Genomic DNA, 57671 nt, shown 5'->3' with positions numbered 1-57671 from the left:
ATTTGGGCCAATCTAGGTGCTCCGAATAATCGACTAGGTGGTGGCGGCGTGGTGCGGGCTGGTTGTGGTGAGTGTTCGGGCAGATCATCAGTACCCCTTGCGTCATGGTCTCTTGCCATCAACGCTATGGGCTGCGGGAAGCGAATTACATGGGTGTAATTAGCTATGTGGATATGTGTTCGAGCTGCCGACGGAGCACTAGTACTTATATTCGACTGGTACGACGAAAAGCAGGACCGGCCGCGCGGCCGATCCTGCTCGACGTCCACGGAGACCTTCTGGTTCTCCTCGAAGGAGCGGTAGCCCGGGGACTGGGGACCTGGGGCTCGAACAAGGGGTCCACCACACGCCTGTCTGAACCCTCATCCAGCGGTTGCTCCGGCACCTAAATCTAAAGATCGGGAGTAGGTGGTGAATATGCCTTGCACAGATGCTTTCGGGGTTAACTAGGTGGCGATTTCGGTAAAAATAGGTGCTGGCCAGCATCGTCTAGGTACTGCTGGCATTCGGAGATCGGTTAATAAGCGTTTCTGGTTTCACATTTCGGCTAAGCGAGCTGCCTTCCACACCTCAACTTGCCAAGTAGACTGATTTGACAAAAACAGTTATGGGGTTGAGAGTGTTCCTCAATCACGGAATCTGTGAACGGAAGATAATCCAGGCACAGTGAATGCGATCTATAGCGAGCAGCTAGTAGGTGCTATTCACCTTCAACCTGACGCCCTCTCGGACGTTGGGTATAAACCGGCCAAGAAGCCCGAGTGCTTCCTGCGATCATTTCCATTGGGGGAAAACGATCATGAAATATCGCTCCAGCATTGCAGTCGCTTTTCTTTCCGCGATCCTCGCCACAACGGCGATTCCCGCTCATGCCGCCGATGCGCCTGACAGTACACAGACTCTCAAGGACATCACCACACCGAAAACTGCATCGAGCACAGGTGCCCCGATGCAGTTGAGCCTGAAAAAAGGTGAGCCAACGTACTCAACTACGGCCGTCGGCTCTCGCCGCGCCAGCTTGTATTCCGGGAACTGGATGCTTTTCACGGAAGAAAACGTTGATTTCTACTACGACTGGAGGCAGGTAACGAGTAGCTACGGCTATCAACGCGTTGGTGCTTTCGGGTTCAACACAGTGCAGGCACTAGGAATCAATCGAAGTTACGCCAGCACCTGGCAGCACTCCTATCGGGCATTGACTGACGCAGGAGTAGGTACTCCAACCCCTTGGGGCAATGTCAATATCTACCACTCAACGGTGATCCAAAGTGCGAACGTTTACGGCGATGGTGCCTGGTACGCGTGGCAGGGCAGCCGCACATCCCTAAACCCTTAGGGGGCCAGTTGTCCGCAGCTGGCCCCTCATTGAAGAGGACTCATGCTACGCATCATCAATCTTTCCAAACGGTATGGGCGAAAGAAGATATTTTCCGACGCATCCTTGAGCATCCCTTCCACGGGCGTACACATAATGCGCGGAGAAAATGGATACGGTAAGACCACACTCTTCAAGTGCCTTGCCGGATTAGAGCAATATCAAGGAAGTATCCTTTGGCATAATGAATCGCTAAAGAATAATGTAACCGCCGTCTTTGATGATTCAACACTGCACGGTAGGCTCACAGGCTTTCAGAATCTGCGTGCCTTACTGGATGCCCCATCAAGTGTGGTTGAGGATGCTCCCGCGGTCAAGGAATTTCTAAACCGCGATCTGCTTGAGAAGCGTTCGGCAGGCTACTCTCTCGGCCAACGGAAGAAGATCAAGTTAGCAGCTGCTTTTGCATCCGGGAAACCTTGCATACTGCTGGATGAACCAGTATCCGGCCTGGATGTAGCCGGCCAAGACGGACTTCTGCGCCTGCTGGACCGCACCTCGAATAAAGCATGCATCCTCATTTCTGCCCACGAAACCTCTTTCTACCGGGAAGTGACCTCGTCTGAGTTCACAATTCGGCACGGGAAGATCCGAATGGAACCAGACGAACCGCTTATCCAGGCGGATGATTTTGATGAATAGCCTGCTGCGTTCAATACGAACCGAACTGAGGTACCAGCACTGGGGCAGACTGATTTTGCTTCCCATCGGCGGTCTCGCGTTGTCTCTCGTGTTTGCCTTCATTGGGAGCGTCAGCAATGTGGATGCGAGCATGGTTCGCCTTCAGACAACGGAGGCGCAAGCATCAGCCAATGGAGTGTCACTGACCCAGGCCCTGGCGCAGCCCATCAACCAGTCTCTCCTGGATGGTCAGACGCTGGTGGACAATCCACTTCGATATGACTACGAAAGGGCGTACTTCGCATTTCAAGCTTTCGAAGGAGCGAACGCAGTCGGTACCGGACTGGAGATGATCACCTTCTTAGTCATTCCGCTGCTCTTCTTCATATACGGGTGCGGAGTGGCGACCGACGACACTCGCCGTCGGATTCTGAAGGACCGGGTGGTGATGCAGGGCCCCAGGTCTTATGTTGCGGCAAAAGTCGTTACCGTCGTAGCTGTTTCCTTGGCTGCAACCCTTATCGCTGCGACATTGAGCCTAACCGTGGCACCCATCCTTCGAGCTGCCTTCCTGGACTCAGTCCATCGCAACTTCCCCTACTCTGTAGCCGGCGCGGCCACTGGAAGCCCCGCGGCTCAAATCGCCTTCAGCACATCAGTTGCAATCCTGTTCGGGCTGCTTGGCCTGTTTGTCGGATTGGTGGTTAGAAGCATGCTGATACCGAGCTTGTCCGCCGGCGCACTTCTTATGGTGGCACCCTTCGCAGGGCCCTACGATCCGAGGAATGTACTTACTTCTGCCGGAGAGGGCATCTTCAACTACTGGGGTGGTTTCAGTCCCCGCCCGCCATATCCTGTCCACGTTGAGCTCGGTTTGGCCTTTATGGGTGGGGGCTTGGTCTTCGTTGCCCTGGTCTCCGTGCTCATCTGGTCACGAATGACAAAGTTTGTCTAATCGGGGTTGAGGTAGACAAAAGAAGGGCCGGTCAGCTCAGCTGATCGGCCCTGCTCTTGCGTCTATCCGAAGACTAGATAGCCTGGATGTTCACTGCCTGGGGACCCTTGGGGCCCTGCTCGACGTCGAAGGAAACCTTCTGGTTCTCTTCGAGGGAGCGGTAGCCCGAGGAGTTGATTGCAGAGTAGTGAGCGAAAACGTCCTGGCTGCCATCTTCCGGGGAGATGAAGCCGAAGCCCTTTTCAGCGTTAAACCACTTGACGGTACCTGTAGCCATAATTTCAGTCCTTACTGAAGGTGGAGATTGTTCCCGACTTTCGGGTCTCCGGTGTGGGGTGTTCTCCACCGTTACTTCAGAAGGTCGCGATCCGAAGTGGACCGCGGGGACTGCCTGAACTACCAAATGCCAAACACAACAACACCGTCAAGTCTACAGACATCTGCGGGGATAGCTAGTGCCGGGGCGGATTTAATCCAGCGGATGTGGCAAAAACTGTCGGGCCTCTGGCATAGCCTGTGAATCAGGCAACCACTTCCAAGCCGGTTGCAGCCCAGACGTCGAGGAACCCATGGACTACTACGCAATTGCTTCTCTGCGTGAGAACCACCCCGGGTGGTCGCTCCTCCGTGCTACGAACGCCCCGCTTGCCCTGCACTTTTTCATGACGGCGTTTACCGATGGCAACCAGCGCAATCTTCGAAGGCAGCAGCTTATCGATGCCCTGGATGACGTTCTCTTCGGGGTCCGGGACACCTACGGCGAGGACAAATTTCCGCGCAACGCGTCGGAGTACTTGGACGAGTGGGCTGACCCGGAGCGCGCCTGGCTCCGGAAGTACTACGTTCAGGGGGAAGACGAACCCCATTATGATCTGATGCCCGCCACGGAAGACGTCATCCGGTGGGTTGAGGCCCTCAAAGGCCGCGACTTTGTGGCCACTCAGTCCCGGCTCACCAGCATCTTTGCCGTCCTCAAGGCCCTGGTCCAGCAGTCCGAAACGGATCCAGAGGTTCGTTTGGTCGAATTGCAGAGGCAGAGAGACCTGATTGACCGCGAGATGCAGCAAATCCGCGACGGCAACGTCAAAGTCATGAGCGGGCCGGAAGCCCTGGACCATTTCCAGCAGCTGACGTCCCTGGCCAGGGATCTCCTGTCCGATTTTCGCGAGGTAGAGCAGAACTTCCGTAAGCTGGACCGCCAGGTCCGCGAGCAGATCGCCACCTGGGACGGTAGCCAGGGCGAGCTCCTGGATTCCATCTTCGCCAACCAGCAGGACATCGGGAGTTCTTTACAGGGCCGGACGTTCCAAGGCTTCTGGGACTACCTCATGTCCCCCCACATGCGGAACGAGCTGGACGACCTTCTGCAGCGGGCCACCCGGATTGAGGCCCTCGCGCAGATGGACAACCTTCAGGCCATCACAAACCTCCATCAGGACTGGTTGCCCGCCGTTGAGCAAACGCAGAGCACAGTAAGGCAGCTGTCCCAGCAGATGCGCCGGCTCTTGGACGACAAGGTCTTCCTGGAAAACAAGCGCATCATGCAACTGCTCCGAAGCATCGAGGCGAGCGCCCTCGACTCCCGCGAGCAGCCGCCGTCGAACATTTTTATGGAGATTGACGCACCCACCGTGGCGGTGGCCCTGCCGTTCGAGCGGCCACTGTACGCGCCCGGCAGCCGGATTAGGGTGTTGGATGAGGTAACAGTGGCCGATGACGCAGCCGTGGATGCGAGCGCGCTGTTCAATCAGTTCCATGTTGACAAGGAACGGCTCAAAGCCAATGTCGAGGACGTTTTGGAGAGGACCGGCCAGGCAACGCTGGCTGACATCGCCGACTCCTACCCGCTGACCCACGGACTTGCGGAGGTGGTGGCGTATTACCAGCTGGCCAGCGAGTCCGAATGGGCAACTATCAACCCTGATGTGACACAACGCCTGCAGTGGCAGACGGCAGACGGCGTCACTCGGGAAGCTACCGTAGACCAGCTCATTTTTGTGAGGCCAGCATGAACTTTGAGGCACCATCCACCCCCGAAGAACTGCCGTCGGTGGTCACCAAGCTGTTCAAAGGGGTGGTGTACGCGGAGTCGGACGAAAAGACGTGGCAGTCGCTTCTGGCGCTGACCTCGCACGTACGCGAGTACGTCGCAGTGCTCGGCCTGGACCTGATACTGGACGAGTCTGAGGGCTACGCGTTCCTGAGGTCACGGGAGGACCCTGAGAGCTCACTCCCCCGGCTCATTCAGCGGCGACAACTCACGTTCGACGTCAGTCTGCTCCTTGCGCTCTTCAGGAAGCGCCTCCTCGAATTCGATACGAACAGCAGCGAACTGCGCCTCATCATGACCGAGGAGGAGATTGCAGACATGGTTCTGTTGTTCCTGCCGGACTCCAGCAATGAGGTCCGGATCAAGGACCGGTTGGCTGCCAACATCAAGAAAGTGGTGGAGCTCGGTTTCCTCCGAAAGCTCAAGGGCGAAAGTACGGCGTACGAGGTCATGCGGATCCTGAAGGCCTATGTCGATGCGCAGTGGCTCGAAGAATTCGACGCTCGGCTCGCAGACTATCGTGACGAACTAACTGGAAGTAAATAGCCATGGACACAGAAGTTCAGGACAGTCTCTTCACGCTGGGGGAACCTCCCGTAGAAGCGAACGACGGCGGCCTGCCGCCCGGTTTTCGACTGCAGCGTTTGGAACTGCTCAACTGGGGCACCTTCCACGGCGGTGTACGGACCTTCCATCTGGAAGGCGCCAACAGCTTGCTCACGGGCGATATCGGTTCCGGGAAGTCCACAGTGGTGGACGCCATCACCACGTTGCTCCTCCCAGCCAACCGGATTGAGTACAACAAGGCAGCAGGCGCACAGAAGCGTGAGCGGAGCCTGATGTCCTACGTTCGGGGATACCACAAGAGCACCCGGAGCACCGGCGGTGAATACTCCAAGCCCGTGGCATTGCGGGATCCAGGAACCCTCACCGTGGTGCTGGGCGTCTTCCACAACGCTGTGATGGGGAAGACAGTCACTCTGGGCATCACTCTGTGGACCACACAGGAAGCCGGTCAGCCCACGCGGTTCTATTCCCTGGCGGAGCGGGAGCAAACCATCACCGAGGACTTTTCAAACTTCGGGCAAGAACCCGCCAAGTTGAAGAAGCGCCTCAAGGACGCCGGCGTTACAGTTCATGACTCTTTCGATCCCTACGCCGGAGCCTTCAAGCGCCACTTCGGAATCACCGGCAACCAAGCCATGGAGCTCTTTCACCGAACGGTCTCCATGAAACAGGTGGAGAACATGACGCACTTTGTCCGCACCAACATGTTGGAGGACGACGATGTGAACTCGCGGATCGCCAAGCTGATCAGCCACTTCGATGACCTCAAGAAGGCGCACGAAGCAGTGGTGAGGGCCAAGGACCAGATCGAATTGTTGAAGCCGATCCGTGCAGGTGCGGCCACCCACCGCAAGCTCAGCTCCGAGGAAGAGAGCGCCCGCGCCCAACGCGATCAGCTGCACGCCTGGTTCACCAGCCAGCAGCTCACCCTGAGCCTGGCCCACCAAGAAGAGCTGGAGCGGGCCGGCCAAAAACTCAGGGAAGACAGCACCCAGTTGGCTTCTGAGCTCACCCGGCTCCGTCACGAGCTGTCCGTTATCCAGGAAGACATCCGCACCAGTGGCGGAGGCAGGCTTGCTGCCATCGACGCCGAAGCGTCCCAGCTCGAAGAAGCAGCCCAGCTGCAACGCAAGCGCTTCGAGCAATACTCAGCTGCCGCCGTCGAACTTCGACTGAACGTTCCCGAGGACAGGGTGCTGTTCGACGCGAACCGGGGTCGACTCGCCGAGATCGAAGAGAGCCTGGTGGCGCAGGCATCGGAGCTGCAGGATCGACGCACGGCTTTCCATTCAGAGCTCAACGAGTTGGGCGTTCGGCGGGACTACTTGGACACCGAACTGAAAAGCCTCGGCTCCCGCACCACGTTGCTCGAAACGCCCCAGATAGACATGCGGCGTTCCATTTGTGCGGGTACAGGCATCGCCGAGTCCGCACTTCCCTACGCCGCAGAGTTGCTGCGGGTCCGCGAAGGCGAGTCCGTTTGGGAAGGCGCGGCCGAGCGCACACTGCGGGGCTTCGCATTGTCCCTCCTGGTGTCAGCAGAGCATTATGCCGCGGTGAGTTCGTGGGTGGACGCCAACGACCTCAAGGGCAAGCTGGTGTACCGGAAGGTGGGTGACTCGTACTCATCCCGCCCGGCCTCGCCAGGGACGCTGGCCGCCAAAATTGCCATCAAACAGGGCACACCCTTCCGCGATTTCCTGCTGGATGAGCTCAGCACGCGTTTCGATTACACGTGCTGCGACACCATGGACGACTTCCGCAGGTACCCCAAAGCTGTCACCGTCAACGGGCAGTTGAAGGGACCGCGGGGGCGGCATGAAAAGGACGACCGCAAAGGCCTCATGGACAGGCGCAACTTTGTGTTGGGTTGGGACAATCACGAGAAGATCGGTCGTATCCGGACAGAGCGTGATGACGTGGATGGCAAACACCGGAGCGTCCTGGCGGAGTTGACCAAGGTGGACGCTGCCCTTGGATCTGCCCAGCGGCGGGGACAGCATCTGAACACCATCGGGTTCTTTACCGAGTTCCAGGAGATTAACTGGCAACTGTCTACGCGCAAGATCCAGGAACTGAAAGGCAGAGAAGCTTGAGCTGCAAACCGCCAGCAGCGTGTTGCAACAACTGACAGCCAAAGAGTCGGAAGTCGAGGGGCGCATCGGCAAACTGCAGGACCGGTCCGATAAGGTCCGCGAACGGATCGGCGCGAATGGCAACGCGGCCCGGGACATCGCAGAGGCCATCGAGGCCTGCCGCCTCACCCTTCGTGAGCACCCGTTGACGTACGACGGCGACGTACTGGCTGCCGTCGCGAAGCTCACCGCCGAGGCTCTGGGCGAGCAAGCGTTGACGTACAAGAACACCGCGACGGCCGAGAGCAAGGTCCGATCTGGGCTGACCGCCACCATTGATGCCCTGACAAAGAGCATCGCGAGGGCCGAGACATCTACGGTCCGCCTCATGGCCGATTTCAGGCACGACTACCCGAACGAAACCACAGACATCGACGCCACGTTGGATGCCGCTGACGAGTTCAACAGGCTCCTTGAACAACTGGAACGCGATGACCTTCCGCGGTTTGAGGCGCGGTTCAAGGAGTCCTTGACGCAGAACACCATCCACGAGGTTGTGGCGTTCAACGCCTTCCTGGATGCGCGGCGGCAGAGCATCATAGGCAGGATCAGCGAGATCAATCGGTCTCTGGCGGAGATTGAGTACAACGCGGGCCGGCACATCCAGTTGGAGCACCAGAACTCCTCGGATCTGGACGTACGGCAGTTCGGCGTCGATCTGCGCGCCTGCTCCGAAGGAACCATCGGTGACGATGAGCAGTACTCCGAGCAAAAGTACCTGCAGGTGGAAAGGCTCATCGAACGATTCCGCGGCCGCGAAGGGTTCACGGCTTTGGATGAACGATGGACTGCCAAGGTCACCGATGTGCGGAATTGGTTCACGTTCTCAGCGTCTGAGCGATGGACGGAAACCAGCGAGGAGTTCGAGCATTTCACTGATTCCGGAGGAAAGTCAGGCGGACAAAAGGAGAAGCTCGCCTACACGATCTTGGCCGCGGCGCTGGCATTCCAGTTCGGTTTAGCCGGCGTCAAGAGTACGCCGCGGGGCGTCGCGAAGGACCGGAGCTTCCGATTCGTGGTGATCGACGAGGCCTTCGGACGCGGGTCCGACGAGTCAGCCCGGTACGGCATGGAGCTGTTCCAACGCATGAAACTCCAACTTCTCATCGTGACACCCTTGCAGAAGATCAACGTCATCGAACCGTTTGTGGCACATGTGGGCTTCGTAGCCAATATCAACGGCAACGATTCGCAGCTCAGGAACATGACCATCACCGAGTACCGCGAGGAACGGGAACGGTATGCCGGCTAAGTCATCAGGTTGGACATCTCTTAGCGCCCTGCGGGCTTTGTCCGTTACTGCCTGGGACAGGGGCCAGCTGCTGCGGGAAACCCTTGAACCGTCTGGTGTCTACCCGCGGCGCCGGGTGTTGAAGCGACCTTCGGCTGCGGAGTTGCGGGACAACTACGCTGCTGCCAGGGATTGGGCGGCAGCATTGTTCTCCGCTGCAGGACCGTTCAGTTTGGAGACTGTAGACATCGGCCGCGCCACTATCGGTTCAAATCAGGTTCCCGCTGCAGCTGTGTTTGCTTCGGTTGAGGACGAGGTTGCTTTCGTAGGGAAGTCACGGGAGCTTCAGCGGTTCCTGTCCCTGGCCGATTCGTTGGCGGGATTGGATTCGTTGCTGCTTTCCTGGGCCGCGAAGCGACCAAAGCAGCTGCTGGATCTCGGTGACTCCGCGCTGGTTGCCGCCGGGGTGGCGCTGTGGCTCCAGAGCAATCCTTCGCCAGGGGTCTACGTCCGGCAGCTCAGCTTGCCGGGTGTGCACACCAAGTTCATCGAGGCGCACCGCAGGACCATCGACGAGATGTTGGAGACGCTGGTGGGTTCGCAGGCGTCTGCTGAGGATCTGTCCCAACAGCCTTCCGACCTTGAGGTTTTGTTGGACGCGCGCCCGGCCCGAACCTCTGGCGCCCGTTTCGCTGAAAGGCATGGTTTCCTCCATCCGCCTGAGCAGGTTCGCTTCCGGGTTCTGGACCCATCGTTGGAAGTCCTGGGTGGCGCGCGGGACATCACGGTTACCGCTGAGGCGTTCGAGTCTCTCCGACTCCCAGTGACCAGGGTGATCATCACCGAGAACCTCGTCAACTTCCTTTCCCTCCCGGAACAGCCTGGAACATTGGCGATCTTTGGCAAGGGGTACGGCTTCTCTTCATTGCGCGACGCCTCATGGCTTCGGGACTGCGAAGTCCATTACTGGGGCGATCTTGATACGCACGGGTTCCGCATCCTCGACCAGCTCCGTTCAGTCCATCCCCACGTGGTGAGTGTGCTGATGGACGAAGAGACGCTGTTGGAACATCGCGAGTCCTGGAGCGAGGAGCCGGCACCATCGCGCGCCCTGCTAGGGCGCCTCACGCCTGACGAAGCACGAGTGTACGAGACCCTGCAATCGGACTCGTACGGCAACCGCGTGCGGCTGGAACAGGAGCTGATTGGATGGGAGTGGGTGCAGGCTCGGATGGGGAACGCAACCGTTCTACCGACGGCGAGTGATGGAATGTATCAACTGTCCGTCAACTCCCCTGCGCGGTCCAGTTTGAAGTCGAAGATGCCTCCAGACGAGTGGCGCTAACGGCGGCGACATGACGGACCGGCGTATCGGCCCCCACGCCGCATGGCCCCTATCTGACGTGCCACGCCCCGCCGTATGCTGCACACACAGCCCTACTACCGGAGGAACATCCCATGGAAATGCCCAAGCCGTCAGAAGCCGACAAAGAGCGTTTCCGTTCCGTGGTTCCCGATCATCCTGACGTGGTGGTCAAGCCGATGTTCGGCAACCTTGGCGCGTTCGTGAACGGCAACATGTTCGCGGGGTTGTTTGGACCTACCATCGGCGTGAAGCTCTCCGAAAGCGACAAAGCCGAACTCGAAGCCAACCATCAGACGCAGCCCTTCGGCCCGGAAGAGCGTCCCATGGGCGGATACGTGGGCCTCCCGGAATCCTGGAACGACGATCCCGCCCAAGCGGAGCCTTGGGTGGCGAAAGCCTTTGCGTACGTTGCAACACTGCCGCCGAAGGCTGCCAAAGCTCCGAAATCCGCCAAGAAGCCGTAGCCTGTGGCAGTGTGTAGAGCGCTTTGGGGAGGTGCAGCGTCATTGCTCGGATGGGTCCTGCTGGGACACTTTGTCCAGGCTGACGTAGCGATCCGCACTACGGTCAGCGCCGGGGCTCCTCCGCTGACCGCCTTCGCTCTTCTCGCTCTCGTCCTGGCCGTGACGGTCCACATGACCCATACGTTCCGAGCATTGCTTTGCGCCGTCGTCGCTCTAGTGGTCCGCACCAACGCGCCGTCAGTGCGTGACGAGCCCCAACCGGGCTCACCGTCATTGATCAGGTCCATCCCCAAGGGCGGGACGGGACCACGCTCTCCTGGCTGGCTTCGCTGCCGCCCCAGGAGCCTCCGCGCAGCCCGCTGAAATCCATCGCATAACAGCTGGAACACACCAACACGCTGCCTGCGCTGCTCCTCTTTGGGCGTTCTCGTGACAGTTCTTTCAACGCCGCCACAGGGAGCTCCCCGCATGTCTCTCAATACTCTCTTGTCTTTGTTTCGCCCCAAACCCGGCCGATTCCGTTCGTGGCCGCTTCGTTTCCCGGTCCTGCACTGGAGACTCAACCGCCGTTTCATTCTCCGAATTGCTACCCGAGCCGCACTGTTCGGCGGCTGGATCTGGTGTGCGGCCGCCTCCCTCGTTGGTTTGGAAACATTCGAGATCATCGTCGGCACGTTCGCCCTGGCCCCTGAGTTGCTCCCCCTTGTGATCCTGGGCCTCGCACTGGCGTGGTACTTCCGTGAACGAGTCAGGCGAGCTTCTAGGCGGGCCCGCGCACTTTGGCGCCTCAGGCGAATGAAGCAGGGTGCCAAGTCCACCGATTGAGCGACGCGAACGACGGCGGCACGGCAGCTTTGTCCGTCACGAACCTTGGGTGCGGCTCACGTAACTAGTCGGAGTACACGCAACGGGTTTGATGGGGGCGAAGACAAATGGCTGGTGGGAAGTGCCTGAGGAGCATCTGGGAGCCGGATATCCTCCGCGACTTCGAGCTCCGTGTGATCCTGCAGATGTCTGGCTGTGAGGATGTCACCACGCGGCTTCTTGCCGGTGAACGCATGTCCATGGCTGACAGGTCTCCCCTGGACCTGGCCAATTACATTGCCAGGCAGAAGGGGTTTATGCCGCTCTTCGTCCTGTCGGGTTCCGAGGTAGGCATCGCTGATGGTGGCGAGGAAGTGCTTCGCAGGTTCTTCAGATCCGAGGTGTGGGCGGGGCGGAATCCGAAGCAGACGCGACGAGCATGAGTATGCCGGTGGATGCTGCGCCTATGCCTCGTCCTGCATCCGCTCTGCGCCCAACCGTCTCTCCAACACCACCCATGCAACCGTGGCCGGGACCCCGACGAGCACCATAATCGATAGGCTCCAGAACCCATTGATCACGTGCGTGAGTTGAAGGACCAGAACCGTCAGCAAAACCACTTTGGCGGCTATGTTCAGAGCACGGAGCTTTGTCTTTGTAGTCATTTTCAAGATCGTCCCCCACGATATTTTCCAAGAGTCCTAGCGTCTCCCCTCAGTGTGGCGCACCCTAAGGGAAACCACAGAGCGCAGCAGCCGCAGATTTCCAGCAAAGATTTCGGCCTGAACCGGACAGGACGAATGCGTCATGCGAGGATAGATCCACTGACAATTGGGGGTGTCCAGTGACTGATTCACATAAATTCGCATGCACGGCGGTCGGGCTCGCAGTAGTCGGCATGTTGTCCAGCTGCGCGTCTGAGCGCGCGACCGAGCCCGACGTCGGTCTTCCCTCCGTTCCAGGCCCGGCATTCGCGACACTGGCCGAAGCCCGCGAGGCAGTTGCTGCCGTCGTCGGATGTGAGAGCGAACCAACCGCGCGACCGATCGTGAACCCGGACTTTGCCGGCTTCACAGCCGAATACGCGGTCTGCGGAAACAGGGTCCAGGTCGAGTGGTTCAAGAGCCCGGAGGCGCGGATCGACGCCGCGAGTGTGTACATGGACGCCTCACAACCACTGGCAATTCTCGAAGGTGAAAATTGGATCGTCGCAGACTTGTCCCTGGCATTGGACGAGGACTGGAGCGGTAAGAACCTGAACACGTTGGCCCAACAACTGGGCGGCACATACACGGAGGTCAACGGTTTCGACCCGTCGTAGGTATCCAGAGAAGTCGTGCCTCCCGGGATCAAGAAGTAGCCCGCGCTCTCGCCAAACCTGCCGGGAAGTGCTGTGATCAAGCTATGCCCTCCATGGTTGGACGAACAGCGCTGGTGACCGGTGCCGCCGGCGGCCTCGGCAAGGCCATTGCCACGGCATTGTCGCGAGAAGGAGCAACAGTAGTGGTGGTTGCCCGGTCCGAGGCCCGGGCCGCAGAGGTCGTACGGGACATTCGGGCTGTTGTCCCCCAAGCGTCGCTTGAGCCGCTCCCCTGCGATGTCTCGATCCAGGCCTCCGTTCGGGCCGCCGTCGAGATGTTCGAGTCGCGGCACCAGCAGCTCAACCTGTTGGTCAACGCGGCCGGCGTCTTCCGCAAGGAACGTACGGTGACCCCGGACGGGCTTGAGCTCACTTTCGCCACTAACGTGATGAGCTACTTCCTGCTCACCCACTTGCTAGAGGACGCGCTCAAACGCGGCAGCACCCAGGAGACCTCCAGGGTAGTGAACATCGCGTCCAAGTACTCAGGCGGTCCATCGGTCACCGCTATCGACTTCGACGACCTGCAGACTGCCAACGGCAAGTACAGCTACATCCGTGCCACCCCGCCCACCATGCTCGCCCGGGTTCTCTTGACGCAGGAGTTCGCCGAGCGCCTCCGCGGGTCCAACGTGGTGGTGAACGCCGCCCACCCCGGCCTGGTGAAGAACACGGGGCTGCTGCGGGACGTTGGCGGTCCCTTCCGCTTGCTGACGAACGCCCTGGGTAAGCCCGCCGAGGAAGCCGCCGACACTCCCCTGTGGCTGGCCGCCGCCCCCGAGACGGCAGGCGTCACCGGCAAACTGTGGGCCAAGCGCGAGCAGCTGCCCACTCCGGGCATGGGCTCAGATCCTGCCGCCCGGAAGCGGCTGTGGGAGGAATGTAGCCGGCTGGCAGCGCTCACTGCGGGCTGATTCTCGGCAACCTCAGAACCCATCCCCAAGTGAGGCCCCCGAGCGTACAATCCACGCCATGGGATCCGCCCCAGATACCGTGATCATCGGCGCCGGCCAAGCCGGTCTCGCCACGAGCTACTGGCTGACGCGGGCCGGCGTCGAACATCAACTCCTGGAACGGCGCGACTCCCTCGGCGGCGCCTATCATGACCGGTGGGACGGGTTCTACATGAACACGCCCAACTTCACGCTCGACCTCCCCGGCATGCCCTACACCGGCGACGACCCCGACGCCTTCCTCCCCCGCAACGCCATCGTGAACCTGCTCAGGCGCTACGCCGAGGTCATCGACGCACCTGTACACACCGGCGTCGACGTCACCCGACTTTCCACCACAAAGGACGGCACATTCAACCTGGAAACCTCCCTCGGCAGCTTGCAGGCCAGGAGGGTCGTGCTCGCCACCGGCGCCTACCAGGTCCCCAAGCTCCCCGCCCTGGCCGCCAAGCTGCCCAAGGAAATCACTCAGCTCCACACGCACGACTACCGCAACACCCAGCAACTCCCCGAAGGGGCCGTACTCATCGTTGGCACAGGCCAGTCCGGCGGACAGATCGCCGAGGAACTGCACGACGCCGGCCGCCAAGTCCACCTCGCCGTCTCCACCTGCCCCGAAGCACCCCGCCGCTACCGCGGCCACGACATCCTCTACTGGCTCCTCGAAACCGGCAAACACGGCCCCGACTTCGGCATCAAAGCCCTCACCCGTGAGGCGCTCCCGTCCCCTGCCGCGCGTTTCGCCTGCAACCCGCTGCTCTCCGGCACCGCCGGCGGCCACGACATCCACCTCCGCGAACTCGGCCGTCGAGGCATGCACCTGCACGGCCGCTTGGAATCAATCGACGACGGCGCCATCACCTTCAGCGACGACCTCCCCGAACGCCTCACAGCAGTCGAGCAAGGCTTTAACAACCGCATGCGGAAGGCGATCGACGGGTACATCACGGCGGCTGGGTTGGATGCTCCCGAGCAGGAAGCCACTCCCGAAGACGACTGGCTGCCATCGGAACCCGCCCGACTGAACTTTGCCAACGCTGGAATCACCTCAGTGTTGTGGGCGACCGGGTACGGGCTGGACCTGTCGTTCCTCGACATACCTGTGCTTGATGAGTGGGAGTACCCGAAACACACTGCCGGCGTGACGGAGCAAGCCGGCCTGTATGCCGTCGGGCTTCCCTGGCTGACGCGCCACTACTCATCCATCCTGGGCGGGGTGGGCTTGGATGCCGAGAATGTAGCCGCCAAGATTGCTCCCCCGTAAGCGATGGCACACCGAGGACAAACGCCTGAGACTCCTGGTCCGGAGTCGTCATGTTCCTGCCCCTGGGTGTCCCAATCGACCAGAACCTAGCGCTGCATCACTGAACAGTTCGTGGGAATACCACCAGCTCGACGAGCCGGTGGAATCCGGATAATCTCCAACCTCCCAATCTCATGTACGAGGCGTCCATTCGGAACATTTCGCCTTCACGGGACAACTCACGCATACTGAGGCATTGTTTACCCCTGGAGGCAGGAATTCAGTTTCATCAGGCAGTAAAACGTCTGGCGGCGGGACTTCCCTACCAGTGGCAGCCTGATAGGCGAGGTCAAGTGGTCCTGCCCCATTTTTGCCACCAGCAAGCGTCAGAATCCACAGTTCGTGAGTCCCCCCTCCCCGATGACTGACCACACCTTTCGCAGCACTGCTAGCACGCTGCCCCGGAGTTAGGTGCCTCCAATAGTCATTGGCTACGCGCACGGCATCAGCCAACTGCATTCCGTTTAACTTCACCAGCGCGCCGACAATGTTTCCGAAAAGCATCGCTTGCTGGCTTTCTGACTGAAATGCAGGTGACACTCCAAGGACCCACTGAAGCGCCAGGCGTCGGGCGCACGCATGCGAGGATGCAACGACCCGCGTGCCAATTCTTGCTGCCGCTTCAGAGATACGCTCGCGGTCCGGAACCATGGGCAGGGGGTCAGGCCTGACCGTCTGTGGCCCAAGATCACCACCGTTCAAGGTGTGCCCAACGTCAAAGCCCCCCGCTCGCTGCTTGATTAACTCGGAGTTAACCCTAGGTCTCGCCAGCATGGACAGAAGAGGAGAAGGGCTCCGTTGCACACCTTCCAGTTCGGAGATCCAACTCAGTGTGACGTTGTTTCCGGGTGCCACTCCATCCAGAGCGAGCCACAAGAGATACAGATCGCTCAAGCCCGCATACTCAGCTCGGGCTACCAGAATTTCATGAGTCGCTGACGGACTTTCATTTAGCTTTCCCAGCAAGTCATTCAGCTCAAAGGGCCATCCTACGACTTGAGGTCTGGCCGGGAAACTCACCGCAGACAAGTTCGTTACATGCAAGTTTCGATTTTCCCTATTTAAACCAAGTGCATCAAGACCGCGGAGTTCGCTAATGTCCCGCTCGTTGCTTATGCTTTCCAGATCGTCATCAAACTCCACTGTTCGGCCAAGCAACATAGTGACGACATCTACCAGCCCATCTACATCAATCTCATCATCAAGCCCAACAGCGAAACCTTCCACCTTTGCCGTGACCGCAAGCCGCTCACTTTCACTAAGATTCTCCATACCCTTTTGGAGTTTTGTGCGGAGGAATCGCATATGGTCGCTGAGGACAATTCGCTCCCGAGCAGCAAGTGCCTCCACGAGCTCAAGAGCTGACTCTATTATGGCCACAACTCCAGCCGCCTGCTCCTGGTTCAAGTCTCCCCAAGGAATCAGTCTTATGGGGTTGGCAGCGGCAACTTGCATGCGTTCAATGTCTGTTGATTCACTTGAGTACTCACCCAAAGGCGTCGACTCCGCGATCGTGAGTCTAAGCAGGTTTGTGGCCCGGGCCCGCCAGGACTCGGGCGTATCGCAACCCCTGAAAAAGGGGATCGATCGACTGAGGGGCCCCACATATACGGTGGCAGGTTGCTTTGAATTTCTTATATCCAAATAGCCGCTAGCGGCCATGTCGATAAGCGCCTCGGGGCTCATGTGAATACGCGCGGAGCCAGTTCCACGAGGCAATATGCAGTCGTGCACTGCTAGAAGAAAATTGCCGACAGGCAACTGCGCCAGATCTGTTGCAGCGCCACCCGTGTCCGAACCAAGCCTACGTATAAACCTACCGACGGTTTTCGAATCGGCACTAAACCACCGAGGGAGTTCTCCATCTCCCTCTACTCCCGTCGAATCGAGAACCCATTGACGAACAAGCTCGGGGGGTCCACGGAAATCCAGTAGCCGCACTTCATCCGCTTGCTGACTGACGGAAACAGTCTCGCCCCTGAGCGCCCTGCTCAAAGCCGCTGCTCCTACTCCCGGTTGTCGAGATCCAATCGGCAGCGCCTCGGAGCCCCCGCTAGATATGGGAACCGGCATGTCCCACTTTTCTACAAAGAACCTTCTCCAAGACTCGAAAACCGGATTCGAACCGTCATCGTGGACAATGAATATTTGATCTAGCCTAGGAACATCACGAAGCAGTTGGAACAGGGCCCACTGGGGTGGCGTATAAAAGTAGAACCCATGATGGACCAGCGTCCGCCTGCCCCGCGAGGCTCCGAAAGCCGCTTCGAGCGCTAGTTCGATGCGGTCCCTCAAATTTCGTGCAGCCCCCGTCGACTGCGAGCGGAAAGTATCTGGATCCATCCACAAGTCGTTGCGTGGCCCCGAGATCCACGGAAGTTCTGCTTCAAGCCAGGCCCACGCCTCAGCTGCTGTCTTACCGAGAAGGTCCGGTGTGCTCAGGTCTTCGGGGCGAAGGCCTGAGGCGACAAAGCTCTGGACGGTGCGAGCGAATTCGCGACGAGATCGCACAAGCAACCGGCCCATGTCCTTATTGGCGCAATCGGTTCTGACGAACTTTCTGAGTGCATCGTCGAAGCTGATTGCTTGGCGGAACCGACGCCCCGCTGCCTGTCCCTGCCACCTAGACAGCATGTCCTCGTAGCCATTTCTACCGCTCATTTCAAGCAGGCTCGGGGCGGGAAATTCATCCACTGTTAGGGGCGACTCAATTATGCCGGGAAGGATTATCAAATCCAAGACTGTTGCGATGGGAAGTCCAACTGTTTTTGTTTTACGAATACCTCGGGCAAGTGATCCAGTAGCGGCAATATGAGCGGCAGCCTCCCAAGTCACGCCGTGCGCCTTCAACTCGTCGCGCAGGTAAGCCTCTTCGACAGTGGCCATGGCGACGGCCTTCCACAGTCCCACGCCTAAACTCCTTCAATTAGCAAGTCGGCCCACATCCGCGCCCGAGGACCTTGCGTACGATGATTCCGAGGAATGAAAACTTGCAAGTATTCCCTTGCCCGAGTAGAAGCGACGTAGAGAAGGCGTGCTTCCTCCCTGACGGTTTCAAATTGATCCTCATCCCATAAGTACTCTTCGTCAGCGGGAACATTGGAGAATATCGGAGACTTCGGCGTTATTTGCCAACGCCAGACCAACCTAGGAAGTTCGTTTTGGCTCCGCAATATACTAACTCTTGTTGACCTTGAATTCGGATCATCGAATGTGCTCCAGGTATGCGGTACCAATACGCGATCAAACTCAAGTCCTTTCGCTTTGTGGACAGTGAGTGCCGTTATTCTACCCTCACGATCGACCGAATCTGGACTCGGCTCATCCACAGTCCGATTTGTTGCTATCTGCAACTGCAACCATTCAACAACTCTAATCAAAGTTTGCGATCGCTCCATAAATTCTGCATCAAGAAGCGTCACAAGATGGTCAAGGCATCGTCCGTACCTCCGGCGTTCGGATTCATCGTCGTTTCGGGGTAACGACGAGGTCGCTGGTGAGAAAGTACGAACACACTCTGTGAGCCACGACAAAAAAGGCATTCTTGACAGCAGTCCACCCAGTGAAGCTACTCTGCCCCGAAGCTGCTTGAGATCGTCTCTACTGTATTTATCAGACGCCGCCAATGACCCGAACCGTTGGGCCCACGCCATAGTTGGAGCGCAGTCTTCCATCCAGAACTTAGCATCCGCTCCACTCGGCGGCCTCCCCAGAACTATGCCCGCAGCCCATCGAGTCTCGCACAGCTGTAACAGAGCGGCGTCATCATTTGGATCACATACGGCTTGGAGGAAAACACAAAGCTCCCGGACGGCAGGTGACGTATAAAAACTTCCACCAACCAGTAGTTCACACGGAACACCCATCTCCTGCAGCCGGCCACGCACTTTTATAGCTTGTGAATTCTGCCTACAAAGGATTGCGATAGACGAAGCCGGGGACTCCCGGTTCCAGCTTTCGACAATCCGAGCTGCATCTTGATCGTAGGTGGTCTTAGACACCATACTGACAACAGCTCGTGCGCTTACGTCGTGTGGCAGTTGTCGTGGGAGCAGACGGTCAGCGCATTTGTACTCGAAAAGGCCGGAAGCATCCCAGCGCGTGAAGTATGAATGCAATGAATCAAGTAATTTAGCTCCAGAACGAAAATTTCGCGTTAGAAGAAATTCGGAAGGCATAGGTAAGTTTTCCTCTTCCATGCGAATCCGCAACTTATCAAAGGCATTGCCCTGTGCCCCGCGAAACCTGTAAATGCCTTGCTTCGAGTCTCCGACAATAAAGAGCGAGACACCCAGGCTTCGACGAATCTCCACCATCATCTCCATCTGCGTAGCATCGGTATCCTGAAATTCATCAACGAAGACAAATTTCGGACAATCAATGCTAGCTTGTTGTCCTAATTTCAGAATGGAAACCGCTAAAGGTACAAGTTGTGCTGTTCGAATCGACTGGTTTTCTAGATTAAATTTCCCGAACCTGACCGCAGCCTCTGTGATTGCGTGCTTCACCGCTTCAACTACAGCGATGTCAAGCTCCGTCGGATTGGGCGAACCCCAGTTCACAGGCTCGTTAAGGCCCTGTTTTGCTGAGTTGGGGTCCACTGCCACCCCGTTACCCTCCAAAGCGTTCCAAATTGCTTCCAGATGGTCTTCCCATTTGTGGGAGGCCGGGACGTCCACTGGGTGCCTAACGATCAACTCTCGTATACGTTCCGACAGCCCTTCATGAAACAGGCGTCGCAATGCCAGCGTTTGCCGACTTACTGAAAAATCAGGTGCTATCCCCAGCAACCCACCACCCATCTGAACGACGTGCTTGGCGTACGCATGAATCGTGTCGATCCTGGCAGAGCCGAGCTGCATCAGCCAGGCCAATGTCGGAAGCACGCAAAGGTGACAAAGCCGCTGCCTAAGCATGAGTGTTGTTGAAATCCGATCGCGCATCTGGCGTGCGGCTTCGCGCGTGAACGTCATCAACACGAAGTCGTCTACTCTGAGGTCATAAGGTCGCCCTTGCCACTCATTGTCGAGTTTCCCGCCATGGGTAGCGAGCAGAAACACCATGCGTTCCATCATGGTCTCCGTCTTACCCGTTCCTGCGCCCGCAGTCACGAGAACATCACTTCTGGCATCCGCATGGACAATGTCAAACTGCCGCAAGTTGATGTCGCCGGTTTGATCAGCGGCATCAAGGACACCTTGTAAATATGTCCTTTCTTCAGCAGGTAATGCACCGTCAACGACCCATTGTCGCTTAGGCCAGTCCGCACGTTGCCCGATCGCGGCCCACTCTAGCAATCTCGAATCTCGAAAGACATCAAATTCCCCTCGTAGATCCAGAGGCATGGTTTCGGAGGAGATGACGAATACTCGGATGCCGTAATGAAGCAGTCCAAGCAAGTCCTCTAAATCGATCCCGTTCGTATCTATTCTCAAAACTGAATAGCGAGGGACGGACGGTATGCCCAAGCGCCGGCTCAAAACGTCCAGTCCTACAATAGGATCAGCTTGCAGGATGTGTAGGAGATCACCATCCGCTTCCTCGGAATTTGGGGCTTCCGAACAGAAGCCGGGCACCCTCCTTCGAAGGTTGCGCTCCAAAGGTTCGAGCGCTTGGGCGGACACCCGATGCTGGCCCCCGTCCTCAGGGAGAAGGCCTAACCGGCCTGAATCAAGCTGCACCGTCGGACCATTATGTAGAGTCATGTCGGTCACTGGCCAAACCCAAGCGTCTACTTCTTGGCCGCCTGCCCCGACGCGCATTTCACGTCGGCCCCGTGGTAGGAGTTCATGCACCTCGGCTCGAAGCCATCTAGCAGAAGACCTGGAATTCGCAGCTTCGTAGACTACCAACCAAACTCTACAGCGCGTTTGATCAGCCACTGCCAGATAGTCACGAAAGGAGTCATACGAGATCCAGTGACTTCTAGTCCCCGTTAGAACGTCAACTTCGGCGCGGCCACGAAACTTGACCTCCCAGTACTCAGTAGTGCCAGCCTTTACAGTCTGGAAGTCCGGGGCACGCATAGCGACACCGTTATGACTGATAAGCGGCGCGCGAGTTTTATTACTGTTTCCCCGCGCCTCGCCGAGATACGTGACTGTGTAGCGCTCTGCCTGGAGCCAATGAAACCATGCCAATTCACATTGACGCCATGCTGCGTTGGGATCGTTGAGCTGTGTCGTCATGGTGAGTCTCCAGAGTAGGCCGATGCGTTTTTAGTTCGACCGGCCCATCGCGAGCTTGATAGGCCGGGAGTAAGTGTTGCAGATAGTCTTTCGGTCTCGGCGGCTAGTTCATCTGCCATGAGTTCCTCGAGAGTTCGGTCTCCTTCGTAGGACTCAGAAGACATCAGTTCTCGCCACCCAGCAAGCACCAACTGTTGTAGGTGTGACGGCAAACTAGGCGTTATCCCCCAGCGAGCGAGTATTTCCCCTTCGGCGGTGAAGGTTTCTCGGAGGGCCTCGTATTTCAAGCGCAGGAGACGATGCTCATTTTCAGCACAAGTCAAATCAGAGCCGTCGCCTAGTTCCGGCGAGAACTGCGACTTATTCCCCGGCACACCGATACCCTCGTCGAGCCCAGCAACGTCTCCGTACTCACCGATGGTATCTAGGCTCAATCTAGATGCCAGCCGCCTCGCACGTGAACCTTTCCGATAGCGGAGCTCGTCGATAAGAGCCCCAAGAACTGCGGGATCATCAACGGTTTGCCCGGCGAGCCCTTCGAGGTCAGCGATCCTCAAGCCGATATAGGGCCTATCAGCCATGTTCTGAACCCAGATCTACTTCAACACGTCGTAACCAAAGGTGGTTGAGATCGCTGCATGGACTTGGATCGACATTTTCAGGCCTAGCCTCCAACCAAATAGTGTATAACGCCAACTTCAAAAAGTGCTCATTTGCGTCCTGGCAAGCAATGGCCGGGGAGAATGGAACTATCCAATTGCGAGTCCACCCTTGACAAGAGACCACGTTTTCTGAACATCCAGACTAGTTGACTGAATTGCATGAAATGACGGTAGCACTGCTTCCCTTCGACCTATAGACGTTAGACTCATCGTACGGCGTCACCGACGTTGACTAGCAATTATTGCGCCATAGCCTACCAAAAAAGGCTATCGGTTTCAGGAATAACTTTCTGTCGTTGAGGTCGAAGACCTTCGGTCTACTGGCATGTTTATCTAGAACTATTCATACGGACAGAACAACCGCCACGATCGAGCCCAAAAGTGGCAGCCACCCGCGGCTACAAACCTCTTGAGTCTGCCCGGCTGCCGCGTCATCTCTAGAGACATCGCGGCTCTAAACCATCATCGAAGCGGGCCTTCCGCCGGAGTTCATGAATTGCGGCGTCACCGTAGACGCCGCTGGCGACTCAGTTCGTGATGGCGTATTCAGATCTACTCCAAACAGGTCAGGATGCCCCCGGCGCTGGTTCGTGGAATCTTTAGATTTTGCCCGGACGGCAGGCTGCGGTTTCCGGCCTTGTTTCGCCATGGTCAGGGTCATGAGGAGGGAACGGCCTGACGGGCGATGAGCCAGTTCTTCGGTTCGACATGCGCACCGTCGTTCTTGTTCCCGGATCGGGATCTGATGAACGTCACGTTCCGCTGTTCAGAACAAGTCAGTAAATCCCAGTTTGTGAACCCGTGCCGCTATCGGAATCGATGCCCAGCATCGGAAACAGGAACGCCGCGGTCGCGCACTTGATGGCGGCGAACACCAATTTCTGGGCCTAGTTCCTGACCGAGCGCGTTTCGATCCAGCCTGTGGCGATGTCAGTGATGTCCAAGTCAAAAACATAACTCACCCTGCTGTTGCCACCCTTGTGGCTGACAAGATCCATCTCCACACCCCCACCGCATCATCCGAATGGGCCCGGGTCCTCAGCGGAGTCCTTCAGCAGTGTGCCCGGCTCAGCGCGCGACCGGCCCCGGGGCGCTGAGTTTCGCCCGTTCCGCTTTGAACCTGCGGTCAATCGTCACCGGTTAGCTGCGCCGCAACTGTGCAGGCGTGGGACCAGATCCGGCAAGGCTGCCGCTAACAGCCGACCGCACGGTGTCCCTGCACTTCCCAGCAGAACCGCAGCGCCTCGATGACCGGGCTTTCCCCGTGGAGCAGAGGCCGCCGGGGTCGGGCCTGACGGGTCTGAGCGCCCGTGCTGAACGCAACGCCCTCCGAGCGTAGTCCCAGTGCCAGCCCGTCGTCACGCACAACTCGTCCAGCATCGCTTGTTTGCTACCCGGTCCGATCGGGCATAACGGGTGGCAATCGCCTTGTTGGCAGCCCAACGTTCACTCATCAAAGGCGCCGTGGTTAACACTGCCGAAGCCGAGGCCACGCCCCTGACGGACACGCCGCTACTCGGGCATTCTCAAATGATTCCTCAAATGCCCAACACACAGTCGGCTTTCGACAAGTCAACGGCGAAGCTGTTCAAGGTACCCTCACGGCCTCATACTGGCGAACTCCGCCACCCCTTCCCCGTACCTGGCCTTACACGCTCCCTCGACAGCCCAACCACCTAGGACCGAGTCGGGTGGCCCCTTTCCCGATCTAACAAGCTTTGTCGAATGGCCGGCCCAAACATGTCGCGGGTGAACATGCTGACGACATGAGGGCATCGCCCGCGCTGAGTCAGCCGTCTGCGCTGGTTGGTGATCCATGACCGAAACAGTCTCCTTCCCGACGAGATGAATGCTCCGACAGGTGCCGCACCTCGGCTTGCACAGGACCACCTGGACTTTTTTGCGTAGCCATGCGTCAGAATAGATGGGTGATGAAATATGTAGACTTGTTTGCCGGATGTGGCGGCCTCTCCCTTGGTATCGAGCGCGCAGGAGGGGAGCTGGTCGTTGCTGTGGAGAAATCTGACATGGCAGCGAGAACTTTCTTCCATAACCTGGTGGACGACGCAACTGACCTCCCGTCATGGAACCGATACGTAGCCTCAGCGGTGGCGGACCAGGTCAAGCAGCGCGTTTTGGTTCGCGAGCTAAATGTGCTGCTGAACGAAGACGCAATCATGGAAGAGCTGGGGGCATCGGGCATCGACCTCGTCGTCGGAGGCCCACCTTGCCAAGGATTCTCTCTGGCAGGACGTCGCAACCCTGAAGATGTTCGCAACAAGCTCCCTTGGGAGTATCTGGAATTTGTGGCGCGCACCACGCCGAAGGCTGTCGTCATCGAGAACGTTGTGGGCATGAATCAGAAGTTCAGCTCTCAAGCCGAATCTTCATTCGTTCAGCTACAAACCGCCTTGGCCGAAACGGACCCCGGCTACGTCGTACAGGGTGTTCAAGTCAACGCCATGCATTACGGCGCTCCCCAGCACAGACCGCGCTTGATGATTATCGCAGTACGTTCAGACATTGCCGAACGGCACGGGATCACATCCACTGGAAGCCTCTGGAAGTCGGACTTCACTGACAATCTGGTCTACCCTCTTCCGGATCTAGCCCCAGTACCGACGGCGGCGCGAAGTGACGTCAGAACCGTGGCAGAGGCTATCGCGGACCTCTCGCCGCATGCGCCAAAGGGCAAGAAAGGCGTCTCCTCGAGGAGCTATCAGCTAGAGATGCGAAGCCCAGCCTGGAAACTACGACCAAAGAAGAAAGCTAGGGAAACCAATCACGCCCCACGAAACCACGCTCCACGCACGATCCAACGCTTTAGGTTGTACCAGTACTTGGCGAACAGTAGTTTAGATCAACGGCTTATCAGCCGAGCGGCAGCAATGCCGGCATCCGATGCCGAGCTTTACGTAAAGAAGCAGCTCGTGGACGCACCCATACCTGCAGTAGCCCCCGATGGCACCTATCTTGCAGCAAGCCTCGAGGAATTGTGTCGTCTAGTTTTGGACCTTGGCACGAAAAAGCATTCCCAGAAGGTGCTCCATTGGCATCAACCGGCTAGAACCGTTGTGACGCTTCCAGATGACTACGTCCATCCGGTAGAACCTCGGATTTTCACCGTTCGGGAGCTTGCACGTTTTCAGGGTTTCCCGGAGGCCTTCGAGTTCCTTGGGAAGGAGACAACCGGCGCTCACAGGCGCCGCGTGGAGGTACCTCAATACTCCCAGGTAGGAAATGCCGTATCTCCGTGGCTATCCTTAGCTGTAGGAAATCGCATAGCAACTATTCTGGGGGAATCAGAGAATGAGAGAGCTGACCCAGCTTGAACTGGATAATCTAGGCTTCCTAACCCGATTTGGGATCCAATTTGGCTTACTCGAGCCGACCACCACTGGGCTGGGCAAGAGCATCATGGACGCTACGGCAGAATACAGGAAATTTCTCCTTAATGTCGGAATCCACGATTACGCGGTTCAGGCTCAGGGACCGGCGGAGAAAAGGACAATCCCCGCACGCATCGTTACGCAAACCGGAGAAATCATAGACGCCCCCTGCACCGTGTATCGTCCTCGCACTAAGAGCGGTGACCCCCGAGTATGGTTCTCACGGCTGAAGCAGCATTGTTCTCCTGGAGATATTTTGGTCAGTCTCTGGAATCGAGACCACATTTGGGTCCTCAACGCCACTAAGGTGAACTTTGACGATGCGGTACGACGCCTTCGGGGCTACCGCGAGCTACTTAGTCCAATGATAAGTAGCCGCGAAAGCGTTTTTGAAGAACTTCTGGACATGCTCAGAAATATTTCCGCTCAGGGGTATATCACATCGATGCGTCCCGGTGATACCGGTGTTGGTCACCTACTTGAAACGCTGCTAGGAATTAAGGCAAATTCAAGTAAAGCCCCGGACTATAAGGGCGTGGAGATTAAATCCACGCGTGCCGCTTCAACAACCCGCAGTCAAACCTTGTTTGCAAAAGTTCCAAATTGGGAAATCAGCCAGATGAAGAGCTCGCGAGAGATGCTAGAGAAATTTGGCTACCAACGCGGAGAGGACTTCAAATTATATTGCACCGTGAGTTCTAAAGTTGTGAACTCTCAGGGGCTCAGTCTTATGGTTGATGAGAAGGAAGGTTTGCTACACGAAATATCAGCAAATCGAGATTTTCCTCGTCCCGTCAGTTGGAGTCTTGAAGATCTAAAACAATCTTTGGCGGAAAAGCACGCGGATACGTTCTGGGTGAAGGCTACGTCCCGGAGGGAAGGTGACCTAGAATCCATACACTTCCACTCCGTAACACAGACGACCAAGCCCATTCTCCAACAGCTTGGCCCCATGCTGTCGGCGGGAAATATCACCGTTGACCACTTGATCTTCAGAAAGGGGAACAAAGTCAGCGAGCGGGGGCCTCTGTTCAAAATAAATAGAAAGCACTTTTCTGACCTATTCCCGCAACCATTGTTCCATGATCTCAGGAAACCTGCAGGACCGGCGCTCATCAACACCTCAAGAATGCCGATCTTGGATGTCCAAGAACCCTTTGACTTTGTCGACTAGGTTCGGATCTACTTTGATTTCACATTCCCACACAATCAAAACCTGCCAACCTAACTCGATTAGTGATTCGACTTGAACCTGATCGCGCAATTGATTCTTCACACGTTTTTCTGCCCAAAATTCAGTGTTTGATTTCGGCAATCTAGAGCCAACTGGGCAACTGTGCCCATGCCAAAAACAACCATGCACAAAGACAACCTTTCGCCGGCCGGGGAAAACTAGGTCCGGTTGCCCAGGGAGGCCCTTAGTGTGCAGTCGATATCGGTATCCTTGAGCATGAAGAGCCTTGCGAAGCAGTAGCTCAGGTTTGGTGTCCTTCGAGTGGATTTTAGACATGTGACGGCTACGCTGCTCCTTGTTCATGAAATCCGCCAAGTTCTAGCCTCTTTTCTTTTGGTCCTGGACGGCGGCCGTGAACGCCGCTGACCTCGGGCAAGAAGTCCCATCCCGTCACAAAGCTACTCCCTGTCCGCAAACCCCGTGGGGCGACATCGCCGCCCTGTCTACAGTCGGTGCGCAGGTTCCGCAATCGGAATGGGCACAGTCCCGGAAAGCCTGGCAGACACACGAGTGGACACCCGGCCGAGGTTGGCGTGCGCCTGCACGCAGCGGATTCCCACCACTTGCTCCGCTCGTTTCAGGCGTTCGAGGGCTGCCCGGACATTTCCCAATTTATAGGGCATCCATGGTGGGATTCCCGAAGAAATCCGGGCCGCCGTCGCCCGCTACAATGGCGCCGGCCTCCAGCAGAGGCGAGCCGGACAACAACCGATACCCGGGCACCGAAAGCGAGACTGCCCAGATCCCCCAGCCACCAACCGAGGATCATCAAACACCGACCCCGGCTCCCCCGCAGGCGGCACGATCCCGCCAAAGTACGCATTGTTCGCATACACAGCCGACGCCGTCTTCAAGCACGACCCGGCGCAACGAAGAGGTTGTTCCGTGTTGTTGTAGATCTAGTGCTTGCCGGCTCCGCTGCTGCCGCCGCCCATGCGGGAGTCTTGCTGGGCGATGTTGTAGCGGAGGATCGCGTTGGCCGAGGTCGCGCCGTCCGCGCAGCTGGAGATGCAGCTGAGGTAGAAGCCGCCCGAGTTAGTCACTAGAGGTACCTTTGCAAAACTCGGGCGAATACGTCGCCGGTCCGTACCAGCCACTCGACCAGATCCTCAGATTGGTCCTCATCCAAGAAATTTCCAGGGCGGCTGATACCGAGCTTTGAAGCTTTCCTGTCAGGCCTGTCATCCCATTCGAGCGGGAACCCCAGGTCCCTTTCGATGGCTTCGCGCTTGGATAGCAGGTCTGCATACAGATTCTTATCGTGGTTGATCCAGAAGAGAACAGTGGCGATCTTCTTTTGTGATTGGACCTGGAGCGACAGATTTCCGCGCGAGTCTCCGACGCTAACGTCATACCAATAGTTAGGAGCAGGCTTTCGCCACGTCGCAATGTGTTGCGCGTGTGCGAGGCCGTGAGCTCTCACTCGTTCAAAGAATGCAAGCTGCGCATCCCTCAGAGTGCCCTTACTGCCGACGGTCCCCTGCCCCTTTGTCCTTGCACGACGAGCGGCAAGGACTTCCTCGTCCACTTCGAGACCTGCAGCCTCCGCGAGCTCCTCCGCACTCATGAACTGCTCGGAACTTGCATGTCCTTCGGCATCAAAGCGAACACCCTCTTGCTCTAGTACGAGGCGCGGATCATCGAAGCGATCGGTTTCACTCCATCGAAACCCTGGCGAAATTTTTCCTCCGCTCTGAAGGACACGCCATGCGTTTGCGGTGGGGAAGTTGGCAAGCACAGCCGCAACTGGCTGAGCCCAAGTACCGGCCACGATCGCAACGTCGCCGTACGAAGTCCAGCGACCTGCCGGAATGGCAGCGACGATAGCCGCGATTTGGCTACGGAACACTGATGGCTCGTCACCAGTAGTCACGTTCTCGTCGGGGCCCGGCCACAGCTCGATAATCTTCTCGGCCAGCTCGGCGCTTCTGACACTGATCTCGTCGACACCCCAAGTGCTATTGGCGGCAATTTTCTGGTTCATGAAGACTCCACTGTCTGCCAGCATCAGACGCTTCTCATGGAATGGCTTATTGCTGAGCTCGCTGTTGTACCCGCTCAGGGTGAGGTTGCCAATCGTGTGCACCACTCGTTCGTGCTCGTAGTCAATGTCTACGCCTGGACCAAACCCGCCCCCGAAAGTCTCACGAACCGCGTCTGACATCGTCTGGGGCAGGACATGCTCAATGGTCAAGTGTTTAGGATCAAGTGCCAGAACTTCCTTTGGCCGGTAGGCCTCCTCAAGCCACTGGAGGATGAGCTTCTTCTGCGCTCCTCGTCCCTGCCAGTAGAAGGCGACGGTCTGCGCCGCTTCGCGAACTTGGTCGTCCGTAGCGAAGTATTTCCGACCACGGGAGAGAAAATCTCGAAGCGATACATCAATAGGCCCCGAAGCGCTTATGGAACCAACAGCCTGCAGGAGGGTGCGGTTCAAGCTTGCTGTTGCACGTCCTACAATGATCCGCCGCACGAAGTATGACTCCAAAACCGTCAACGCCCTCACAGCTTCGTCGTCGCTGCATTCTCCGGTGGCCCGCTTCGCAAGGATGCTCATAACCACGGGGTATGCAGTTGTCGAACCCCATGCCCGAATCCTCGTGAGTCTGCGTCGGATCTCCACATGCTTCTCGCCGGTAGGGTTGAGTATCGTCGCCAAAAGTTCGCCAAGCTGAGCAATACGACCCACCTCGGTCTCAATCTCATCGACATTCTGCAGATTCTCAAAGCGTTGCTGCTGTCCGAGGTAGGTCTCCGATTGCTTTACGCGTTCATCCCTCTGAGCCAAGTCCAGCCAGAACAACAGCTCCAAGTTCTCCGCATCCAGATTCCGTTCCAATGGGAGCCAAACATTGGCGTAGACTGACTCGGCACGTTCGCCGAGCCGCATGAACAGGTAGTTTTTCAAAAGATCACTTTGCGTCAGACGTAAGCCCGTATTGTTGAGGGATTCGAAGATACGGTGGGCGTTGTCGGTTGGTTCCGCGGTGACAACGACAAGCGCAAGCTTGCCCACAACCGCGGCCTCCAGCAGCTCCAAATCGTTGGGGTCATCAGGATCATCGGCGGCAGCGATTTTCGAACGGAAGAATCGATAGGCTTCACCGATTGCGTCCTCTCCGCCAGCCTGAGGTGCCCGGTTCATCACCGCCGTATAAGCAGCCCGATCGGCCTGTGTAGGCAACACCTTGAGAGGTTTGCCTTTGTCAAAGACATTGATCAAATACTGGGCATCAATGCCATGTGCCCGTTCGTCGTCCCCGTTCTCACGTATGTGATCTCTGAGGGCGGCAAGCAAGAGAGTGAGCGTGGTTAGCCGCTGCTGACCGTCAACAACCAGGAACTTATTCACACCAATCGCGCCGAAGTCCGGACTGCTGGCTAACACCAGAGATCCGATGAAATGCGACGACTTTGGATCCGAAGCAACTGAACGCTCCAAGTCGACGATATCCGACCACAACTGCTCCAGCTGCTTCTTACCCCAAGAGTAGACACGTTGATATAGAGGGACCTGATACTGCTTCTTACCTTCGAGAACGCCGGCTAGTGTTCCATTATCAGCGTGAACCATCTGTGCCCCCTTGGAGTGTCGGTCGGATCGTGAGGACGTGACCGCCGAATATCATAAAGACTTCCGACAGAGGGCGCACGCTCTCATGCATTGGACAACACTTATCACGAACCTCCGTGCATGCTCGTAAGACGCACATCCAAGCAGGTTGATTTGTTTTTACGCCTTCAAGTTACAGGCTTCCTACCATCACCAATATCGTTCCTCCAGCACTCTTCTTTGCACGCGCCGTTCTTTGTCTGTGATATTCATAATCCCATGACCCTAAACAGTGCTGCCTCGGAAGGTGCCAAGCTTGCTACAGCAGTCCTGAGCTCACTGGGACCGCAAAGCACGTGGATTGCATGGCCGGGAGGTTACCCAGGGCGACCGGACCTCGCTCTGGTCGACGCCGTTATGTCCATCCGCGCTCGCTATGGGAAAACACACTCCAACGGGAGGTCAACCGGCGTGGTGGGCGCAGTGGCGAGGTACAAGGCAATAGCCGAGGGCGCAGGTCCCGACTGGATAGGACACCTATCCAGCTACGAACCCGAGGCACTGGCTGGCGTCGTGGGAAACGCCGTGTCAGGCGGAAGACTGAAAGCCGCAGCTATCGTAGATGCCGCAAGAGCCTTTCACGAAGCTGAAGTCTTTGGCGCGGTGGCGTTCAACCCAGACGATCAAGTTCAGCGACAGCTTTACACCGGCATCCGAGGCTTGGGGCCAGTGACCTGGGATTACTTTTGCATGCTGCTCGGATTTCCAGGAGTTAAGGCCGACACGTGGATTGGCAGATTCGTTACAGACGTTCTTGGCCGGGAATTGGATGCGGCAGCTGCTGGCCTCGCCCTGCGGTCAGCAGCGGAGCAACTACGCGCGAATCCTTCGCAATTGGACCATGCAATTTGGGACCACATGCGACGACGACGGACCGACCGCACGACTGCCCAAACGTTTCAAGCGCGCGACTAACTTATCGGAGCGATGACCGAAAGGCCTTCGGGCGAAGGAGCGAGTTCAAGAACCGTCTGATCAGAATCCGTCAAAAGAGGCAGGCTGTCCGGGGTTGCATGCAATGCTTTGACAAGGCGTGCAAAGCTGGCTCGTGCCTCGATAACCTTCTTACCCGCAATCGCAACGGGTACTTTGCTGGAATCGATCGGCAAGACGCTTAGGTCTTCAACGAGACCAACAAGCTGCGACTGTCTGTCCGCGATTGCCGAAAGCTCACTGCGGACGACTTTTTCGACGTGGGGGAGCGAGCGGTCGCCGTTTGAGAATTCGGCGGCGATTTTCTCCAGCACCGCAACTCGTCCTCGGAGCGCAAGGGCGTGATAAGTCTGGGTAATCATCTGCTCGAATTCCCGCACTTCACTTTCTCTGTTGTCCGCAAGCTCCTTCATAAGCGTTGGGCCGTGAACTCGGTCCGATTTGCCGTATTTTCCTGCGATGCCGAGCCACCGGTCAAGACGATTTATGTATGTGTTTGTCAGTGTGTCTAGGTCACCAAAAGCGTGCGCAGCGGAGGAGATAGACGGAATCTGCGCTTGATCCAAGAGATACCCGGCTACCTTCCGAGCCTGTTGGTCAGCTGTTACTAGGATGGACCGTTCATTTTCGTCCAACCTGACCTGCACCCCAGACACAGCGTCGTTTATCCTGTCCAGCTTCTTGTTCATCTGATGTTGCGCCAACATCTCGCCAGCAACGGCGAGTCCTACCGTGACAATCAGCGGTCCAGCCGCAACAGCGGCACCGGTGCCAGCAGCTGCTGGAACAAGACGGACGTGTCCGGCGATCTTTGACGACCCGGCTGCGCGGGCTAGCCCGCGAAAACCACCGCCTACAGCTGGAACGAGGTCCCTCGCAACCGACCCTGTCGGCAGGATCACCCGATACAGTCCGTCGTTTGAAGCGGCTCGACCAGCCTGCCCGACTGCTTGCCCAATTGCCTTAGCAAATGCCCCGGAAGATTGCGCGACAAGTCCCGACGGACTGGCTTTCGCATCGCGGGGAATAGAGCTGATGATAATGGCTTCCCTGTTCATCAGCATTCGTAGCATTGTCTCGGTATTTAGCTCCTCGCGCGAGGGGACTAGCGGAACAACGACAGCGTTTTCTTCGGACTCCACAGAAACTCCCGGTAACGAATATGAGCGGTTTGCCAGCCAGGGACGCTGGCGCAGGCAGTCTCCACCCTACCGATAAAAGTGCTGATCAATTGGAACTAGTCGACGAGGCCTCTTGACGTCGAAGCCCCACTCCAGTGTCCGATTCACCTAGAATGCGACTAGGCCTCCATAGCCACGAGATTTCGCCCACCACGTTGATGTCGCAGTCCCAGGACGCGAGTTGCACGGCCACATCGCGGCGAAGTTGCCCGCGATGAACGGGCATTTACCCATGCCCCAGGCCCAACACTCACCACCTAGGGCCCCGGATCGCACCACCTATTTTTGGGGAAGTACGACTCACCGCGCATGTGAAAACCGCGGAATTCCGCCGATTGCCACCACCTAGGGTTCCTACTCTGCGGCTAAGCGTTGCCTCCTACGAAGAGAATGGGCTCAGCGAATTGCACTTCCCCATCAACTGAAACGGGACAACGTGGAAGCTTTTCAATGGGCTTGGGCTGGCTTGGGAGCATTGGCTGCTCTCTTTGTCGCGGGCTCCATCATCTGGGCCGTCTTCGATGTCCTTCGACAGACCGCCCTGAACCAGACAACCAAGGCGGTGTGGCTAATCATGCTCTTCACAGTTCCGCTCCTCGGCGTCTTCGCTTGGCTGTACTGGAGACCGAAGATCACGAGCAGCAATCCTCGAATCCAAAACACCCTAAAGCTCTGACCACATGTCACGTCGGAAATTTCCGACATATCATCATCAAGTGCTTCCCGACGTCTTCGGCGCCCTTGCGAACCCCTCGCGACGCATCATCCTCGACAGCCTCCTCGCCGGTCCCCTGACCGCCGGGGAACTAACGGGACGCCTGGCACTCAGCCGTTCATCGGCGTCGGAACATCTGACAGTCCTGAAGGAGGCCGGGCTCATCCGAGAGGAACGGCAAGGCCGCCACAGGATCTACCACCTTCAAGCCGAGGGACTGCAGGAGGTCGGCGGCTGGCTGAAGCACTACGAGCAATATTGGAACCGGCGACTCGACGCGCTGGGCGAACTACTGGATAAGGAAAACCCATGACCGAGAACGCCATCCGCTTGGAGCGCACCTTCGCCCACTCCCCCGAGGCCGTCTGGGCAGCGCTTACGACGCCGGCACTCCTCGCCAAGTGGTGGGCGCCGGGCGACATCGCTCCCATGGTCGGCCACCGCTTCACCATGGACATGGGTGGCTGGGGTCAGCAGCCGTGCGAGGTCACCGCCGTCGAACCCGGCAAGTCGATCACGTTCGTCTTCGCAGAAGGCACCCTGGACACGACCATCACCTGGGCACTGGAGGCCACCGAGGGCGGCACGATCCTTCACTTCGAACACGCCGGCTTCAACCTGGCCACCCCGATGGGTCGCCAGGCCCTCGAAGGCATGGGCAACGGCTGGCCCGGTTTGGTCGCGCGTATCGATCAGGTGCTGGTCAGCGCCAGCTGAACACAGCGGGGCAATTGGGGGACATATGGAAGACGTTGAATCGCTGCTCAAGGGCCCACGCTGGCGCCGTCTGTGCCTGGAGCTCGCCATGGAAGCTGACCAAGAAATCCGCCTGGCCGTCTTCTATCTTGGCTACGACCTCGACCCAGGTAGGGGTACGTCACGGGTGATGTTGTCCATGGCGTCCTCCCGTGAAGTGCCTCTCCCGCCGCCCACTCCGACGGTGGCTGACCTGGCGAGGATGCTCAGCGAGCTGGACGTCAAGGACAAAATCCAAAGGCTCACCGACACCGCTTTGATACGTGCCATCGACGCGGCTCGATACTGGCAGCCGCCCGACGGAGAAGACGTACTTGCCGCCAACCCTGTCATCACCAGAGCGCTCGGCCACCTCGCCACAACCATCCTGGAAGAGCCCACTACAGATTGGTGGTCGAACAGGTTCCAAGCAAAGCAATGGACCATCGATTGGCGTTCCCCCAACGACCCCGCGCCGTTGTCCACGAATCCCAGCGAAGTTCTCGTTGAATGGTCGCGCCACGAACGGACCATGGAACACCGGGCAGCAAGGGAACGACCGGCCGACATCAACGCCAATTACGGCGGAGAGTGGTGGTCCATCCCCTACCGCCTGACGCAAAGCATGAGCCGAGTACCTGCAGGCCTGGACCTCGTCGAAGATTCCTTGGGCTGGGAAGAGGCCACCGTCATCCCCGTCTCAGGAACCGGCCGCATCCTCGAATTAGAAACAGCAGAGGACTGGACCGGACTTTGCCGGGACTTTCCGTTTGAAGTGACTGCCTCGCGCCGCCACGACTGGTACCGCACCACAGGACGCGACGGCCGCTGGGTCCTCCCGGATTGGGAACGCGTTGCCGGTCAATGGGACGCCGTACATCTCAGTGTGAACGCTTACCTTCGCCTGGCCGGCCGTGCCCTGGACGTAGACACAGCAGAGGGAACGGCCAGCGTCATCGCGGGCTGGAATCCGGACACTACGCTGTGGCTCACGGATGTCCTCCGCGAAACAGGAGAACCCCGCCAGCACTGGAACCGGGAGCACAACCAGGATCGTTGGGAACAACAGAGGACCCACTGACGTACCGGAGGCACCCAACCCAGCCACCCGCCGTCGTACGTTTCACGAACCGCAAGAAACGGTGCCAGGTGACGTGACCCGGTAAGTTGGTGGAAAGAGTTTTGACCCTCGGTGAGTAACACGCCCCGGCCTCACGAAAGCAGGATCACATGACCGTTTCCCCCCTTATTTGGGGTATCACCATCGTCGTTATTCTTGGGCTGCTGGCCTTCGACTACTTCTTCCACATCCGCAAGGCCCACGTCCCGTCGCTGAAGGAAGCCGCCATTTGGTCCTCCATCTACGTGGGGTTGGCCGTTGTGTTCGGCATCCTGGTGCTGGTGTTCGGCGGGGCCCAGATGGGCTCGGAGTACTTCGCCGGCTACATCACGGAGAAGGCCCTGTCCGTGGACAACCTCTTCGTGTTCCTGATCATCATGGCGAGCTTCCGGGTGCCGCGTGAAGACCAGCAGAAGGTGCTGCTGTTCGGCATCGTGTTCTCGCTGATTGCCCGTACCGGGTTCATCTTCCTGGGCGCTGCGTTGATCAACTCGTTCGCGTGGGTGTTCTACATCTTCGGCCTGATCCTGCTGCTCACGGCAGGCAACCTGCTCAAGCCCGACGGCCATGGTGACGATCAAGCGAACAACTTCATGATCCGGCTCGCCAAAAGGCTCTTCCACACTACGGATAAGTACGACGGCGACAAGCTCTTCACCGTGGTCAACGGCAAGCGTGCCCTGACTCCCATGCTCCTGGTGATGGTGGCTATCGGTGGAACGGACATCCTGTTCGCGCTCGACTCCATCCCGGCGATCTTCGGCCTCACGCAGAACGTGTTCATCGTGTTCACGGCAACGGCGTTCTCGCTCATGGGCCTGCGCCAGCTGTACTTCCTGATCGACGGCCTGCTGGACCGCCTGATCTACCTCTCCTACGGCCTGGCCGCGATCCTGGCGTTCATCGGCGTCAAGCTCATCCTCCACGCCCTGCACGAGAACAACCTGCCGTTCGTCAACGGCGGCGAGCACGTCAACGTCATCGAGATCTCCACCGGACTCTCACTCAGCGTGATCTGTGGAACCCTGATCATCACCGTGGTGCTGTCCCTGCTCAGCCCCGCCGGCAAGGCCCAGACCGCCATCAACAACGCCCGCCGGCACGCGGTCAACTACCTCGACCTGGACTACACGGCCGATGCCGCAGAACGCGAGCGCATCTACCGCGCACTGACGGCCGAAGAAGCACAGATTGTCCAGATGCCTCTGAAGTACCGGAACAAGGCTAAGGACGTGGACCTGATCCGCGAACAGGTGGCCGAGGCCCACCGCCAGCACGAGGAGTTCCTGCGGCGGTAGTCACCTCCCCAGAAAAGGCGGGCGGCGCCCTGTTCCCAGCGGACAGGACGCCGCCCTTCTTTCTGAAAGTTCTCCATGGGCATGATGCCGGGCTAGGCTGACGATCGTGACTGCTGATGTGGGGGCTCAAATCAATCACCGTCGCGGCCGCTTCTGGCTGCCGCACCTCATAGCGCTCGTGATTTTGGCGCTCTGCTTTGTCTTTGGAGCCCTGACCTTTGAGTCGCTGCCCGATACTGTCGCCACCCATTGGGGACCAAGCGGACGCCCCGATGCCTGGGCCCCGAAATCCTTCGAGGCTGTGTTCTCTCCGTTGATGATGGGCGCGGGTCTTTGCGTCCTCCTGTCTCTAGTCACGGCCTTGGTCCCAAAGATGGTGCAGGTGGACGACGACGCCAGCCTGTGGGAGCGGTATCGCCGAGAAGGAACGATCCGCGGCACTGTGGCGGTTCTGGGCGGCACCTCCGTTCTGATCGCCGCCATCATCGGATTTCTTTCCGTTGCCGGGTGGACGACTCCGGACCATGTTCCCTGGTGGCCGGCGGCTGTAGTCACCGCGCTGTTCCTTGTGGTGATTCCGGTTTCCTATGCGGCGGCTGCCCGTTGGGCACGGCGGACGGCCTCGGCTCAGGGAATTCATCCCACAGCGGCAGAGGAGCAGGAAGAAAAGCTGTGGATCGCGGGCGTCCTTTACAACGATCCAAACGACCCACATCTACTGGTCGCCAAACGCGCCGGAACCGGAGTTGGCTTGACGGTGAACGTGGGCAACACCAGAGGACGCGTCGCTGTCGCCGTTTTCCTGGGCCTTTTTGTGGTGCTTCCAGTCATTCTCGGCGTCGTCGCCGCGCTTTAGGGCCAGACCCAAAACCCCGCGTCACGATCCCCATCCTCACCCCACTCATCTGACAAGACCCAGGCAGATAGAGGGATGACTCATGACCGGAACACAAGAAACCGCGGACCCATCGGTGGGGTGGGTGCTGGCCAGTGACTGGACTCGGCTCAAAGGCAGGAACGTAGAGGTTTACGATCACGGCGAGCTGATTGACCAAGGAACCGTGGAAAGCGTCGCCCCGGACGGGAACCTGCTGTGGCTCGGGTTCCACGGGAATACGCCGCGGCGGATCGTGGAGCGGCTCCGGGAGACGTGTGTGCGGATCCTGCCGGACTAGTACGTCCGCGCCCGGGAGCTATCCCAGCAGGCTTCCGTGGTGCCCTGGCAACGCGGCCACGCTCATCACGGTCTTCCCGCGGCCCTTTCCCCGGATAGCATCCACGCGCCGGACACAGCGTTCCACGGCGGCACGGCCTGCCGCGCTCCCGTCCAGGAGAATGTAGATCCGCGACTCGTGGAGGGTTGCTTTCCCCCGCACGGGTGTCAGCTCCGATTTCAGGATCTGGCCAATGTCGGCGAGCACGTCCCAGCCGAGAGGGTACGAGTCCCACTCCAGGGCAAGCGTCGCCAACTCCGCGCCGCCCTGCTGGGTCAGCCCATACAGGGACAGGTCCAAGAGCAACTGTTCAAAGTGCGCCAGCGTGGGCAGACCGGTCCTGGGGTCCACGCAGGCAATCGGCTGGATGCGTTCGCTTTCGAAGGTCCACCCTTCCACGAGGTCGCGCATGGTTTCTTCACAGACGGGCAGCTCGGCAGCGCTGAAGAAGGCGCTCATGTCCACCATGGTTTCCTTGACGCCAACGCCATGGTACGCCCGGGCCGCACCCAAAAGGCGTGCGGCTTCGGGGAGCGCGCGTGCCGCCTGACAGGCCCGGATCACGCCGTCCACTTCGGGGACAAGCCAGTCGCCGGGGTACCGCCAACCAGCTTGCTTGCTGTGTTCCTGCCACCGGTCGCGCAAGAGCACGGGATTACCGCTGCCGCCGCCGGAGATGTGAAGAGGGTTACTCATACCGATACAGTGCCTGACCTCAGGAATCGTGACGCGTTTTTCGAGGAAACTCCCAGCGAGGTTTCTACGCCTCCGCAGGCTTGCGCCAGAGAACGGACAAGACAATCACCAACGCACTCAAACCCAGCATAACCAGCACCATGAGACCCCAGTTGGCCTGGTTCACCCCGGGCCCATAGAACACCCCGATCAGCACGGTGGCCGTGATGGCTCCCAGGTACCGGCAGGTCTGGAAAATGCCGGCGGCCACACCCCGTTCCTCAGGACGGGCCGATACATACAAGCCCTGGTTCGACGCGGTGCTCACCGCCCCGTACGGAACACCCATCACAGCGGTGAGCACCAGCACCAGCGGGGGCCACAGCGAGAGTGTCAGCAACCCCAGCGCCGCCGAAGCACCAGCCAGCACCACCACCCCGGTGATGAGCACGGTCCGCACGCCGAACCGCTCAATCAGCCGAACCGTCAGCGGCGTCACCAAAACCGACATGGACGCAAGGGGCAGCATGAGCAGGCCTACCAGACCGGCGTCGTAATTCCCTGCTTCCTGGAGCAACTGCGGAAGGCCGAAGAACGCAAAATAGTAGACACCGCTGAACACCACAAACACCAGGTACACCAGCAGCAGCGGCCGGTTGCGGCCCAGCAGGCGGAGGTCCAGGAACGGCGGCTTGAAGCGAAGCTCCCGCCACGCGAAAAGCGCACCAACCACCAAGGCGCCGCCCAACAGGTACCAGCGATACCCCGGCAGCACGTTGAGCAGCGCCATCATGGCGAGCATCAGGGACACCACAAAGGCGAGGATGCCGGGGATGTCCGAATCGCGGATGAGGGTGCCCAGTGAGCCGGTTTCCCGTCCGACGTCGGCGGGTGCGGTCCGCTGCACGATCAACAGGGCGAGCAGCGCCAACGGCACGTTGATGACAAACAGCGCCTGCCAGTCGAACAAGCTCACCAGCAACCCGCCCACCACAGGGCCGACAGCGGCCGCAGATGTGTTGGCCATCTGGATCCGGCCCAGCGGCCGCGTGGACGGAACCTTGGCCAGCCGGCTCAGTTCGGTAACCATGACGACGGCGGACGGGTACGCCGTGGCGGTTCCCACCGCCATGAGGGCCCGGGCCACGCAGACCAGCGCAAAGTTGTCCAGGAATGGCGCGACCGCACATGTCACCGCCACGAGCGCCATGCCGAAAGTGAACAACCGGCGCGGACCGAAGCGGTCGGCGAGCCTGCCCATCAACGGCTGCCCGGCGGCGGACGCAAGGTAGAAGGCCGTGATGACCCACGTAACCGTGGCGACGTCGAGCGAGAAGTCCTCCCGCAGCACCACCAAAGCCACGGCAATCATGGACGAATTCAGTGGATTCAGCGCGGTGCCGATGCTGAGCGCAGCGATGGCCAGGCCGGGACGGGATGTGTTGCTCACCCACCCAAGTCTGCTCCATGGTTGCCTCGGGTCACGAACGCGAGCCGGTGGGTGGACACACCCAGTTACCCGGCAGAAGCACGCCTACTCCTCGAAGTGGGTGGTCACTTTCCCGGAGGACACAGCCGCAATGATCGACTGGGCCAGGTGGCGCAGCTTGATGTTGCGGTTGCTGGAGGCGGTCCGGAGGATGGTGAACGCTTCCTCCTGGCTGCAATGGTTCTGCGCCATGATGGCACCCACCGCCAGGTCAATGACCGTGCGGGACTGCATGGCAGCTGTGAGGTCGTTTTTGGCGTCGCTGAGCTGGGCGATCTTGAGGGCGAGGCGCAGGGACTTGGAAGCGTGCGAGGCAAAGACCTCTGCACGTTCCACGTCCGTGGGGCTGAACGCATTGGGCCGCTCTGAGTAGAGGTTCAGCGAGGCACGGGTGTCGCCCTCCACCATCAGGGGGACCGTGAGGACCGACCGCAGCCCCTGGTCGGCGGCTGCCTCCACGTACTCAGGCCAGCGGTCTTCGCGGAGGAGGTCCGGCACCATCATGGACGAGAGCTCGTCCATGGCGGTGAGGCACGGGCCATCGAGGGTGTTCTGGAGTTCATCCAGCACCCGGGCCCGGTCGTCACTGCTGGCTGCCGTGGCCGACTTCTTCCGGCGCTGAACGGTGATGCCACAGTAGACGGGAGACTTGGGGTTGGAGAGGCTCTCTGCGGAGAACTGGGCGAGGTCGCTGAGAAAGGCCTCGACATCTTCGCTGCCCAGGACGAGATCCAGAAAATATCCGTTCTGGAGAGCTTCCTGCTCAGGGCGGGGGTTGACCATGTGTGACGTTCCTACTGACTGAAAAGCGTCCCCAGCAGACAGCAAAGGAGCGAATTTGCCGCCCTCTGCAAAACGGTCTGAAAACACCTTATCGCCCAACGTTCACCGGTACAAAGTGCGGCACGACCTGCGGTTTCATGAACCTCACACGCTGCGATCTGTCAACTCACCGAGGGTGTCACTCCGGACAGAAAGTAAGTAGGCTTACTTTAGTAGGCGGGTCCGACACGCGGACCGGTTCTCGGAAAGGAGACATCTGATGGGCGTAGGAGACAGCATCCGCAATGCAGCCGAAAACGCAATGGAAGATCTGGCAGGAACCTCCGACCCGGTGAACAAGGGACGGGTGCCGGAACCCAACGAGAAAGAGGACGATATCCACGTCCATTCCTCCCTCAGCGAAGGGTCCAACGCCAACGACTCCGACACCCCGGAGGAACAGGCCCGGCGGACATCCGGCCACGCCGCATCGGCAAGACCTTCCACCGGCGGCACGGATACCGGAGACACCTTCGCGGGCCGCGGCGGCGTGGACACCGACAGCGACGTGAACCAGGACCGTGAAGGGGATGCGAACATGCCGGCAGCTTCCGGTGACGTCCCCGGCCCGGCAGGCCTTCCCGACGGTGACCCGGACGCCTTGCGCGCGGACCCCTCAGAGGGCGGCGAAGACCCCTCCACCAGCATGGGCCGCGGGTAGCACTCCCGGGCGCTGCTGGATATCGGCTGAGCGGGGGCCGCGACGGACCCTAAGCGCAACGGACCTTAAGAAGGCACCGCCGCCGTGGACCCCCGCTCCACCAATTCCGTGCCAAGTTCGATCCGCTTCGGTAGCTCTTCATCCCCCTCCAAGTGCCGGAGCAGCGCACGCATGGCCGTCTCAGCCATCTGGACCACGGGCTGGCGGATGGTGGTCAGCCCGGGCTCGATCCACTCGGCGGCGGGGATATCGTCGAAACCGATGATGGACAGGTCCTCCGGGATCCGCAGGCCGGCCGAGCGCGCGGCCCGATAGGCACCCAGGGCCTGGGCGTCGTTGCCGGTGAAGATCGCGGTGGGCCTCTTCTTCAGCGCCAGGAGGGAGCGGGTCCCCTTCTCCCCCGACTCGATGGAGAAGTCACCGGGCACCATCAGGCTCGAATCCACATCCACCCGGGCCCGGCGCAGCGCAGCCAAATACCCGTCCTCGCGGGCACCACTGCACTGCAGGTCCTCACGTCCGCCGATCATGCCGATGCGCGTGTGTCCCAGCTTCAGCAAATGCTCCGTGGCTGAAAACGCTCCATCCCAGTTGGCCGCCCCCACGGTCATCAACTCCGGACCGGGCTGGCCCACGGGATCGATCAGGATGACGGGGATGCCCAGCGACTTGATGCGCTGGATCTGCTTGGGGTCCAGTTCATAAACCGCCAGCAGCACGCCGTCGGACTTCCGCTCTGCAAGGTTCGCCAACCAGGGCCGGATGCGCGAGCCATCCAGGGACAGGCTGCTCACCACGGTGCCGTAGCCGGCTTCCTGGGCAACGCGCTCCACGCCCTCGATGATCTCGCAGGCCCACTCGGACCCCATGCCCGGGAAGACCAGGTCGATCAGCCCGGCCCGCTTCCTGCGCTTGGCCGGCCGCCGGGCGTAGTCGCGCTTGGCAATAATGTCTTCCACTTTGGCACGCGTTGCTGCCGCTACATGGGCATGGCCGTTGAGGACCTTGGACACCGTGGGCACGGACACCCCGGCCTCGCGCGCAATCTCGCCGATGGTTGCCCGCCCCGCGTCCTGCTTGGTTGCCATGAAGCCCCTTTCAGCCGGGGAGTCACCTCCCGGCAACAACAGTTTCGGAAAGTTCCCATGCCTGGATCCGACCGCACATGCCGTAAATTCTGCGGGTTTTCCGTTCGCCCATCGTAGTCCTCGCCTCCTGCATGTAGAAAGTTTCCGCTGCGTCCAGGGCTGCCAACTGCTCAGCAGTGGTGCCCGCCTGCCTCGACGCACCGTCAGCCAGGTATCCACGCCAAGCGTCCGTTCGCCCACGCACCAGCCGCGCGGCAGCGGCATGGAAGTCGGCGAGCGCCGCGACTCCGGCCTCCAGCACGGCGGCTTTGAGGTCCAAATACCCTTCCAACGCCAGATCACGACGACGACGCGCGGCCGCTTCAGCGGTGACGTCACCGCCGTCGGCGTTCTGTGACGAAAGCTGCGCCGCGCGGGCGTAAGCGTCAGAGTCCACGAGGTACCCAGGCGGAAACGTCATGACAGCGTCGCCGTTTTCGGGCAGGCCGGCGTTCTGCATGACCACCAGGACGCGCAGGTCACCGGAGTCGTTGATGGCGCGGTGAACCGTTCCGGGCGTAAACCACACCACTGTTCCGGGTTCCAACGGCGTGGTGGTGAACCCCCGTGAGTCCAGCGTCTCCAGGCGGCCGGTCCCCTGCTGCACCACGTAAGCCTCCGTTGATGCGGTGTGGAGGTGCGGCGATCCTCCCGCGGCTCCGTCAGCTCCCGGCCAGTCATAGATGCTCACCTCGGAAACTGCGGTGGCGCCCGGAAAGGTACTGCACATCAGGACCACGCCTCCAAAGCAACCCGTCCGGCTTCGGCGAGTGCCGCAGCCGAGTCGGCGTCCACGCTGCCGTCCGCAATCACGACGGCGTACCTGTACCTGAGCGGCTCGCCCACCTTGAGCGGGACTTCTTCGCTGAAGAACGGCGCCGAGCCGAGGCAGGCGAACATGGACGAGCGTGCGAACCATTGGTTGGAGGCGCCGGGGTTGGCTTGGTCCTCGACGAAGAGGATGGAGGACTTCCGGCAGGTGTCGTCGTGCTGGCCTGTGAAAGCGATCCACGGTGACCGGGTACCCATGAATTCGTCCGCTCCGGAGCGTGTCTCCGAGCGGAATTCGCCGCCCGTGAAGGAACGGGGACCGCGCCAGAACAGCCCGCCGTAACCTGCGTTGTCGCGGCCTTCCGTGGTGGGGCTGCCGATGGTGATTTCAGTACCGGAAACATTCTCCATGGTGGTGTCGAAGAGCAGCACCCATTCCTCGCCTGAGGGCAGGAGCTGGATGGCGAAGCTCCGTTGTTCTGAAATGAGGGGCTTTCCGGGCGGAGCGGGTTCAAAGGATGTGCCGGGTTCCGCAGGCTGTGCCGTCCACACCAGGGATTCAGTGGCGGTGATCCCTTGCGGCGTTTCCTGGATGCGGGCGAACGCTTCGTGGTTCATGGCACCGTTGTTGTCCAGGTTCGCATACCCGGTGCTGCGGGTGTAGGTGGCGCCGCCCCAGAAGTTGTGCTCGCCCACGTTGGGAAGTGCCCACGACAAGCCTTTGTGCCAAACGTGGTCCCACGGTCGGTAAATGGTGACTTCGTCTCCCCCCAGGGTGGTGAGCGGATGGAAGAAGGGCCGGGGGCTTTCGTACTGGTCGTCCGCGGGCCGGTAGACATAGGTGGCGAGATGCCGTCCGTCGACACCGAAGGTCAACGAGCGTCCGTCATCGAAGTAGCCGATGGTAGTTGTCGGGTCGGTCTGGGCTGCAGTTGTCATGGGAAGGTTCTCCTGATGATGGATTAGGCGCGTGCTGTGGCGGCGAGGACGCTGGTGCCGAGTCCCTCGCCGTCCATGCCGCCATAGAAGGGATGTCCGGGAACGATGTCGCCGCGCTTGACGGGCTGGCCGGTGAAGGCTGAAGCGTAAATGGCGGCAGCGAACTCCAGTGTTTGCCGCGCTGAGGCTGCTCCGGCCGGGAGCGGCAATCCGGCGTCGAGCGCGTCATACATGGCCAGGAACTGGGCGGAGTGGCCGCTGCCCCGGTCGAGCGGTTGGGCGTTCCATGCCGTGGAGACGGGTTCCTCGTGGCCGGGCGCGGCGGTAATGGTCCAGTTGTCGGGGCTGTAGCCGTAGAGGTGGCTGAGTTCAACGGTGGCAAATTCGCAGTCAATGCGGATATCGGACGTCTCCCGCGGGGACAGCAGTGAGTTGATCACGGTGGCCACTGCTCCGTTCCCAAAGCGGACCAGGGCTGCCGAGACGTCTTCGGTGGATGTTGCCCGTGCCTGCCGGGAAGCGAGGGCTGTCACCTCTTCCCATGGGCCCAGGAGATGCAGCAGGAGGTCGAACTGGTGGATGCCGTGGCCCATGGTGGGTCCGCCTCCTTCGGCTTTCCACGTTCCGCGCCAGGGAAGATCGAAGTACTCGTCCGGCCTGTACCAGAGCGTGTCGCAGCGGGCCACCAAGGGACGCCCGAAGTCAGCTCCGCCGATCAGCGTGCGGGCCGCAGCAGAAGCGTCGCCAAAGCGGTGCTGGAACACACAGGAGAACTGGGCGCCACCGCGCGCCTGTGCCGTGGTCAGGCGGTCGAAGTCGGCCAGGCTGAGGGCCGGTGGCTTTTCCGACAGGACGTGGGCTCCGGCTTCGAGGCACTCGATGGCCTGGTCGATGTGCAGCATCGGCGGGGTGCAGAGGTGGACGATGTCAGGCTTGGCCTCAGCGAGCAGCTCGCCCAATTGTGTGTAGCGACCGGGGATACCGTGCTCGTCGGCAAAGGACTGGAGCCGGTGGTCGTCCACGTCGCATGCTGCAACCACGTGGGCGCGCCCTTCGGCGCGGGCCAGGTTGGCGGCATGGACGGCAGCGATACCGCCCGTTCCGACGATGGCAACTCTGTAGGTGTTCATGGGAATCTTTCTGCTGAGAGGTCGGAAAGTTTCTGGTTTGGGGACGCGCCCGGAAAGCTCACGCACACAACAGCGGTGTCCCCAGGGGCGCGGAGGATCGCTGGCATGTCGGTTGATGCGTCAGTAGCCAGTCAACACTTTTGGCTCTGGAAAGTAAACACAACTTTCTGATAGTTTCTAAAAACTTCCTCCCAACCCAAGGAGCACCCAGTGACCAGCGGCGCCGCCGAAAAGCAAGCACTTGCCCGCATGCCCGCCCAGGACGTGGTGGAACATCTCATCCGTGAAATGACGCTCGAAGAAAAGCTCGCCCAATTGGTCGGCGTCTGGGTCAATGCTTCAACGGACGGTGATTCTGTGGCCCCGCTGCAGAACCACATGGCCGGTGACTCAAGAACGTGGGACGAGGTGATCGCCCAGGGCCTGGGCCAGATCACCCGGATGTACGGCACTGTTCCTCTGGAACCCTCCGAGGGCGCGCGACGACTTGCCGCCGCCCAGGAGCAGATCGTTGCTGCGTCCCGATTCGGCATTCCGGCACAGGTCCACGAGGAATGCCTTGCCGGCCTGGCGGCGTGGAAGGCGACAGCGTTCCCGGTGCCCCTTGCCTGGGGTGCCTCATTCAACCCCGAACTGGTGCGTCTTATGGCGTCCCGGATTGGACGGTCCATGCGCTCCCTCGGTGTCCACCAGGGCCTGGCTCCCGTGCTGGATGTGGTCCGTGACCTCCGGTGGGGCCGCGTGGAGGAGACCATCGGCGAGGACCCCTACCTGGTAGGCACCGTGGCCACTGCCTACGTTCAGGGCCTTGAGTCCACGGGCATCGTGGCGACACTCAAGCACTTTGTCGGCTACTCCGCTTCCCGGGCAGGCCGGAACCACGCGCCGGTCTCCATGGGACCGCGCGAGCTCGCCGACGTGATGCTCCCGCCGTTCGAAATGGCCATCCGCCATGGCGCGCCCCGTTCGGTGATGCACGCTTATACCGACGTCGACGGCGTACCTGCCGCCGCGAACCGCGCACTTCTGACGGGGCTGCTTCGTGAGGATTGGGGCTTCACCGGGACTGTCGTTGCCGACTACTTCGGGGTCGCCTTCCTGGACGTCACCCATGGTGTGGCCGCAGACTCCGGTGACGCTGCCGTGCTGGCCTTGACGGCCGGCGTTGACGTTGAACTTCCAACCGTGAACTGTTTCGGTGGGCCTCTGCTGGCCAAGGTGCGTGAGGGAGTTGTGGACCAAACCACCGTGGACGAAGCCCTGCGAAGGGTGCTGCGGCAGAAAGCCGAGCTGGGGCTTTTGTCCCCGGACTTCCGTGCAGAACCACCCGCCCTGTCCGGACCCGTTGGCCTGGATCCTGCAGAGGACCGGGAACTGGCGCGGGAGCTGGCGGCGCAGTCGTTGGTCCTGCTGAGCAACCGGACCTTCAAGGGACAGCCAGCATTGCCGCTAACCCCCTCCGGCCCGGTGGCCGTTGTTGGCCCCTTGGCTGATGACCCCTTCGCCATGCTCGGGTGCTACTCGTTCGATGCCCACGTGGGTGCATCGCACCCCGACGTACCCATGGGAATCTCCGTCCCCTCGGTGGCAGCCGTGGCAGCCGGCCGGTATGACTCTGTTGCGGTGTCGGTAACCGGAAACTGCGAGTCGGCCACCGGGGAACAGATCGCGGACGCCTGTGCCACTGCGGCTTCTGCGGACACGTGCGTGATCGTGGTCGGCGACAACGCCGGCTTGTTCGGCCGGGGCACGTCGGGCGAAGGCAACGACGCCGCCGGCCTGCAGCTTCCCGGCGACCAGCACGAGATGCTGGACCGCATTCTGGCGGTGTGCGGCGAAACGGGAACCCGGTCAGTGATCGTGGTCCTCAGCGGCCGGCCCTATGCCTTGGGCGACTTCGTGGATCGCGCCGACGCAATCGTTCAGGGCTTTTTTCCTGGCGAAGAAGGTGCCGCCGCCGTATGGGACGTGCTGACCGGCGTCGTGAATCCGTCCGGCAAGCTGCCCGTCTCCGTGCCACGCTCCCCCGGCGGCCAGCCCGGCACTTACCTGCATTCGAAGTTGGCCGGCCCCACAGAAGTCAGTGCCTTGGATCCGTCCCCGTTGTTCGCTTTTGGTCACGGCCTCTCCTACACGACCTTTGACCTCTCGGACCATGGTTGCAGCGCCCCCACCATGTCCACGGAGGGAACGCTCACGCTGTCCTGCCGTGTGACCAACACGGGGTTCCTGCCGGGAGCGGAAATCGTGCAGCTCTACCTGGAAGATCCGGTGGGCGAGGTCGTCCGTCCGGTGCGCGAGTTGATCGGTTATGCCCGTGTCGAACTGGACGCCGGAGCTTCCGCCGTCGTCGAATTCGAGGTACACGCAGACCGCACGTCCTTCACGGGCCTGGATCTGGAGCGCGTGGTGACCCCGGGGTTGGTGAAGCTGCACGTCGGGACATCCAGCAGCCACTACGCCGCCACCCACGAGGTCATCCTGGACGGCGTGCGCCGGGTGGTTGGCTTTGACCGTCAGATGCTGACGCCGGCCAGGGTCCGGATGGACTGACTCCGGCTCAGGCCATCCGGGCGTCAGCTTCCGGGTCGCGGCGGGAACTGAGCATGCCGGCGATCTTCTCCTCCAGCGCTGCCACGGTCGCTTCCGGAAGGACGATCAATCCGTCGAGTTCCTTGCGGGCCCGTTTGTAGGCCGTCTGCCGCTCCGCCGGGGTAGCGGCAACGTCCTCGGCGATCCGCAGCAGCTTCCTTGCCGTTGCCAGCCGTTGGCGTTCGGGCCCGGTGAAGTTGCCGTCCTTGATCCGCCGTGCTTCGCGCTCGGCTATGTCAAAGGCAATCTCGTAGCTGTGGACGGCTGCCCGGTATTCCGCCAGCCTGGCCGCCGTGGTGATGTCCGCGGCAGCGGAAGGCCGGACTCCGTCGGCTTCCTTCTTCGCCCGGAGGAACGCTACGGTCAGGGGTTCGCGGACATCCGTCATCAGCGGGAAATCGATGAGCTTTCCGACGTCGAGTTCGTAGTCCAGCCACTTGTGGTTGACGGCATCATGGGCGGCCATAAGCGCTGCGACTTCCGACTGGCTGGCTTGCTCCGCGATGGCCTGCTGGTTCTTGAGCTTGTACAACTCCACCTTGCGGCGGTGGCGCCGTTCGCTGGCCCTTGACCATGACTTGGCCCAGCCGCCGGCCACCCCGCCAAAGACGAACACGAGCCACCAGTAATTACCGACAAAGTCGAAGAAGGGTTCCACAGAGCCATCCTCCCACCGCCGCGGACCGGGCCTCAACGGTGGACCGGTGAAGGTTCGGCGTCCATGGGCTCCGAAGCTCGGCCCCAGCATGACGAATCCTTAGCCTCGACATATTTTGCCATTAGCGATCCTTTTGACTGGGTATGCTCGTCCGGACCGTTAGTGCTATCCGGAAGGACCTGCCGTGACCACCACGAATGACCACAACGACGTGGCCTCCACCCGCCCCCTGAACATCGTCGTCGCGGGATCCACCAGCGCCGCCGGCCAGGCCGTGGTGACCGCCCTGCTCAAGGCCGGCGCCAAGGTCGCCGCCGTGGATCTCGATGCTGCGAGGCTTGAGGTCCTGGCCGCGTCCCACCCCGGCGTTGCCACCTACACCTGCAACCTGGCGAACCCGGAATCAGTGGCGAAGCTTGCCGCCTCGGTACACAACGACCTCGGCCCCGTGGACGGACTGATTCACCTCGTGGGCGGCTGGAGGGGTGGCGAAGGCATCACGGGCCAGAAGGATGAGGACTGGGACGTCCTGCACACCAGCATCATGACCACCCTCCGGAACACCTCGCGCACCTTTTACCCCGACCTTGAAGCCTCACCGCGCGGCAGGTTGGCGATCGTATCGGCCACTACGGCCGCCAAACCCACGGCTTCCGGCGCCGGCTACTCGGCCATCAAGGCTGCATCCGAGGCATGGGTCCTCGGCGTGGCCGACGGCTTCAATGCCGCACAGTCCGGCCACAAAACCGAGCCCAGGGAGCAGACCTCCGCGGCAGTGGTGTTCGTAGTCAAGGCCCTGCTGGATGACGCCATGAAAGACGCTGCACCGCACCGCAAGTTCCCGGGCTACACGCACGTCAACGAACTCGCCGAACACATAGCAGCCCTCTTCACCGCCCCGGCCGCGGACCTGAACGGGACCCGGCAGCACCTGGGCTAGCTGCGCTGTCGCACCCTGTAGCTAGCATGGCTGTCATGGACCAGCGACTGCACTTCATCACCTTTGCCACGCCTGATCTGGACCGGGCCCGTGCCTTCTATAAGGACGGGCTCGGTTGGGATCCACTGATGGACGTCCCGGGCGAGATCATCTTCTTCCAGGTGGCCCCCGGACAAGTACTCGGGCTCTTCGATGCCGACAAGTTCAACCAGGACCTGGGCGGCTCGGCGGCAACCACCGGCGTCAGCGGCGTGACGCTTTCACACAACGTTGGCAGCGAGGCAGCGGTGGCCAGCACCATCGAGCAATTGAAAGCCGCTGGCGGCACCGTCCTCAAACCGGCCCAGGCGGGCGACTTCGGAGGCATCTTCCACGGCCACGTCAAGGACCCCAACGGCATCGTCTGGGAAATTGCGTTCAACCCGGGCTGGCGGATCGACGACGCCGGCACGGTGGTTTTCGGATAAGCACTGCCTTGAGATACTTCGGCTTGTGGCATACCAAGAGCATTCTTGGGCTGGCTAAGTGGCTCAATCCTTGCGCAATACCCTGCTGCTAGGGCATTCTGGAATACCAAAAGTTGACGTCTGCCCTGCGGCAGCGCGTCGGCATCCCCTTGCCCAGGAGTACAACGATGTGCCTTCACGACCACACCTCAGCACCTACGCCGAAGGGTGAACTGCCTCGCCGCGGAATCCTCGCCGGAGCCGCCGCGCTGGCCGGAATCTCGGTAGCAGGAATCGCCAGCCAACTCGCAACAGCCCCTGCAGCCAAGGCTGACAACCCCAATTCCGGCCCCAACTACCCCGGCCAGCCGCTCACTGTTCAGGCCGTCATCATCGAGGGCGGAACGGTTGTCGACCCCAAGACCGGCGACGCCGTGGCCGACGGTGTCGTGGTTCTCGACGGCGGTAAGGTGACCGCAGTCGGAAGCCGGGATGAGACGCGCAAGGCTGTTGCCGCCGTCGTGAACCGCGCCCGCGTGCTGAACGCCTCCGGCCGGTGGGTCCTGCCGGGGTTGGTGGATGCCCACGTCCATGCAAATGCGCTGGCAGACGCCCGCCTCCTCCTCCAAGGTGGTGCCACCAGCGTCCGCAGCGGTTCGAGCACGTTCTACCAGGACATTGCCCTGGCCGCCCTGCCGTCGTGGGCACCGGGCGTTTCACCCCGCATGACCCCCGCCGGCCTCTTCATTTCACCGGATCAAGGCGACTCGCTTCTGGCCGATCCGGACCTGGCTTCCCTGGCCACCATCAGCGGCGGCATCACCGAAACGCAGGATCTGGCCTACCTCACCCGGGTCAACATCAAGCGCGGGGCAAAGGTCATCAAGACCCGGGCCAATCCGCGCGCAGGCCTGCCCGAACAGGACCCGCGCGAGTTGGTCTATGACGTGGAGCAGATCGGCGCGATCGTGAAGGCCGCCAAGGGCGCCGGCGTCCTGTGCCATGCCTACAGTGCGGAGGGTATCGACGGCGCTGTCCGGGCCGGGGTGAAAAGCATCGAGCACGGCGTTTTCGTATCGGAGCAAACCATCCAGGAGATGGCCCGGCGGGGCACCTTCTTTACCCCCACCATGGATGCCATCACCAGCATGGCCGGGTCCAGCAACCCCGTCCTGGCTGCCCGCGGCAAGGAATACACCCCGATCCTCCAGGCCGCCGTGCGCGCTGCGAAAGATACCGGCGTCACGATCGTTGCCGGTACCGACTCCTTTGGCACCGACGTCACCCCGATCGGCACAGAGGCGCGGCTCCTGGCCGAAGCAGGCCTGTCACCCCTTGAGGCACTGCAGGCGGCCACAACCAACGCGGCCCGCTTGCTTGGCCGCGGTGACGAGGTGGGCAGGCTGGTTCGCGGCTCTGCTGCCGACGTTGTAGTGGTGGACGCGGACCCGTTGACGGATGGCACCGCTCTGGAGAAGGTCAGCACTGTCGTCGCGCAGGGAGCCGTGGTCAGGACGAACCTCTAACTGGCCGGTTGGGGCTCCCGTGCGGTGGTAAACCGGCTCTCAACGAGCCTGAGCAATGGGCGCGAGTTCAAGCACAGGAGATACACCACCAAGCCAACAACAAACAGCATCAGCCAGGCTGTGGTGGACAGCAGCACAAAACCGGTGACGAAGAGTATGCCTGCGTTCCCGAGGGACACGCGTTTGTGGGCACCGAGGCTGTAGGCGGCGAGCCGGTGGATGTCCACGGTCCGGAAGGTGAAACGGGACAGTAGCAGGAAGGCGTGGGCTGCCGCCGTGCCCACCAGGATGCCGAGTCCCAGCAGGCCCGCCCGGGCAGCAACCGTTTCAGGGTTGCTGCCCGGCAGGCTGAGGAGGTTGGCGCAGATGACAGCAAGGACGCCCAGGTAAGGCAACCCCACCACCAGCGCCTGTCCGAAATTGTTCCGGTAAGACCCCAGGAAGTCCCGGAACACCCCTGTGTCCTCTCGGGCAATAAGGCGGTTGAAGGCGTAGCAGGCAGCAACAACCGACGGCCCGGTCAGGAGCAGCGGCAGCAGGGCGAAGGGCCCGATCACGCCGACGAGCAACGGCGACACAACCAGGAGGATGTTGGTGGCCAGCAACAGGCCGCCGACGATCATCACGCCCTGGACGGTACCGGCGGCCTTGAACAGGGCACCGGTTCCGAACTCTGCTTTCCTTGCTGTCATCAGCTGCTCCTGTCTGAAAACTACTTCTTGTCCGCGTAGGCCTTGTACGCCTTGTTGGCGAGATCTACGTATTTGGCCATACCCTTGCTGTCCAGTTCCTTGACGTAAGCATCGAACTCGCCCATGCCCCGCTGACCGGTGATGAACTTGAGTGCGTTCTGCTTGACGTGGTCCTTGAGCGGGGTGAGTGCCAGCGTCGCTTGTTCGCGGTCCACATCATTGAACGGAACCGGCGGCGCAACGGGCCGGGGAGTCTTGGCCTTCATGGCGTCCTGGAAGGCGAGTTCTTCGTCATTGAACGTCGAATGCAGCAGTTCCGTAGGCCCGCCGTAGGCGAAGTTACCGCCGGAGAAGCCGTAGTCCACCCGCAGGTCCTTGGTCCCGGCGGGGTTGAGGCCCTGGAAGTTGATGTCGGCCGCAAGCTTCCGCTTGCCACCTTCCTTGGTGAAGGTGGTGCCCTCCACGCCCCATTTGCTGAACTCCTGCCCGGCATCGCTGTAGAACAACCAGTCGATGTACTGGATCAGGGCAACAAACGACTCCTTGTCCTTCACGGACGAATTCAGCATGATGCCGTTCTCCAGGCGTGTTCCGCCAATAATGTCCCCCTCCGGTCCCCCCGGAACCGTGATCTTTCCAATCTCGAAGTTGCCCTTGCCCAGAGACTGTTCCATGGACGTGCGGTAGGTGATGACGTTCTGCGAATTGGCGCTGATGACGAACGACTTTCCGGAGACAAACTTCTGAATGGCGGCGTCGTCGGTCTGCGTAAAGCTCTCCGGATCCATCAGACCTTCAGACACCAGGGAGTTGAAGTACGCGACCAGGTCTTTGAACTTCTCCGATCCGGCGGCGAAGCCGAATTCCTTCTTGTCCTGGTCGAACAGGAGCCCGTCAACCAGGCCCCATCCCGCGACCGTTCCAAAGGTCGGTGCTGCGAAATTCAGGACGCTGTCACCCTTAAAACGATCGGAGAACGGGATGACATCCGGGTAGGCCTTCTTGAGTGAGCGGAGTACCTCGCGGAACTCATCCCAGGTCTTGGGCTCGGACAGGCCTTCCTTTTTCAGGATGTCCTTGCGGAAACACAGCGAGTAGTCAGGCCACAGCTCCTCGTGCAGGCCGGGAAGCACGTAGTACTTGCCGTCTTCCTGGGTAAGGGCCTCGATTTCCGGTTCGAGCTTCCATTTCTTGACCTTGTCCTGGAAGTGCGGCATCAGGTCCACGTAATCACTGACGGGCAGCACGGCACCGGCGGACACGAAGGCCGATTCCTGTCCGGGGTAGGTCTTGGCGATGATTTCCGGCGCGCTGCCGGAGCTGATGAGGAGGCTGCGCTTCTGTTCGTAATCGCTGTTGGGAACGATGGTGGGTTCAAGGGTGACGTTGTTGTCCTTGGCCATCTTGGTGAAGAGCAGCCAGTCCTTCTTGTAGGGGTAGGTCGGCTGGTCCGAGAACAGGAAGGTGAACGTCAATGGCTGCGTCGCCTTGAAGGTGTCTCCGACGCCGAAGCTGTCCATGGCGCCCGTCCGGTTCTTCGAGGTATCCACTTTCTCCGTGGTGTCCGCATCGCATGCGGTCATGACCAGGCCGATCGTGACCACGGACGCCAGGCCCAGGAAGTCCCTCCTGCGGAACTCTCGTTTGGTGATCATTGGGTGTCCTTTCATAAGGGTTATTCCTTGACGGAGCCGAGCATCACGCCCGAGAAGAAGTACTTCTGGACGAAGGGATAGACACAAAGGATGGGGATGACGGTCAGCACGATCGTGACCGACTGGATGTTGGCCGCGATCTGCCCAACGTTCTCTGCCGTGCCGCCTGCCGATCCGGCCGTGGTGACCCCGGCAATCATGTTGCGGAGGTAGATGGTGACGGGGAACAGGTCCGGGTTGTCCAGGTAGAGGAACGCCTGGAACCACGAGTTCCAGTTGGCCACCGCATAGAAGAGGACCATGGTGGCAACAATCGCCTTGCTCAGCGGAAGGACAACACGGAACAGGATCCCGTACTGGGTCAAGCCATCAATGGAAGCCGCCTCTTCCAGTTCGCGGGGCATGTTCTCGAAGAAGGACTTCATGATGAGCAGGTTGAAGACGCTGATGGCATTCGGCAGCACGACGGCCCACAGGGTGTCCCTCATTCCCAAGGAACTGATGAGCACATAGTTGGGAATGAGGCCGCCGTTGAAGAACATGGTGAAGACCGCCAGCCCGATGAACAGGCTTCGGCCCTTCAAGTCCTTCTTGGCGATCGCATAGGCAAACGAGGTGGTCAGGACCATGGAGATGGCGGTGGCCACCACGGTGTACAGCACGGTGTTGCCGTAGTTGGTCCAGAAGGCGGAGTCCGCCAGGATCAGCTTGTAGGTCTCGGTGTTGAAGCCCAGGGGGAACAGGTTGACCTGCCCGGCATTGATGAAGCCTTCACTCGAGAAGGACTGGGCAATGATGTTAAGGAAGGGATAGACGGTCAGAAAGACCACCAGCAGCAGGAACACCAGGTTGAAAGCCCGGAACACCCGCATGCCGGTGGACACTTTCATGTCCGAAAGGAGCACACCGCGTTCGGCTCGTGAAGTTTTGCTCACCAGAGGCTCGTTCCTGCGACGCGTTTGGAGATCGCGTTCGCTGAGAGGATCAGCGTGAGGCCGATGACGGATTCAAACATTCCGATCGCAGCCGCGTAGCTGAAGTTGCTGGATTCCAGGCCCACCCGGTACAGGTAGGTGGAGATGACATCGGAGGTCGCGTAGTTCAGCGGGTTGTAGATCAGGAGGATCTTTTCGAAGCCCACCGCCATGAACGTGCCGATGTTTAGGATCAGCAGGGTAATGATCGTCGGGCGAATCGCCGGCAAGGTGACGTGCCAGGTCTGTTGCCATCGGTTGGCCCCATCGATTCTGGCGGCCTCGTACAAGGACTCATCCACCCGGGTCAGGGCGGCCAGGTACAGAATGGCCCCCCATCCCATGGTCTGCCACACCTCGGAACTGATGTACATGGGCCTGAACCAGGAGGGGTCCTGCGTGAAGTTCACGGTGTTGCCGAACAACGCCTCCGAAATCTGGTTGACGGTTCCCGTCAATGAGAAGTTCTGGAGGATCATGCCGGCGATGATCACCACGGACATGAAATGCGGCAGGTACGCCACGGTCTGGACGAACTTCTTGAACTTCTGCGAGCGCAGCTCGTTGAGCATCAGGGCAAAGATGATCGGCATCGGGAAGCAGAACACCAATGTAAGGACGCCCAGGATGATGGTGTTTTGGAACGCCTGCCAGAAGCTGGGATCGTTGATGAAGAGGGTGATGTATTTGAAGCCCACCCACTTCTCGCCGAAGATGTTGCCGCCGGGCTGGAACTGGCGGAAAGCGATCACGTTCCCGGCCATTGGCAGGTACCGGAAAACCAGGAAGTAGGCCAGTGGTAGCGCTAACAGTGTGTACAAACGCCAATCGCGTTTGAACGCCAGCTTCCAGCTTCCGGGTTTGTCACGCCGCTTCTGCTGCGGCTTGTCCTCTACGGCCCCGGAAGGAGGAGCGTCCATTCTCAGTGCCATGCTCCCGCTCCTTCCGCCAGCACCAGGACGCCGTTGGCTTCCAGCTCAACCGGCCCCTTAACCGCGCGTCCGCTGAGGAGGTCCGTACCGCCGTCGAGCACGTCCACCCGGGCCGGCGCGTCATTGTGGTTGAGGACCATAAGGAAGCTGCGGCGGATGCCCTCAGCGTTGATAGCGTCACGACGGCGGGCCTGGACTCCTGCGGGGGCGTCCAGTACCGGTTCCACGCCTGAGGCCTGGAGTTCCTCATCGAGCAACTGCCGGAGCAGGTCGTCGTCTACGCGTGCTGACAGATACAGGGCAGTCCCCCGGCCAAAGGAGTTGCGCGTGACGGCTGGAGACCCCGCGAGCCGGCCCGAGGCGTAGCTGGCCACGACGTCCGCTGTTACGGCATGCAAGTGCTCGGTCCAGTAGCCTGCGGATGACGTTCCACGGTCGGCCGTCACGAGCTTTACGCGTTCATCCTCGCCTGCAAGGGGATGCATCTCCTCGCTCCATGCACCCAGGACGTTCCGTAGCGCGCCGGGATACCCACCCAGGCGGATCGTGTTGTTTTCGTCCACGATGCCGGACAGGTAGGAGACCACCAGCCGGCCACCGCCCGTGACGTAGTCCTCGAACCCAGCGGCCGCCTCATCGGTGAGGAGGTACGACGCCGGCATGATGACCAGGCTGTACTGGGACAGGTCGCTGGTGGCGTTGACGAAATCAACGGTCACGTTTGATTCGAAGAGCGGACGGTAGAAGCGAAGAACTTCGGTGGCGTAGTTCAAATCGGAGCGGGGTGAGTTCCCCAATTCAAGGGCCCACCAGCAGTCCCAATCGAAGACGATTGCCACCCTTGCCGCGGACCGGGTGCCCGTAAGGCCGGCCAGTGACTTCAGTTCCTGGCCCAGTTGGCACACCTCGCGGAAGATCCGGGTGTTGGGACCGGCGTGGTTGACCATAGCCGAGTGGTAACGTTCCGTGCCACCCCGGGCCTGGCGCCACTGGAAGAAGAGGATCGAATCAGCGCCCTGGGCTATGGCCTGGTAGGAGCCCAGCCGCATCTTTCCCGGAAGCTTGGATACGTTGATGGACCACTGGCTCACCGCGCCCGTAGCCTGTTCCATGACCAACCACGGCTGGCCGTGGCGCAGTGAACGCATGAGGTCGAAGTTGAGCGCAGCTGCGATATGTGCGTCGTCTTCGCGGGGATCGGGGTAGATGTCCAGCGCGGCGGCGTCTTCTTCCGCCGCCCATGCCCAGTAGTCATTGGTTTTGTAGAACCGCATGAAGTTGGTGACGATCGGCAGGTCCGGGCTGTGCTTGCGGAGGATGTCGCGTTCAGCCTTGAAGTGCTCCAGCATGCTGTCCGAGGTGAAGCGGTGGAAGTCCAGGCGCCGCGAGGGATTGGACCATGTTCGCGGCTGGGCGGGCACCCGGACCTGTTCCCAGGCGGTGTAGAGCTGCCCCCAGACCGCGGTGCTCCAGGCCTCGTTTAGCGCCTCCAAGGACTCGTATTTACGCTGCAGCCATTCACGGAACGCTTTCTCCGCCCAGGGGCCGTAGGACGCCGGACCGTATTCATTGCCGACATGCCACATCCGGAGCGCAGGGTGGCCGGAATAGCGCTCGCCCATCTTGTCCGCCAAGGCCAGGGACTTCTCGCGGTAAACGGGGTGGGAGACATCAAAGTGCTGGCGTGACCCGAAACCGAAGATACTGCCGTCCGCGCGTTCGGGCATGATGTCCGGGTGCTGTTCAACGAGCCAGGCGGGCGGGACGGCGTCCGGGGTGGCGAGGTCCACGCCGATTCCGTGCTCATGCATCAGGTCCATGACCTCGTCGAGCCATTCGAAATCGAACACGCCGTGGCTGGTCTCCAACCGGCTCCATGAAAAGACCGCCAGGGTCACGAGGTTTACGCCAGCTTCCTGCATGAGCCTGGCATCTTCCTGCCAGACGTCGCGGGGCCATTGTTCGGGGTTGTAGTCGCCGCCGTAGGCAATGCCGCCGAGGCGTTCGTGCAGGCGTTTCAAGCGCTCTTCCGCGCCCTGTAATTCCGCTGGGTGGATGGTCATCTTTGTCCTTCGCTCGGCCTTCGTCGCCCCAAAAGCTTCAGTGCGACGCGCATCACAGGGAGAAACTATCGTAAAGTTTTGGCAATAACAACAGTTCAGTATCCGAAACTTGCGAG

General features: G+C 60.1%; 50 protein-coding genes. 28 read left to right on the top strand and 22 right to left on the bottom strand.

Going from position 1 to position 57671, the window contains the following annotated elements; genetic code table 11:
* The first annotated feature begins 799 nt into the window (after nucleotides 1-799).
* From ACUYMZ_RS06730 to ACUYMZ_RS06720, 3 genes are read left to right on the top strand one after another with little or no spacing between them, the layout of a single operon-like run.
* The gene (locus ACUYMZ_RS06730) at nucleotides 800-1336 is read left to right on the top strand and encodes a hypothetical protein (protein WP_481602531.1); all 537 of its coding nucleotides are present in this window, start codon (nucleotides 800-802) and stop codon (nucleotides 1334-1336) included.
* 42 nt (nucleotides 1337-1378) lie between these two features.
* Nucleotides 1379-2017, top strand: a complete 639-nt coding sequence (locus ACUYMZ_RS06725; protein ID WP_481602530.1) for an ABC transporter ATP-binding protein — start codon at nucleotides 1379-1381, stop codon at nucleotides 2015-2017.
* Nucleotides 2010-2951 carry a hypothetical protein gene (locus ACUYMZ_RS06720; RefSeq protein ID WP_442423984.1) on the top strand — a complete coding sequence of 314 codons (942 nt, stop codon included), beginning with the start codon at nucleotides 2010-2012 and terminating at the stop codon, nucleotides 2949-2951. The genes ACUYMZ_RS06725 and ACUYMZ_RS06720 overlap by 8 nt, the downstream gene beginning before the upstream one ends.
* 73 nt (nucleotides 2952-3024) lie before the next feature.
* Here the strand turns inward: ACUYMZ_RS06720 and cspE are convergent, their stop codons facing one another.
* On the bottom strand, nucleotides 3025-3228 hold the full coding sequence (cspE, locus tag ACUYMZ_RS06715) for a transcription antiterminator/RNA stability regulator CspE (protein WP_021472668.1): 204 nt from the start codon (nucleotides 3226-3228) through the stop codon (nucleotides 3025-3027).
* 292 nt (nucleotides 3229-3520) lie between these two features.
* Here cspE and ACUYMZ_RS06710 point away from each other — a divergent pair, with 292 nt between their 5' ends.
* From ACUYMZ_RS06710 to ACUYMZ_RS06675, 8 genes are all read left to right on the top strand, one after another.
* The gene (locus ACUYMZ_RS06710; RefSeq protein WP_442423985.1) at nucleotides 3521-4963 is read left to right on the top strand and encodes a DUF3375 domain-containing protein; all 1443 of its coding nucleotides are present in this window, start codon (nucleotides 3521-3523) and stop codon (nucleotides 4961-4963) included.
* Nucleotides 4960-5547 (top strand): DUF4194 domain-containing protein, encoded by a 588-nt coding sequence (locus tag ACUYMZ_RS06705; protein ID WP_426006364.1) that lies wholly within the window; start codon nucleotides 4960-4962, stop codon nucleotides 5545-5547. Before ACUYMZ_RS06710 ends, ACUYMZ_RS06705 begins: the two co-directional genes overlap by 4 nt.
* Before the next feature lie 2 nt (nucleotides 5548-5549).
* The gene (locus ACUYMZ_RS06700; RefSeq protein ID WP_481602529.1) at nucleotides 5550-7664 is read left to right on the top strand and encodes an ATP-binding protein; all 2115 of its coding nucleotides are present in this window, start codon (nucleotides 5550-5552) and stop codon (nucleotides 7662-7664) included.
* Between the two features lie 19 nt (nucleotides 7665-7683).
* Nucleotides 7684-8955: an SbcC/MukB-like Walker B domain-containing protein gene (locus tag ACUYMZ_RS06695; protein WP_481602528.1), complete on the top strand. Its 1272-nt coding sequence runs from the start codon at nucleotides 7684-7686 to the stop codon at nucleotides 8953-8955.
* 37 nt (nucleotides 8956-8992) lie between these two features.
* Complete coding sequence (locus tag ACUYMZ_RS06690) at nucleotides 8993-10279, top strand: Wadjet anti-phage system protein JetD domain-containing protein (RefSeq protein ID WP_481602527.1); 1287 nt, start codon at nucleotides 8993-8995, stop codon at nucleotides 10277-10279.
* 113 nt (nucleotides 10280-10392) lie between these two features.
* On the top strand, nucleotides 10393-10764 hold the full coding sequence (locus ACUYMZ_RS06685; protein WP_481602526.1) for a TfoX/Sxy family protein: 372 nt from the start codon (nucleotides 10393-10395) through the stop codon (nucleotides 10762-10764).
* Between the two features lie 9 nt (nucleotides 10765-10773).
* Entirely contained in the window at nucleotides 10774-11127 is a 354-nt protein-coding gene (locus ACUYMZ_RS06680) for a hypothetical protein (RefSeq protein WP_481602525.1), read from the top strand.
* Nucleotides 11128-11696: 569 nt separating this feature from the next.
* On the top strand, nucleotides 11697-12011 hold the full coding sequence (locus ACUYMZ_RS06675) for a hypothetical protein (RefSeq protein WP_481602524.1): 315 nt from the start codon (nucleotides 11697-11699) through the stop codon (nucleotides 12009-12011).
* 21 nt (nucleotides 12012-12032) lie between these two features.
* Here ACUYMZ_RS06675 and ACUYMZ_RS06670 read toward each other — a convergent pair whose 3' ends face one another.
* On the bottom strand, nucleotides 12033-12233 hold the full coding sequence (locus tag ACUYMZ_RS06670) for a hypothetical protein (RefSeq protein WP_481602523.1): 201 nt from the start codon (nucleotides 12231-12233) through the stop codon (nucleotides 12033-12035).
* A gap of 179 nt (nucleotides 12234-12412) precedes the next feature.
* Between ACUYMZ_RS06670 and ACUYMZ_RS06665 the strand changes: the two genes are divergently transcribed.
* The 3 genes from ACUYMZ_RS06665 to ACUYMZ_RS06655 all read left to right on the top strand — a co-directional run bounded on the left by ACUYMZ_RS06665 (nucleotide 12413) and on the right by ACUYMZ_RS06655 (nucleotide 15145).
* The gene (locus ACUYMZ_RS06665; protein ID WP_481602522.1) at nucleotides 12413-12889 is read left to right on the top strand and encodes a hypothetical protein; all 477 of its coding nucleotides are present in this window, start codon (nucleotides 12413-12415) and stop codon (nucleotides 12887-12889) included.
* 92 nt (nucleotides 12890-12981) lie between these two features.
* Nucleotides 12982-13842 carry an SDR family NAD(P)-dependent oxidoreductase gene (locus ACUYMZ_RS06660; protein ID WP_481602521.1) on the top strand — a complete coding sequence of 287 codons (861 nt, stop codon included), beginning with the start codon at nucleotides 12982-12984 and terminating at the stop codon, nucleotides 13840-13842.
* 58 nt (nucleotides 13843-13900) lie between these two features.
* A complete protein-coding gene (locus tag ACUYMZ_RS06655) occupies nucleotides 13901-15145 on the top strand; it encodes a flavin-containing monooxygenase (RefSeq protein WP_481602520.1) in 1245 nt (414 codons plus the stop codon).
* A gap of 171 nt (nucleotides 15146-15316) precedes the next feature.
* On the opposite strand, the gene ACUYMZ_RS06650 is transcribed toward ACUYMZ_RS06655, so the two are convergent.
* The 3 genes from ACUYMZ_RS06650 to ACUYMZ_RS06640 form a co-directional block, all read right to left on the bottom strand.
* Nucleotides 15317-18094: a hypothetical protein gene (locus tag ACUYMZ_RS06650; RefSeq protein ID WP_481602519.1), complete on the bottom strand. Its 2778-nt coding sequence runs from the start codon at nucleotides 18092-18094 to the stop codon at nucleotides 15317-15319.
* 2 nt (nucleotides 18095-18096) lie between these two features.
* Nucleotides 18097-20889: a UvrD-helicase domain-containing protein gene (locus tag ACUYMZ_RS06645; RefSeq protein ID WP_481605826.1), complete on the bottom strand. Its 2793-nt coding sequence runs from the start codon at nucleotides 20887-20889 to the stop codon at nucleotides 18097-18099.
* 479 nt (nucleotides 20890-21368) lie between these two features.
* Entirely contained in the window at nucleotides 21369-21953 is a 585-nt protein-coding gene (locus ACUYMZ_RS06640) for a hypothetical protein (protein ID WP_481602518.1), read from the bottom strand.
* A gap of 2012 nt (nucleotides 21954-23965) precedes the next feature.
* Between ACUYMZ_RS06640 and ACUYMZ_RS06635 the strand changes: the two genes are divergently transcribed.
* Nucleotides 23966-25366, top strand: coding sequence for a DNA cytosine methyltransferase (locus tag ACUYMZ_RS06635; protein ID WP_481602517.1), 1401 nt, complete (start codon nucleotides 23966-23968; stop codon nucleotides 25364-25366).
* Nucleotides 25344-26597, top strand: a complete 1254-nt coding sequence (locus ACUYMZ_RS06630; protein WP_481602516.1) for an MvaI/BcnI family restriction endonuclease — start codon at nucleotides 25344-25346, stop codon at nucleotides 26595-26597. Before ACUYMZ_RS06635 ends, ACUYMZ_RS06630 begins: the two co-directional genes overlap by 23 nt.
* Here ACUYMZ_RS06630 and ACUYMZ_RS06625 read toward each other — a convergent pair.
* From ACUYMZ_RS06625 to ACUYMZ_RS06610, 4 genes are all read right to left on the bottom strand, one after another.
* The gene (locus ACUYMZ_RS06625; protein WP_481602515.1) at nucleotides 26547-26960 is read right to left on the bottom strand and encodes a very short patch repair endonuclease; all 414 of its coding nucleotides are present in this window, start codon (nucleotides 26958-26960) and stop codon (nucleotides 26547-26549) included. The two genes, ACUYMZ_RS06630 and ACUYMZ_RS06625, sit on opposite strands and share 51 nt — an antisense overlap.
* A 596-nt stretch (nucleotides 26961-27556) precedes the next feature.
* On the bottom strand, nucleotides 27557-27700 hold the full coding sequence (locus tag ACUYMZ_RS06620) for a hypothetical protein (RefSeq protein ID WP_481602514.1): 144 nt from the start codon (nucleotides 27698-27700) through the stop codon (nucleotides 27557-27559).
* Nucleotides 27700-30228: a DUF4268 domain-containing protein gene (locus ACUYMZ_RS06615; protein WP_481602513.1), complete on the bottom strand. Its 2529-nt coding sequence runs from the start codon at nucleotides 30226-30228 to the stop codon at nucleotides 27700-27702. The genes ACUYMZ_RS06620 and ACUYMZ_RS06615 overlap by 1 nt, the downstream gene beginning before the upstream one ends.
* 950 nt (nucleotides 30229-31178) lie before the next feature.
* A complete protein-coding gene (locus tag ACUYMZ_RS06610) occupies nucleotides 31179-32264 on the bottom strand; it encodes a hypothetical protein (RefSeq protein WP_481602512.1) in 1086 nt (361 codons plus the stop codon).
* Nucleotides 32265-32817: 553 nt separating this feature from the next.
* Between ACUYMZ_RS06610 and ACUYMZ_RS06605 the strand changes: the two genes are divergently transcribed.
* From ACUYMZ_RS06605 to ACUYMZ_RS06575, 7 genes are all read left to right on the top strand, one after another.
* Entirely contained in the window at nucleotides 32818-33057 is a 240-nt protein-coding gene (locus ACUYMZ_RS06605; RefSeq protein WP_481602511.1) for a PLDc N-terminal domain-containing protein, read from the top strand.
* Between the two features lie 40 nt (nucleotides 33058-33097).
* A complete protein-coding gene (locus ACUYMZ_RS06600) occupies nucleotides 33098-33409 on the top strand; it encodes an ArsR/SmtB family transcription factor (RefSeq protein ID WP_481602510.1) in 312 nt (103 codons plus the stop codon).
* Nucleotides 33406-33813 carry an SRPBCC family protein gene (locus ACUYMZ_RS06595; protein ID WP_481602509.1) on the top strand — a complete coding sequence of 136 codons (408 nt, stop codon included), beginning with the start codon at nucleotides 33406-33408 and terminating at the stop codon, nucleotides 33811-33813. The genes ACUYMZ_RS06600 and ACUYMZ_RS06595 overlap by 4 nt, the downstream gene beginning before the upstream one ends.
* A gap of 25 nt (nucleotides 33814-33838) precedes the next feature.
* Entirely contained in the window at nucleotides 33839-34912 is a 1074-nt protein-coding gene (locus tag ACUYMZ_RS06590) for a hypothetical protein (RefSeq protein WP_481602508.1), read from the top strand.
* Between the two features lie 149 nt (nucleotides 34913-35061).
* Entirely contained in the window at nucleotides 35062-36249 is a 1188-nt protein-coding gene (locus ACUYMZ_RS06585) for a TerC family protein (protein WP_442424016.1), read from the top strand.
* A gap of 106 nt (nucleotides 36250-36355) precedes the next feature.
* Entirely contained in the window at nucleotides 36356-37105 is a 750-nt protein-coding gene (locus ACUYMZ_RS06580; protein WP_481602507.1) for a DUF1648 domain-containing protein, read from the top strand.
* Between the two features lie 82 nt (nucleotides 37106-37187).
* The gene (locus ACUYMZ_RS06575) at nucleotides 37188-37424 is read left to right on the top strand and encodes a hypothetical protein (protein WP_481602506.1); all 237 of its coding nucleotides are present in this window, start codon (nucleotides 37188-37190) and stop codon (nucleotides 37422-37424) included.
* A gap of 18 nt (nucleotides 37425-37442) precedes the next feature.
* Here ACUYMZ_RS06575 and ACUYMZ_RS06570 read toward each other — a convergent pair whose 3' ends face one another.
* From ACUYMZ_RS06570 to ACUYMZ_RS06560, 3 genes are all read right to left on the bottom strand, one after another.
* Nucleotides 37443-38159: a hypothetical protein gene (locus tag ACUYMZ_RS06570; protein WP_481602505.1), complete on the bottom strand. Its 717-nt coding sequence runs from the start codon at nucleotides 38157-38159 to the stop codon at nucleotides 37443-37445.
* Between the two features lie 64 nt (nucleotides 38160-38223).
* Entirely contained in the window at nucleotides 38224-39588 is a 1365-nt protein-coding gene (locus ACUYMZ_RS06565) for an MFS transporter (RefSeq protein WP_481602504.1), read from the bottom strand.
* 84 nt (nucleotides 39589-39672) lie between these two features.
* The gene (locus tag ACUYMZ_RS06560) at nucleotides 39673-40410 is read right to left on the bottom strand and encodes an ANTAR domain-containing protein (RefSeq protein ID WP_481602503.1); all 738 of its coding nucleotides are present in this window, start codon (nucleotides 40408-40410) and stop codon (nucleotides 39673-39675) included.
* A 259-nt stretch (nucleotides 40411-40669) separates the two neighbouring features.
* Between ACUYMZ_RS06560 and ACUYMZ_RS06555 the strand changes: the two genes are divergently transcribed.
* Nucleotides 40670-41110, top strand: coding sequence for a hypothetical protein (locus ACUYMZ_RS06555; protein ID WP_481602502.1), 441 nt, complete (start codon nucleotides 40670-40672; stop codon nucleotides 41108-41110).
* Between the two features lie 65 nt (nucleotides 41111-41175).
* Here the strand turns inward: ACUYMZ_RS06555 and ACUYMZ_RS06550 are convergent, their stop codons facing one another.
* From ACUYMZ_RS06550 to ACUYMZ_RS06535, 4 genes are read right to left on the bottom strand one after another with little or no spacing between them, the layout of a single operon-like run.
* The gene (locus ACUYMZ_RS06550) at nucleotides 41176-42198 is read right to left on the bottom strand and encodes a LacI family DNA-binding transcriptional regulator (RefSeq protein ID WP_481602501.1); all 1023 of its coding nucleotides are present in this window, start codon (nucleotides 42196-42198) and stop codon (nucleotides 41176-41178) included.
* A 22-nt stretch (nucleotides 42199-42220) separates the two neighbouring features.
* Nucleotides 42221-42967: a cupin domain-containing protein gene (locus tag ACUYMZ_RS06545; protein ID WP_481602500.1), complete on the bottom strand. Its 747-nt coding sequence runs from the start codon at nucleotides 42965-42967 to the stop codon at nucleotides 42221-42223.
* Nucleotides 42967-43947, bottom strand: a complete 981-nt coding sequence (locus ACUYMZ_RS06540; protein WP_481602499.1) for a DUF6807 domain-containing protein — start codon at nucleotides 43945-43947, stop codon at nucleotides 42967-42969. The genes ACUYMZ_RS06545 and ACUYMZ_RS06540 overlap by 1 nt, the downstream gene beginning before the upstream one ends.
* Before the next feature lie 23 nt (nucleotides 43948-43970).
* Nucleotides 43971-45077: a Gfo/Idh/MocA family protein gene (locus ACUYMZ_RS06535; protein WP_481602498.1), complete on the bottom strand. Its 1107-nt coding sequence runs from the start codon at nucleotides 45075-45077 to the stop codon at nucleotides 43971-43973.
* A 210-nt stretch (nucleotides 45078-45287) separates the two neighbouring features.
* Here ACUYMZ_RS06535 and ACUYMZ_RS06530 point away from each other — a divergent pair, with 210 nt between their 5' ends.
* Nucleotides 45288-47630: a beta-xylosidase/alpha-l-arabinosidase gene (locus ACUYMZ_RS06530; RefSeq protein WP_481602497.1), complete on the top strand. Its 2343-nt coding sequence runs from the start codon at nucleotides 45288-45290 to the stop codon at nucleotides 47628-47630.
* 7 nt (nucleotides 47631-47637) lie between these two features.
* Here ACUYMZ_RS06530 and ACUYMZ_RS06525 read toward each other — a convergent pair whose 3' ends face one another.
* The gene (locus ACUYMZ_RS06525; protein ID WP_426007497.1) at nucleotides 47638-48327 is read right to left on the bottom strand and encodes a hypothetical protein; all 690 of its coding nucleotides are present in this window, start codon (nucleotides 48325-48327) and stop codon (nucleotides 47638-47640) included.
* A 184-nt stretch (nucleotides 48328-48511) separates the two neighbouring features.
* On the opposite strand from ACUYMZ_RS06525, the gene ACUYMZ_RS06520 reads away from it, so the two are divergent.
* The 3 genes from ACUYMZ_RS06520 to ACUYMZ_RS06510 all read left to right on the top strand — a co-directional run bounded on the left by ACUYMZ_RS06520 (nucleotide 48512) and on the right by ACUYMZ_RS06510 (nucleotide 51239).
* Nucleotides 48512-49267, top strand: a complete 756-nt coding sequence (locus tag ACUYMZ_RS06520; RefSeq protein WP_426006317.1) for an SDR family oxidoreductase — start codon at nucleotides 48512-48514, stop codon at nucleotides 49265-49267.
* A 35-nt stretch (nucleotides 49268-49302) separates the two neighbouring features.
* Nucleotides 49303-49734 carry a VOC family protein gene (locus ACUYMZ_RS06515; protein ID WP_481602496.1) on the top strand — a complete coding sequence of 144 codons (432 nt, stop codon included), beginning with the start codon at nucleotides 49303-49305 and terminating at the stop codon, nucleotides 49732-49734.
* A gap of 167 nt (nucleotides 49735-49901) precedes the next feature.
* Nucleotides 49902-51239, top strand: coding sequence for an amidohydrolase family protein (locus tag ACUYMZ_RS06510; protein ID WP_481602495.1), 1338 nt, complete (start codon nucleotides 49902-49904; stop codon nucleotides 51237-51239).
* On the opposite strand, the gene ACUYMZ_RS06505 is transcribed toward ACUYMZ_RS06510, so the two are convergent.
* Genes ACUYMZ_RS06505 through ACUYMZ_RS06485 form a run of 5 tightly spaced genes read right to left on the bottom strand, consistent with a single transcriptional unit; the run spans nucleotide 51236 to nucleotide 57555 of the window.
* Nucleotides 51236-51931 carry a YesL family protein gene (locus tag ACUYMZ_RS06505; RefSeq protein WP_481602494.1) on the bottom strand — a complete coding sequence of 232 codons (696 nt, stop codon included), beginning with the start codon at nucleotides 51929-51931 and terminating at the stop codon, nucleotides 51236-51238. The genes ACUYMZ_RS06510 and ACUYMZ_RS06505 overlap by 4 nt on opposite strands.
* A 20-nt stretch (nucleotides 51932-51951) precedes the next feature.
* Nucleotides 51952-53601, bottom strand: coding sequence for an ABC transporter substrate-binding protein (locus tag ACUYMZ_RS06500; protein ID WP_442424036.1), 1650 nt, complete (start codon nucleotides 53599-53601; stop codon nucleotides 51952-51954).
* 5 nt (nucleotides 53602-53606) lie between these two features.
* Nucleotides 53607-54476, bottom strand: a complete 870-nt coding sequence (locus tag ACUYMZ_RS06495) for a carbohydrate ABC transporter permease (RefSeq protein ID WP_426007496.1) — start codon at nucleotides 54474-54476, stop codon at nucleotides 53607-53609.
* Between the two features lie 41 nt (nucleotides 54477-54517).
* The gene (locus ACUYMZ_RS06490; RefSeq protein WP_481602493.1) at nucleotides 54518-55492 is read right to left on the bottom strand and encodes an ABC transporter permease; all 975 of its coding nucleotides are present in this window, start codon (nucleotides 55490-55492) and stop codon (nucleotides 54518-54520) included.
* Nucleotides 55483-57555 carry a beta-galactosidase gene (locus ACUYMZ_RS06485; protein ID WP_481602492.1) on the bottom strand — a complete coding sequence of 691 codons (2073 nt, stop codon included), beginning with the start codon at nucleotides 57553-57555 and terminating at the stop codon, nucleotides 55483-55485. The genes ACUYMZ_RS06490 and ACUYMZ_RS06485 overlap by 10 nt, the downstream gene beginning before the upstream one ends.
* Nucleotides 57556-57671: the final 116 nt, after the last annotated feature.

Source organism: Arthrobacter sp. T572 (assembly GCF_056780115.1).
The sequence above is the reverse complement of the archived record's forward strand: the minus strand, read 5'-3'. Positions and strand labels throughout refer to the sequence as shown.

What these genes read in the sequence shown, in the direction of transcription:
- ACUYMZ_RS06660 (WP_481602521.1), top strand. Translation starts at nt 12,982, where the DNA reads ATGGTTGGACGAACAGCGCTGGTGACCGGTGCCGCCGGCGGCCTCGGC.
- ACUYMZ_RS06645 (WP_481605826.1), bottom strand. Translation starts at nt 20,889, where the DNA reads ATGACTCTACATAATGGTCCGACGGTGCAGCTTGATTCAGGCCGGTTA.
- ACUYMZ_RS06730 (WP_481602531.1), top strand. Translation starts at nt 800, where the DNA reads ATGAAATATCGCTCCAGCATTGCAGTCGCTTTTCTTTCCGCGATCCTC.
- ACUYMZ_RS06635 (WP_481602517.1), top strand. Translation starts at nt 23,966, where the DNA reads ATGAAATATGTAGACTTGTTTGCCGGATGTGGCGGCCTCTCCCTTGGT.
- ACUYMZ_RS06570 (WP_481602505.1), bottom strand. Translation starts at nt 38,159, where the DNA reads ATGAGTAACCCTCTTCACATCTCCGGCGGCGGCAGCGGTAATCCCGTG.
- ACUYMZ_RS06710 (WP_442423985.1), top strand. Translation starts at nt 3,521, where the DNA reads ATGGACTACTACGCAATTGCTTCTCTGCGTGAGAACCACCCCGGGTGG.
- cspE (WP_021472668.1), bottom strand. Translation starts at nt 3,228, where the DNA reads ATGGCTACAGGTACCGTCAAGTGGTTTAACGCTGAAAAGGGCTTCGGC.
- ACUYMZ_RS06535 (WP_481602498.1), bottom strand. Translation starts at nt 45,077, where the DNA reads ATGAACACCTACAGAGTTGCCATCGTCGGAACGGGCGGTATCGCTGCC.
- ACUYMZ_RS06485 (WP_481602492.1), bottom strand. Translation starts at nt 57,555, where the DNA reads ATGACCATCCACCCAGCGGAATTACAGGGCGCGGAAGAGCGCTTGAAA.
- ACUYMZ_RS06640 (WP_481602518.1), bottom strand. Translation starts at nt 21,953, where the DNA reads ATGGCTGATAGGCCCTATATCGGCTTGAGGATCGCTGACCTCGAAGGG.
- ACUYMZ_RS06720 (WP_442423984.1), top strand. Translation starts at nt 2,010, where the DNA reads ATGAATAGCCTGCTGCGTTCAATACGAACCGAACTGAGGTACCAGCAC.
- ACUYMZ_RS06575 (WP_481602506.1), top strand. Translation starts at nt 37,188, where the DNA reads ATGACCGGAACACAAGAAACCGCGGACCCATCGGTGGGGTGGGTGCTG.
- ACUYMZ_RS06490 (WP_481602493.1), bottom strand. Translation starts at nt 55,492, where the DNA reads ATGGCACTGAGAATGGACGCTCCTCCTTCCGGGGCCGTAGAGGACAAG.
- ACUYMZ_RS06550 (WP_481602501.1), bottom strand. Translation starts at nt 42,198, where the DNA reads ATGGCAACCAAGCAGGACGCGGGGCGGGCAACCATCGGCGAGATTGCG.
- ACUYMZ_RS06515 (WP_481602496.1), top strand. Translation starts at nt 49,303, where the DNA reads ATGGACCAGCGACTGCACTTCATCACCTTTGCCACGCCTGATCTGGAC.
- ACUYMZ_RS06585 (WP_442424016.1), top strand. Translation starts at nt 35,062, where the DNA reads ATGACCGTTTCCCCCCTTATTTGGGGTATCACCATCGTCGTTATTCTT.
- ACUYMZ_RS06540 (WP_481602499.1), bottom strand. Translation starts at nt 43,947, where the DNA reads ATGACAACTGCAGCCCAGACCGACCCGACAACTACCATCGGCTACTTC.
- ACUYMZ_RS06615 (WP_481602513.1), bottom strand. Translation starts at nt 30,228, where the DNA reads ATGGTTCACGCTGATAATGGAACACTAGCCGGCGTTCTCGAAGGTAAG.
- ACUYMZ_RS06675 (WP_481602524.1), top strand. Translation starts at nt 11,697, where the DNA reads ATGGCTGGTGGGAAGTGCCTGAGGAGCATCTGGGAGCCGGATATCCTC.
- ACUYMZ_RS06560 (WP_481602503.1), bottom strand. Translation starts at nt 40,410, where the DNA reads ATGGTCAACCCCCGCCCTGAGCAGGAAGCTCTCCAGAACGGATATTTT.
- ACUYMZ_RS06655 (WP_481602520.1), top strand. Translation starts at nt 13,901, where the DNA reads ATGGGATCCGCCCCAGATACCGTGATCATCGGCGCCGGCCAAGCCGGT.
- ACUYMZ_RS06555 (WP_481602502.1), top strand. Translation starts at nt 40,670, where the DNA reads ATGGGCGTAGGAGACAGCATCCGCAATGCAGCCGAAAACGCAATGGAA.
- ACUYMZ_RS06705 (WP_426006364.1), top strand. Translation starts at nt 4,960, where the DNA reads ATGAACTTTGAGGCACCATCCACCCCCGAAGAACTGCCGTCGGTGGTC.
- ACUYMZ_RS06685 (WP_481602526.1), top strand. Translation starts at nt 10,393, where the DNA reads ATGGAAATGCCCAAGCCGTCAGAAGCCGACAAAGAGCGTTTCCGTTCC.
- ACUYMZ_RS06630 (WP_481602516.1), top strand. Translation starts at nt 25,344, where the DNA reads ATGAGAGAGCTGACCCAGCTTGAACTGGATAATCTAGGCTTCCTAACC.
- ACUYMZ_RS06545 (WP_481602500.1), bottom strand. Translation starts at nt 42,967, where the DNA reads ATGTGCAGTACCTTTCCGGGCGCCACCGCAGTTTCCGAGGTGAGCATC.
- ACUYMZ_RS06500 (WP_442424036.1), bottom strand. Translation starts at nt 53,601, where the DNA reads ATGAAAGGACACCCAATGATCACCAAACGAGAGTTCCGCAGGAGGGAC.
- ACUYMZ_RS06510 (WP_481602495.1), top strand. Translation starts at nt 49,902, where the DNA reads ATGTGCCTTCACGACCACACCTCAGCACCTACGCCGAAGGGTGAACTG.
- ACUYMZ_RS06590 (WP_481602508.1), top strand. Translation starts at nt 33,839, where the DNA reads ATGGAAGACGTTGAATCGCTGCTCAAGGGCCCACGCTGGCGCCGTCTG.
- ACUYMZ_RS06625 (WP_481602515.1), bottom strand. Translation starts at nt 26,960, where the DNA reads ATGAACAAGGAGCAGCGTAGCCGTCACATGTCTAAAATCCACTCGAAG.
- ACUYMZ_RS06595 (WP_481602509.1), top strand. Translation starts at nt 33,406, where the DNA reads ATGACCGAGAACGCCATCCGCTTGGAGCGCACCTTCGCCCACTCCCCC.
- ACUYMZ_RS06610 (WP_481602512.1), bottom strand. Translation starts at nt 32,264, where the DNA reads ATGCTGATGAACAGGGAAGCCATTATCATCAGCTCTATTCCCCGCGAT.
- ACUYMZ_RS06670 (WP_481602523.1), bottom strand. Translation starts at nt 12,233, where the DNA reads ATGACTACAAAGACAAAGCTCCGTGCTCTGAACATAGCCGCCAAAGTG.
- ACUYMZ_RS06700 (WP_481602529.1), top strand. Translation starts at nt 5,550, where the DNA reads ATGGACACAGAAGTTCAGGACAGTCTCTTCACGCTGGGGGAACCTCCC.
- ACUYMZ_RS06495 (WP_426007496.1), bottom strand. Translation starts at nt 54,476, where the DNA reads ATGAAAGTGTCCACCGGCATGCGGGTGTTCCGGGCTTTCAACCTGGTG.
- ACUYMZ_RS06505 (WP_481602494.1), bottom strand. Translation starts at nt 51,931, where the DNA reads ATGACAGCAAGGAAAGCAGAGTTCGGAACCGGTGCCCTGTTCAAGGCC.
- ACUYMZ_RS06725 (WP_481602530.1), top strand. Translation starts at nt 1,379, where the DNA reads ATGCTACGCATCATCAATCTTTCCAAACGGTATGGGCGAAAGAAGATA.